This is a genomic window from Peribacillus simplex (assembly GCF_001542915.1).
Taxonomy (GTDB): domain Bacteria; phylum Bacillota; class Bacilli; order Bacillales; family DSM-1321; genus Peribacillus; species Peribacillus simplex_B.
Map to the genome: position 1 here is coordinate 1 of NZ_LNNH01000059.1, position 57,671 is coordinate 57,671.

General features: G+C 44.9%; 54 protein-coding genes (1 of these 54 running past the window's edge). 52 read left to right on the top strand and 2 right to left on the bottom strand.

Annotated features, from left to right (window positions below; all coding sequences use genetic code 11):
• Positions 1-735: 735 nt before the first annotated feature.
• The 23 genes from spoIIGA (at position 736) to pyrE (ending at position 24,874) form a co-directional block, all read left to right on the top strand.
• Positions 736-1,662 carry a sigma-E processing peptidase SpoIIGA gene (gene spoIIGA / locus AS888_RS23660; RefSeq protein WP_061144548.1) on the top strand — a complete coding sequence of 309 codons (927 nt, stop codon included), beginning with the start codon at positions 736-738 and terminating at the stop codon, positions 1,660-1,662.
• Between the two features lie 58 nt (positions 1,663-1,720).
• Entirely contained in the window at positions 1,721-2,440 is a 720-nt protein-coding gene (gene sigE, locus AS888_RS23665) for an RNA polymerase sporulation sigma factor SigE (RefSeq protein ID WP_061144549.1), read from the top strand.
• Between the two features lie 149 nt (positions 2,441-2,589).
• Positions 2,590-3,369, top strand: coding sequence for an RNA polymerase sporulation sigma factor SigG (gene sigG, locus AS888_RS23670; protein WP_034313871.1), 780 nt, complete (start codon positions 2,590-2,592; stop codon positions 3,367-3,369).
• A gap of 225 nt (positions 3,370-3,594) precedes the next feature.
• Positions 3,595-3,864, top strand: a complete 270-nt coding sequence (locus AS888_RS23675; RefSeq protein WP_061144550.1) for a YlmC/YmxH family sporulation protein — start codon at positions 3,595-3,597, stop codon at positions 3,862-3,864.
• 56 nt (positions 3,865-3,920) lie between these two features.
• Entirely contained in the window at positions 3,921-4,748 is an 828-nt protein-coding gene (gene pgeF, locus AS888_RS23680; RefSeq protein ID WP_061144551.1) for a peptidoglycan editing factor PgeF, read from the top strand.
• Between the two features lie 2 nt (positions 4,749-4,750).
• Positions 4,751-5,422: a YggS family pyridoxal phosphate-dependent enzyme gene (locus AS888_RS23685; protein WP_061144552.1), complete on the top strand. Its 672-nt coding sequence runs from the start codon at positions 4,751-4,753 to the stop codon at positions 5,420-5,422.
• A 21-nt stretch (positions 5,423-5,443) separates the two neighbouring features.
• Complete coding sequence (locus AS888_RS23690) at positions 5,444-5,908, top strand: cell division protein SepF (protein ID WP_061144553.1); 465 nt, start codon at positions 5,444-5,446, stop codon at positions 5,906-5,908.
• Positions 5,909-5,914: 6 nt separating this feature from the next.
• Positions 5,915-6,181, top strand: coding sequence for a YggT family protein (locus AS888_RS23695; protein WP_061144554.1), 267 nt, complete (start codon positions 5,915-5,917; stop codon positions 6,179-6,181).
• Positions 6,182-6,303: 122 nt separating this feature from the next.
• Positions 6,304-7,077 (top strand): YlmH family RNA-binding protein, encoded by a 774-nt coding sequence (locus AS888_RS23700; RefSeq protein WP_061144555.1) that lies wholly within the window; start codon positions 6,304-6,306, stop codon positions 7,075-7,077.
• Positions 7,078-7,162: 85 nt separating this feature from the next.
• Positions 7,163-7,678 carry a DivIVA domain-containing protein gene (locus AS888_RS23705; RefSeq protein ID WP_061144556.1) on the top strand — a complete coding sequence of 172 codons (516 nt, stop codon included), beginning with the start codon at positions 7,163-7,165 and terminating at the stop codon, positions 7,676-7,678.
• 389 nt (positions 7,679-8,067) lie between these two features.
• On the top strand, positions 8,068-10,836 hold the full coding sequence (gene ileS, locus AS888_RS23710; RefSeq protein WP_061144557.1) for an isoleucine--tRNA ligase: 2,769 nt from the start codon (positions 8,068-8,070) through the stop codon (positions 10,834-10,836).
• A gap of 755 nt (positions 10,837-11,591) precedes the next feature.
• Positions 11,592-12,062: a signal peptidase II gene (lspA, locus tag AS888_RS23715; RefSeq protein ID WP_061144558.1), complete on the top strand. Its 471-nt coding sequence runs from the start codon at positions 11,592-11,594 to the stop codon at positions 12,060-12,062.
• On the top strand, positions 12,055-12,972 hold the full coding sequence (locus AS888_RS23720) for an RluA family pseudouridine synthase (RefSeq protein ID WP_061144559.1): 918 nt from the start codon (positions 12,055-12,057) through the stop codon (positions 12,970-12,972). Before lspA ends, AS888_RS23720 begins: the two co-directional genes overlap by 8 nt.
• A gap of 190 nt (positions 12,973-13,162) precedes the next feature.
• Positions 13,163-13,708: a bifunctional pyr operon transcriptional regulator/uracil phosphoribosyltransferase PyrR gene (gene pyrR / locus AS888_RS23725; protein ID WP_061144560.1), complete on the top strand. Its 546-nt coding sequence runs from the start codon at positions 13,163-13,165 to the stop codon at positions 13,706-13,708.
• 171 nt (positions 13,709-13,879) lie between these two features.
• Positions 13,880-15,169, top strand: coding sequence for a solute carrier family 23 protein (locus AS888_RS23730; protein WP_061144561.1), 1,290 nt, complete (start codon positions 13,880-13,882; stop codon positions 15,167-15,169).
• A 201-nt stretch (positions 15,170-15,370) separates the two neighbouring features.
• Positions 15,371-16,306, top strand: coding sequence for an aspartate carbamoyltransferase catalytic subunit (locus tag AS888_RS23735; RefSeq protein WP_061144735.1), 936 nt, complete (start codon positions 15,371-15,373; stop codon positions 16,304-16,306).
• On the top strand, positions 16,269-17,555 hold the full coding sequence (locus AS888_RS23740) for a dihydroorotase (RefSeq protein ID WP_061144562.1): 1,287 nt from the start codon (positions 16,269-16,271) through the stop codon (positions 17,553-17,555). The genes AS888_RS23735 and AS888_RS23740 overlap by 38 nt, the downstream gene beginning before the upstream one ends.
• Positions 17,552-18,658, top strand: coding sequence for a carbamoyl phosphate synthase small subunit (locus AS888_RS23745; protein ID WP_061144563.1), 1,107 nt, complete (start codon positions 17,552-17,554; stop codon positions 18,656-18,658). Before AS888_RS23740 ends, AS888_RS23745 begins: the two co-directional genes overlap by 4 nt.
• Complete coding sequence (gene carB, locus AS888_RS23750; protein ID WP_061144564.1) at positions 18,637-21,843, top strand: carbamoyl-phosphate synthase large subunit; 3,207 nt, start codon at positions 18,637-18,639, stop codon at positions 21,841-21,843. Before AS888_RS23745 ends, carB begins: the two co-directional genes overlap by 22 nt.
• Positions 21,840-22,619, top strand: coding sequence for a dihydroorotate dehydrogenase electron transfer subunit (locus tag AS888_RS23755; protein ID WP_061144565.1), 780 nt, complete (start codon positions 21,840-21,842; stop codon positions 22,617-22,619). The genes carB and AS888_RS23755 overlap by 4 nt, the downstream gene beginning before the upstream one ends.
• Positions 22,616-23,557, top strand: coding sequence for a dihydroorotate dehydrogenase (locus tag AS888_RS23760; RefSeq protein ID WP_061144566.1), 942 nt, complete (start codon positions 22,616-22,618; stop codon positions 23,555-23,557). Before AS888_RS23755 ends, AS888_RS23760 begins: the two co-directional genes overlap by 4 nt.
• Positions 23,529-24,245 (top strand): orotidine-5'-phosphate decarboxylase, encoded by a 717-nt coding sequence (gene pyrF, locus AS888_RS23765; protein WP_061144567.1) that lies wholly within the window; start codon positions 23,529-23,531, stop codon positions 24,243-24,245. Before AS888_RS23760 ends, pyrF begins: the two co-directional genes overlap by 29 nt.
• Positions 24,239-24,874 carry an orotate phosphoribosyltransferase gene (pyrE, locus tag AS888_RS23770; protein WP_061144568.1) on the top strand — a complete coding sequence of 212 codons (636 nt, stop codon included), beginning with the start codon at positions 24,239-24,241 and terminating at the stop codon, positions 24,872-24,874. The genes pyrF and pyrE overlap by 7 nt, the downstream gene beginning before the upstream one ends.
• 46 nt (positions 24,875-24,920) lie before the next feature.
• Here pyrE and AS888_RS23775 read toward each other — a convergent pair whose 3' ends face one another.
• Positions 24,921-26,642, bottom strand: coding sequence for an Rqc2 family fibronectin-binding protein (locus AS888_RS23775; protein ID WP_061144569.1), 1,722 nt, complete (start codon positions 26,640-26,642; stop codon positions 24,921-24,923).
• Positions 26,643-27,008: 366 nt separating this feature from the next.
• On the opposite strand from AS888_RS23775, the gene AS888_RS23780 reads away from it, so the two are divergent.
• The 17 genes from AS888_RS23780 to spoVM all read left to right on the top strand — a co-directional run bounded on the left by AS888_RS23780 (position 27,009) and on the right by spoVM (position 44,986).
• Positions 27,009-29,687 carry a calcium-translocating P-type ATPase, SERCA-type gene (locus tag AS888_RS23780; RefSeq protein ID WP_061144570.1) on the top strand — a complete coding sequence of 893 codons (2,679 nt, stop codon included), beginning with the start codon at positions 27,009-27,011 and terminating at the stop codon, positions 29,685-29,687.
• Between the two features lie 155 nt (positions 29,688-29,842).
• The gene (locus tag AS888_RS23785; RefSeq protein WP_061144571.1) at positions 29,843-30,718 is read left to right on the top strand and encodes a YicC/YloC family endoribonuclease; all 876 of its coding nucleotides are present in this window, start codon (positions 29,843-29,845) and stop codon (positions 30,716-30,718) included.
• Positions 30,719-30,772: 54 nt separating this feature from the next.
• Positions 30,773-31,036 (top strand): extracellular matrix/biofilm regulator RemA, encoded by a 264-nt coding sequence (gene remA, locus AS888_RS23790; RefSeq protein WP_057913464.1) that lies wholly within the window; start codon positions 30,773-30,775, stop codon positions 31,034-31,036.
• Positions 31,037-31,046: 10 nt separating this feature from the next.
• Positions 31,047-31,661, top strand: a complete 615-nt coding sequence (gmk, locus tag AS888_RS23795) for a guanylate kinase (protein WP_061144572.1) — start codon at positions 31,047-31,049, stop codon at positions 31,659-31,661.
• 3 nt (positions 31,662-31,664) lie between these two features.
• The gene (gene rpoZ / locus AS888_RS23800) at positions 31,665-31,871 is read left to right on the top strand and encodes a DNA-directed RNA polymerase subunit omega (protein WP_061144573.1); all 207 of its coding nucleotides are present in this window, start codon (positions 31,665-31,667) and stop codon (positions 31,869-31,871) included.
• Positions 31,872-32,094: 223 nt separating this feature from the next.
• Entirely contained in the window at positions 32,095-33,297 is a 1,203-nt protein-coding gene (gene coaBC, locus AS888_RS23805) for a bifunctional phosphopantothenoylcysteine decarboxylase/phosphopantothenate--cysteine ligase CoaBC (protein ID WP_061144574.1), read from the top strand.
• Positions 33,298-33,303: 6 nt separating this feature from the next.
• Positions 33,304-35,715 carry a primosomal protein N' gene (gene priA / locus AS888_RS23810; protein ID WP_061144575.1) on the top strand — a complete coding sequence of 804 codons (2,412 nt, stop codon included), beginning with the start codon at positions 33,304-33,306 and terminating at the stop codon, positions 35,713-35,715.
• Between the two features lie 98 nt (positions 35,716-35,813).
• Positions 35,814-36,299, top strand: a complete 486-nt coding sequence (gene def, locus AS888_RS23815) for a peptide deformylase (protein WP_061144576.1) — start codon at positions 35,814-35,816, stop codon at positions 36,297-36,299.
• Positions 36,296-37,255, top strand: coding sequence for a methionyl-tRNA formyltransferase (fmt, locus tag AS888_RS23820; protein WP_061144577.1), 960 nt, complete (start codon positions 36,296-36,298; stop codon positions 37,253-37,255). The genes def and fmt overlap by 4 nt, the downstream gene beginning before the upstream one ends.
• Entirely contained in the window at positions 37,242-38,594 is a 1,353-nt protein-coding gene (gene rsmB, locus AS888_RS23825; protein ID WP_061144578.1) for a 16S rRNA (cytosine(967)-C(5))-methyltransferase RsmB, read from the top strand. The genes fmt and rsmB overlap by 14 nt, the downstream gene beginning before the upstream one ends.
• The gene (gene rlmN / locus AS888_RS23830) at positions 38,594-39,688 is read left to right on the top strand and encodes a dual-specificity RNA methyltransferase RlmN (protein ID WP_061144579.1); all 1,095 of its coding nucleotides are present in this window, start codon (positions 38,594-38,596) and stop codon (positions 39,686-39,688) included. The genes rsmB and rlmN overlap by 1 nt, the downstream gene beginning before the upstream one ends.
• Before the next feature lie 5 nt (positions 39,689-39,693).
• The gene (locus AS888_RS23835; RefSeq protein WP_061144736.1) at positions 39,694-40,443 is read left to right on the top strand and encodes a Stp1/IreP family PP2C-type Ser/Thr phosphatase; all 750 of its coding nucleotides are present in this window, start codon (positions 39,694-39,696) and stop codon (positions 40,441-40,443) included.
• A 5-nt stretch (positions 40,444-40,448) separates the two neighbouring features.
• The gene (pknB, locus tag AS888_RS23840; protein WP_061144580.1) at positions 40,449-42,473 is read left to right on the top strand and encodes a Stk1 family PASTA domain-containing Ser/Thr kinase; all 2,025 of its coding nucleotides are present in this window, start codon (positions 40,449-40,451) and stop codon (positions 42,471-42,473) included.
• A gap of 23 nt (positions 42,474-42,496) precedes the next feature.
• Positions 42,497-43,378 carry a ribosome small subunit-dependent GTPase A gene (gene rsgA, locus AS888_RS23845; protein ID WP_061144581.1) on the top strand — a complete coding sequence of 294 codons (882 nt, stop codon included), beginning with the start codon at positions 42,497-42,499 and terminating at the stop codon, positions 43,376-43,378.
• A gap of 1 nt (position 43,379) precedes the next feature.
• Entirely contained in the window at positions 43,380-44,027 is a 648-nt protein-coding gene (gene rpe / locus AS888_RS23850; RefSeq protein ID WP_061144582.1) for a ribulose-phosphate 3-epimerase, read from the top strand.
• Between the two features lie 104 nt (positions 44,028-44,131).
• Entirely contained in the window at positions 44,132-44,785 is a 654-nt protein-coding gene (locus AS888_RS23855) for a thiamine diphosphokinase (protein WP_061144583.1), read from the top strand.
• Between the two features lie 120 nt (positions 44,786-44,905).
• On the top strand, positions 44,906-44,986 hold the full coding sequence (gene spoVM / locus AS888_RS23860) for a stage V sporulation protein SpoVM (RefSeq protein WP_034313769.1): 81 nt from the start codon (positions 44,906-44,908) through the stop codon (positions 44,984-44,986).
• Positions 44,987-45,185: 199 nt separating this feature from the next.
• Here spoVM and rpmB read toward each other — a convergent pair whose 3' ends face one another.
• Complete coding sequence (gene rpmB, locus AS888_RS23865; protein WP_034313767.1) at positions 45,186-45,374, bottom strand: 50S ribosomal protein L28; 189 nt, start codon at positions 45,372-45,374, stop codon at positions 45,186-45,188.
• 252 nt (positions 45,375-45,626) lie between these two features.
• Between rpmB and AS888_RS23870 the strand changes: the two genes are divergently transcribed.
• The 12 genes from AS888_RS23870 to smc form a co-directional block, all read left to right on the top strand.
• Positions 45,627-45,989, top strand: coding sequence for an Asp23/Gls24 family envelope stress response protein (locus AS888_RS23870; protein ID WP_061144584.1), 363 nt, complete (start codon positions 45,627-45,629; stop codon positions 45,987-45,989).
• Positions 45,990-46,007: 18 nt separating this feature from the next.
• A complete protein-coding gene (locus AS888_RS23875; RefSeq protein ID WP_061144585.1) occupies positions 46,008-47,678 on the top strand; it encodes a DAK2 domain-containing protein in 1,671 nt (556 codons plus the stop codon).
• Between the two features lie 370 nt (positions 47,679-48,048).
• Entirely contained in the window at positions 48,049-48,711 is a 663-nt protein-coding gene (sdaAB, locus tag AS888_RS23880; protein WP_061144586.1) for an L-serine ammonia-lyase, iron-sulfur-dependent subunit beta, read from the top strand.
• Between the two features lie 42 nt (positions 48,712-48,753).
• Positions 48,754-49,638, top strand: coding sequence for an L-serine ammonia-lyase, iron-sulfur-dependent, subunit alpha (sdaAA, locus tag AS888_RS23885; RefSeq protein ID WP_061144587.1), 885 nt, complete (start codon positions 48,754-48,756; stop codon positions 49,636-49,638).
• Entirely contained in the window at positions 49,635-51,686 is a 2,052-nt protein-coding gene (recG, locus tag AS888_RS23890; protein WP_061144588.1) for an ATP-dependent DNA helicase RecG, read from the top strand. Before sdaAA ends, recG begins: the two co-directional genes overlap by 4 nt.
• A gap of 116 nt (positions 51,687-51,802) precedes the next feature.
• Positions 51,803-52,360 (top strand): transcription factor FapR, encoded by a 558-nt coding sequence (fapR, locus tag AS888_RS23895; protein WP_061144589.1) that lies wholly within the window; start codon positions 51,803-51,805, stop codon positions 52,358-52,360.
• 24 nt (positions 52,361-52,384) lie between these two features.
• A complete protein-coding gene (gene plsX / locus AS888_RS23900) occupies positions 52,385-53,371 on the top strand; it encodes a phosphate acyltransferase PlsX (protein ID WP_061144590.1) in 987 nt (328 codons plus the stop codon).
• Positions 53,372-53,398: 27 nt separating this feature from the next.
• The gene (gene fabD, locus AS888_RS23905; RefSeq protein ID WP_061144591.1) at positions 53,399-54,346 is read left to right on the top strand and encodes an ACP S-malonyltransferase; all 948 of its coding nucleotides are present in this window, start codon (positions 53,399-53,401) and stop codon (positions 54,344-54,346) included.
• The gene (gene fabG, locus AS888_RS23910; RefSeq protein ID WP_061144592.1) at positions 54,343-55,086 is read left to right on the top strand and encodes a 3-oxoacyl-[acyl-carrier-protein] reductase; all 744 of its coding nucleotides are present in this window, start codon (positions 54,343-54,345) and stop codon (positions 55,084-55,086) included. Before fabD ends, fabG begins: the two co-directional genes overlap by 4 nt.
• 57 nt (positions 55,087-55,143) lie before the next feature.
• Positions 55,144-55,377 carry an acyl carrier protein gene (locus AS888_RS23915; protein ID WP_034313729.1) on the top strand — a complete coding sequence of 78 codons (234 nt, stop codon included), beginning with the start codon at positions 55,144-55,146 and terminating at the stop codon, positions 55,375-55,377.
• 266 nt (positions 55,378-55,643) lie between these two features.
• Entirely contained in the window at positions 55,644-56,387 is a 744-nt protein-coding gene (gene rnc / locus AS888_RS23920; protein WP_061144737.1) for a ribonuclease III, read from the top strand.
• Positions 56,388-56,407: 20 nt separating this feature from the next.
• On the top strand, positions 56,408-57,671 hold the beginning of the coding sequence (smc, locus tag AS888_RS23925; protein WP_061144593.1) for a chromosome segregation protein SMC. The gene runs 2,300 nt beyond the window's last position; only the first 1,264 of its 3,564 coding nucleotides appear in the window; it begins with the start codon at positions 56,408-56,410; the stop codon falls past the right edge of the window.

A 57,671-nucleotide genomic window follows, 5' to 3' on the forward strand; every position in this document is an offset into this window, starting at 1 on the left:
AATCATTTCAAGTTGATCTCGCTGAATAGAATCATGTTTAGAAAGCATCCTCATCACCTCAAGTTTTAATCCTTCAATTTTAAAACAAAAATGACTCCAGCCAAAAGTGTTCTATCTAAAAGGTAAGACAAAGTTGATTGGAACGGAAGGTACGAGACTCCTGCGGGAAAAGCGCGTCTAGGGGAGACCCCGCAGGCAAAGCCGAGGAGGCTCCCCGACCGCCCGCGGAAAGCGAGTGCCTGGAGTGGAAATCAACGTCTAAATTGTACAGGCCATATAAATAGACAAACTCGATTTTCATCGAGTTTGTCTACAGTCTGAACCGTTCCCGCTGGGAACGGTTTTTTTTCGATTTTTTTATGGCCCCGTTTTCAACTTCTTGCGGCTATCGCAAATATCTTCCAGGTTGAAACCTGGATAGGTTCTTGGATGATGTTTTAAATGATTTCTGCAAGGGAGCCGTTTCCGGGCTGGGACCTTCATTAATATAAAGGAAAAAGGGAGGGATCTCTGAAGATCTTAAACTTTTAAAACATAAATCGACAGAAGTAAAAGGGGGTAGGATAGTCTCTCGGAAAGTATTGGAAAATTTCAAGAGCTGTTTTTCTACAAAAAGGGTAAAAATGACTGAAAAACTCTTAAGTTTTCGGTACAAAAAGTGACACACTTTCCAAGGCCAGGTACGCTATACTTTTTGCTAGTGGAAGGTTAGTTCCTAAAGGGAGGGGAGGGTGTTTGACCTTATATTTAGATGTGATCTGGTTGTTGAATTGGTTATTTGACTGCCTCCTTTTATATGGGACCGCAATCATTCTCAAACGAAGGGTCGCTCTTTGGCGGGTATGCATCGGCGGGTTGATCGGTTCCTTCATTATCGTATTGGCATTCACTCCTTTTTATGCGATGGCGGACCGAGTGTACATGAAGATTTTTGTATCCCTGGTCATGGTGCTGGCCACCTTTGGATTTAATAGGTTAAAGCTTTTCATGAAATCGGTGGCCACTTTATACTTTGTGACGTTTTTATCTGGGGGAATCCTTCTGGGCCTTCATTATTTATTCGAATTTCAAATCGTAGCCAAAGACCCCGGTCAATATGCAGGAATCAATCGTTTTGGCGATCCTGTCAGCTGGATATTCGTAATGATCGGATTCCCGCTTGCTTGGCAATTTTCCAAGCGTACACTTGAAGGGATGGAAATGACAAAGCTTACACATGAACAAATGGTTATGGTTTCGGTTAAGATATCTGACTTCGAAGGGACATTCCACGGACTGGTGGATACAGGGAATCAATTATATGATCCGATTTCACGCTCCCCTGTGATGATCATTTCTCTATCGGGAGGGGAATCGGGCATTCCTGACGATATGCTAGAGCTCTTTAAAAACCCTGATAATCTGATCAAGCAGGAAGAACAACCTGATTATTCATGGACTGGACGAATGCGGGTCATCCCTTATAAGGTGGTGGGGCATGAACATCAGCTTTTGACCGCTATCAAGCCGGATTCCATCAAAATCGTTCAAGGGGAAAAAGAATATCACGTTAAGCAAGGGCTCGTTTCATTCACCTTTTCGAAACTCTCTCCCGACAACAGCTATCAATCTATCGTTCACCCGAAAATGTTAACCGGCATCCCGGTGCAAAATGCCTCCTGAACCATTGATTCACTCTAACATCCGATCCATAATCCGTTTATTAGAAGGGAGAATTATTTTGAAGAAACTCATTCTTCGGCTCACTTATTTTTGGTACAAACTATTGTTCAAGCTTGGATTGAAGACGGACGAAATACATTACATTGGAGGGAGTGAAGCGCTGCCGCCGCCCCTTTCGAAGGAAGAAGAGGCAATACTGATCAACAAATTGCCGAATGGCGATGAAGCTGCACGATCGATCTTGATCGAACGTAATTTAAGGTTGGTCGTCTATATCGCCAGGAAATTTGAAAATACGGGCATCAATATCGAAGACCTCATCAGCATAGGCACCATCGGTTTAATAAAGGCCGTGAATACATTCAATCCAGAGAAGAAAATAAAATTGGCTACATATGCCTCGAGATGCATCGAGAATGAGATTTTGATGTATTTACGAAGGAATAACAAAATCCGTTCTGAAGTTTCTTTTGATGAACCATTGAATATCGATTGGGATGGGAATGAGCTTCTGCTATCGGATGTCCTTGGCACTGACGATGACATCATCACGAAAGATCTTGAAGCGAATGTGGACCGCAAGCTGCTGACGAAGGCACTCACGCAGCTATCTGAACGCGAAAAACAAATAATGGAACTCAGGTTTGGCCTGGCAGGCGGAGAAGAGAAAACACAAAAGGATGTTGCCGATATGCTTGGAATTTCCCAATCATACATTTCACGTTTGGAAAAACGGATCATCAAGAGGCTTCGAAAGGAATTTAATAAAATGGTGTAAAAAAAATTAGCACCTAAATGCCAATTAAATCAATACTTTGGCAACGATATGAAAAATTATGGTGATTTTCTGTTCTAGCCAAGTGCATATTTTTCCCTCCCGCGGAAATACTGTTTTTTGTACAGCGCTCCTGTGAGGAGGGAATAATTTTGTCTCGTAATAAGGTTGAAATCTGCGGTGTGGATACATCAAAATTACCGGTTTTAAAGAATGAAGAGATGAGAAAACTCTTTAAAGAACTGCAAGATGGCGATATTTCAGCAAGAGAAAAACTGGTAAACGGGAATCTTCGACTCGTTCTAAGCGTCATTCAGCGCTTTAACAATCGGGGAGAGTATGTGGATGATCTATTTCAGGTAGGCTGTATAGGGTTAATGAAGTCGATAGACAACTTTGACTTAGGTCAAAATGTTAAGTTTTCAACATATGCTGTACCGATGATTATTGGAGAAATCCGAAGATATCTTCGTGACAATAATCCGATTCGGGTTTCCCGTTCTTTAAGAGACATCGCTTACAAAGCTTTGCAGGTTAAAGAAAAGCTCATAAGCCAGACCCTTCGTGAGCCGACAGCTGAAGAAATCGCCAAGGTGTTGGAAGTACCTCATGAAGAAATCGTTTTTGCACTCGATGCGATACAAGATCCAGTTTCACTTTTTGAACCGATTTATAATGATGGCGGGGATCCGATTTATGTACTCGACCAACTGAGTGATGAGAAAAATAAAGACAGTACGTGGATTGATGAAATAGCTATTAACGAAGGCATGAGACGGTTGAATGACCGGGAAAAAATGATCCTTCGGAAACGGTTTTTCCAAGGGAAGACGCAAATGGAGGTAGCCGAAGAAATCGGCATTTCACAGGCGCAGGTGTCCCGGTTGGAAAAGGCGGCAATAAAGCAAATGAATAAAAATATCCAACAGTAGAAGCTGAGCATGAGAAAAGGTAGCTTAAGCGGGTAGTGCAGCAATGTTCATTACCCGCCCAAAGCCACTTATCCGTAGCGGCTTTTTTATTTTGTCGAAAATGCATAAGGGAGGAGATGGAGGGCGAAACGTTTATTTATCGTATTCTTCATCCTTGAGTGAATCATGTCATATACATGTGAAGAGGACCTTCATCTATGATGAAATTGTGAGGAGCTGAGTGGGATGACCAGAATTTCCGAATTTCAGATCAAGGATATCGTCAACATAGCAGATGGAAAGAAACTTGGGAATATGTCGGATCTTGAAATCAATACGTCTACAGGGCAAATTGAGGCAATCGTCGTTTCAAATGGCACCAGGTTAATGGGGTTCTTCGGCAGGGAACAGGATATTGTGATTCCATGGCGCAAGATAAAAAAAATCGGCGCAGATGTCATTCTTGTTGAACATCAGACGGTATTTCAGGCAGAACTGAAAGATGAACGGTTTTAAGGGGTGAAGTGCACAAATCTATGATACACTAGACTAAAAATGAAGAGGTTAAAAGCATGAAAGAGCCATTTGTTTTAATAGATGATCAATATATGCTCATTGACAGCTGGAGACAGCAAAATCTCCAGCTCGTAGCGGGCTTCACCACGAAAAATGGGGGAGTCAGTTCAGGGGATTTTCAAACATTGAATACCGGTTTCCATGTCGGGGATCGCCTTGAAGATGTCCAGGGGAATCGCAGGATCTTGGCAGAAAAGCTGTCATTTTCCTTAGATGGCTGGGTAGGGGCGGAACAGACGCATGAAACGCAAATATTGCAAGTGAACAGGCTTGATGGCGGCAGAGGCGCAACGGATTATCATTCAGCCTTTAAAGGCACAGACGGATTTTATGCGAAGGATCATAATGTTCTTTTGACAATGTGCTACGCAGACTGCGTGCCCCTATACTTTCTTGCTCCGGCGCATGGTATGATTGGGGTGGCGCACGCAGGCTGGAAGGGCAGTGTAAACGGAATTGCCCGGAAAATGGTTGAAGCATGGCTAAGAGAGGGTATAAAGGAAGCGGAGATATTTGCTGTAATAGGACCGTCCATTTGCTCGGAATGCTATGTTGTTGATGACAAAGTCATAGATTTGGTGCAGAATTTGCTGGAAGATAATGACGAAAAGCCATATAATTTAATCAGTGAAGGACAATATCAGTTAGATCTTAAGCGACTCAATTCTTTGGTTCTTCAGAAAGCGGGAATTCCAAACAGTCAAATTGAGATTACATCGTACTGCACAAGCTGCGATCACGATTTGTTTTTTTCACATCGCCGTGATAACGGGAAAACAGGCAGGTTAATGAGCTTTATCGGTTGGAAGGAGGATTTAAGGTAATTGTGAAAGTATTGGACAATTTAAAAAACATCGAAGAAAAGATAAATATAGCATGTGAAAATAGCGGCAGGCGCCGTGAAGATATAAAGTTGATCGCCGTGACAAAATATGTTTCGATCGAGAGGGCGAAGGAAGCCTTGGAAGCGGGAATCAGCGACTTAGGTGAAAACCGTGACGAAGGGCTCCTGAATAAATACGAAATACTGCAGGACAAGCCGAACTGGCATTATATTGGCTCCTTGCAGACGCGAAAAGTGAAGAATGTCATTGATAAAATCACCTATATCCATTCACTGGACCGAATTTCTTTAGCGGAAGAAATTCAAAAACGCGCAAAAGAGCCGATAAATTGTTTAGTGCAGGTGAATGTTTCGGGTGAGGAATCCAAACATGGCATGGACCCAGAGGCAGCAATGAGCTTCATAAAGGGGTTAGCCGGTTTTGATAAGGTGAAGGTTGCAGGATTGATGACGATGGCTCCTTTGACGGATGATCCACAAGTTTTACGTCAGTGCTTCCGGAACCTGAAAAATCTGCAGGTGGAAATCCAAAATGCTGCGCTCGCGCATGCACCATGCACGGAATTATCCATGGGGATGTCCAATGATTTCATGATTGCCATCGAAGAAGGCGCTACTATGATCAGGATTGGCACAGCACTTGTAGGCGAATAATTTTAAGGAGGTACGCTAAAGATGTCGTTCGTATCAAAATTTAAATCTTATTTCGCACTGGATGATGAGTATGAGTACAAGGATGAAGTGATGGAAGAAGAGGAGGCTGAACGAAAAACCGTGAAGTCAGCTAAACAGCAGCAGCCAGTTTCTGGAGGGACTAATGGCAATCAGAATATCGTAAGTTTGCAAAGCGTCCAGAAATCTTCTAAAGTAGTATTATTGGAGCCTCGTGCCTATGCAGAAGCCCAGGAGGTAGCCGACCATCTGAAGAATAGGCGGGCTGTTGTCGTGAACCTTCAACGGATTCAGCATGATCAAGGAAAGCGGATCATTGATTTTCTTAGCGGGACTGTCTATGCAATCAGCGGGGATATCCAAAAAATCGGAACAGATATATTCTTATGTACCCCTGACAACGTCGATGTTTCCGGTAATATTACCGGCTTTGCCGTCGATGAGGAGTATGAAGAAGCGAGGTGGTAATGATTAATGGGTTTAGTGCTTCAAGGTTTATATTATTTAATTGAAATTTATTCAATGGCATTAATCGTATACATATTGATGTCATGGTTTCCAAATGCAAGGGAGACATCCATCGGTCAATTTTTGGAAACGATTTGCGAACCATATTTAGAGCCTTTCAGAAAGTTCATACCACCACTTGGCATGATCGATCTTTCACCGCTTGTGGCCCTTCTGGTGCTTAACTTCGCAAGTGGGTATGGCATTCATTACCTTCAGACGCTGGTGGGTTAACCACAACCGGCAAAGAACGAAACTACACAGCCGGAAGATTCTCAGCTGTGTAGTGGCAACGAAGGAAGAAAGCATGTTTAGATCAATCATTATCTTGATAATTAAGGAGCAATAATACAATCATGAGTATTTATCAGCATTTCAGGCCGGAGGAAAAAGAATTCATCGACCAGGCAATGAATTGGATCGATCAGGTAAAAGATTCTTACGCTCCGAAATTATCTGACTTTCTGGATCCGCGACAGCAGGAAATCCTTACTTCCTTATTGGGAAATGATCCGGATGCCAAACTGCAATTCAACGGCGGGAGCGAATTCGTTGAGCGAAAACGTGTGCTCATTTACCCTGATTATTACTCTCCTGAACCATCGGATTTCAATATCTCCTTATACGATATTTCCTATCCAAAAAAGTTTGTTACGCTTGAACATAGGCAAATACTTGGAACCTTGATGTCACTTGGGGTAAAACGTGAAAAATTCGGCGATATAATCGTGACGGAGGAGCATATCCAATTTATTGCGGCCGAGGAGATGGATGCCTATCTCACTGGGAACCTGGAGAAAATCGGTAAAGCTTCCGTTGCCATAAAACGGCTTCCTATAGGGAATATCATCCAAGTCCAAGATAAATGGGAAGAACAAGTCACCACCGTCAGTTCCCTAAGGCTGGATAGTGTGCTTTCTGCCGTGCTTAATATCTCCCGCCAAAAAACGCAAGCCCTGGTAACGTCAGGTAAAGTGAAGGTCAATTTCAAGCAAACGGAAAATGTTTCTGAAGAATGCCGCGAGGGGGATACGTTATCCATCAGGGGGTTTGGCAGGTGCAAGATACTGTCGATAGATGGAAAAACCAAGAAGGATAAGTGGAGAATCTCGTTAGGCAGGCAAAAATAATTCAAGATTAAGCAGGATTTGGACATTTATTGTCGAATATAGAGTTTTAATATACTAGAGTAGAAACCGTTCTGGAGGTGCCGTAATGCCCTTAACCCCGATAGATATACATAATAAGGAATTTAATAAAGTATTTCGAGGGTATGATGAAGATGAAGTTAATGAGTTTCTCGACCAGGTCATTAAAGATTATGAACTGATTTTGAGGGAGAAAAAAGAACTTGAAGATAAACTGAACGAGACTTATGATCGTTTGGGACATTTTACGACAATCGAGGGTACACTTAATAAGTCGATTATTGTCGCACAAGAAGCAGCTGAGGAATTAAGGCGCAACGCCCAAAAAGAAGCGAAGCTGATCATTAAGGAAGCAGAGAAAAATGCCGATCGGATCGTCAATGAGTCACTTGTGAAGGCAAGGAAAATCGCGATGGACATCGAAGACTTGAAAAAACAATCCAAAGTATTCCGGACCCGTTTCAAAATGCTTGTCGGTGCACAGTTGGATTTGCTGGACAATGATGATTGGGACCACCTTCTTGATTACGAAGTGGATGCGACTGAAATAGAATTAAATGAGAGAGTGGAAGAGGAAATTTAAACGATTCCTTGACTTTCAACACTTTTTTCGCATATAATTTTTTAACAATACAATTCATGATTACTTTAGACGATGACAGGGAAAGTAAATTCTTCACATGCTTATTAATAGCGACCGGGGATGGTGAGAGCCTGGAATAAGCGAAGATATTGAAGATCACCCTCGAGTTCTGAGTTGAACCTGCTTTTGCAGCAAGTAAACGAAGCGTTTCATTCACGTTACGAATGCTCGAGAGGTTGGATTCACTTTGTGAATCTTTCTAGCCAGGGTGGTACCGCGGGAAGCAAAGCTTTCTCGTCCCTTTTTTAGGGATGAGAAGGCTTTTTATTTTGCCTGGAGGAGTTTTGGGTGCCAATGAAATTGTGTAAAGACGGATGGAGGATGTAACGATGGAATACAAAGATACCTTATTGATGCCAAAAACAGAATTTCCAATGCGCGGAAATTTACCAAAACGAGAGCCGGAGATTCAAGAAAAATGGAAAGAAATGAATATTTATAAAAAGGTGCAGGAACAAACGGCAGGACGCCCTTTATTCATTTTACATGACGGACCGCCTTACGCTAACGGTGATATCCATATGGGTCACGCGATGAACAAGGTTTTAAAAGATTTCATTGTCCGCTTTAAATCAATGAGCGGTTTTCAAGCACCGTATGTTCCTGGTTGGGATACGCACGGCCTTCCGATCGAAACGGCCTTGACTAAAAAAGGTGTTAAGCGGAAAGAAATGAGTGTAGCTGAATTCAGGAAGCTTTGTGAAGAGTACGCTTATGTTCAGATCGACAATCAACGTGAGCAGTTTAAGAGAATTGGGGTTCGCGGGGATTGGGATAACCCTTACATCACATTAAAGCCTGAATATGAAGCCCAGCAAATCAAGGTCTTCGGCGATATGGCGAAAAAAGGCTATATTTATAAAGGGAAAAAACCTGTTTACTGGTCACCTTCCAGTGAATCAGCACTTGCGGAAGCTGAAATTGAATACCAAGATAAACGTTCTGCGTCAATCTATGTTGCTTTTGAAGTAACGGATGGCAAAGGAGCAATCGAAGAAGGAGTTAAAATCATCATTTGGACGACAACTCCTTGGACGATTCCTGCTAACCTTGGTATCTCGTTACACCCGCAATTAAATTACGTCGTAGTGGCAGTCGAAAATGAAAAGTTCTTAATTGCTGAAGCTCTTCTTGAGTCCGTGACCGAAACGCTTGGCTGGGATAACCCAACCGTTGTGAAAACGGTAAAAGGGAGCGAATTGGACCGGGCAGTTGCCAAACATCCTCTTTATGATCGCGAATCTTTAGTGATGCTGGGTGAACATGTTACGACGGAAGCTGGCACGGGCTGTGTCCATACGGCTCCAGGACATGGTGAAGATGATTTTATCGTTGGACAAAAATACGGCTTGGATGTCCTTTGCCCCGTGGATGAGAAAGGGGTCATGACAGAAGAGGCCGGTGAATTCGCTGGATTATTCTATGATCAAGCAAATAAACCGATTACAGAAAAATTAACCGAAGCTGGCGCGTTATTAAACTTGACGTTCATCACTCACTCTTATCCACATGATTGGCGGACGAAGAAACCGACGATTTTCCGGGCAACTGCACAATGGTTCGCATCAATCAAAGACTTCCGCAGTGAGCTTTTGGAGGCCATCGAAGAAACGAAATGGGTTCCGGCTTGGGGGGAAACGCGGCTATTCAATATGGTCCGTGACCGCGGAGATTGGTGTATTTCCCGTCAACGTGCATGGGGTGTACCGATTCCTGTCCTTTATGCAGAAAATGGCGAGCCGATCATTACCGATGAAACGATCAATCATATTTCAAACCTTTTCCGTGAACACGGTTCAAATATCTGGTTCGAACGGGAAGCGAAAGAGTTACTTCCGGAAGGCTTCACTCATGAAGGCAGCCCAAATGGCATCTTCACGAAAGAAACGGATATCATGGACGTATGGTTCGATTCCGGCTCATCTCATCAAGCTGTTCTTGAAGAAAGGGAAGACTTGCAGCGTCCTGCCGATCTTTATTTAGAAGGTTCGGATCAATATCGCGGCTGGTTTAACTCTTCACTTTCAACAAGTGTTGCCGTAACAGGAAAAGCACCCTATAAAGGCGTGCTGAGCCACGGATTCGCTTTGGATGGAGAGGGCCGCAAAATGAGTAAATCGATTGGGAACGTTGTCCTGCCATCCAAGGTCATGAACCAGCTTGGTGCAGATATATTACGCCTTTGGGTCGCTTCTGTCGATTACCAATCAGATGTCAGGGTTTCAGATCCTATCCTTAAACAAGTCTCGGAAGTGTATCGTAAAATCCGCAATACATTCCGCTTCCTACTGGGGAATTTGGATGGATTCAATCCGGAAACCGATAAAGTGGCAATCGATGAACTGCCTGAAGTGGACCGTTACATGCTGGTCAAATTGAATAAGCTGATCACTCAGTCCAAATTAAGTTATGAAAATTATGAGTTTGCGACCATTTATAATATGGTCAATAATTTCTGTACACAGGATTTGAGTTCGTTTTATCTTGATTATGCGAAAGACATTTTATATTGTGAAGCACCAAATGGTAAAGAGCGTATGGCCATTCAAACGGTGCTATACGAATCATTGGTAAGCTTGACGAAATTGGTGTCGCCAATCCTTTCGCATACGGCTGATGAAGTATGGGCGTTCATTCCTGGTGTAACGGAAGAAAGTGTCCAATTGACATGGATGCCTGAAGAAATTCACGTTGATGATGCACAAGCCATCGAAGAAAAATGGACGGCTTTCATGAACGTGCGTGACAACGTACTGAAAGCATTAGAAGAGGCTCGCAATCAGAAAATCATCGGTAAATCGCTGAACGCAAAAGTGAAGGTTTACGTGAATGAAGAAACGAAAAATCTGCTTGATAGCATCAAGGAGAGCTTTGAACAGTTATTCATCGTATCCGAATTCGAACTTGCTGGAGATGTGTCAAGTGCACCATCAGAAGCGGTTAAACTAGAGGATATCGCGATCGCGGTGACAAAAGCCGAAGGTGAAACATGTGAGCGTTGCTGGAATGTTTCCAAACAAGTGGGTCAAGTGGAGGAACATCCGACACTATGCCCGCGTTGTGCAACAGTAGTGAAAGAGCATTATGTGAATCAATGATTCCAGAAGGCATGCGGCGGGACCCCCTATGAAGGGTCCGGTCAGCTTGTATACAAAAAGGCTTCGAAATGATTACATTTCGAAGCCTTTTTAATGTTAGATAGGTTTTGAAGCAGGTAAGCCCATTTTAGATAGTCATGTGTGCGAAAGAACCCTTCTTTTGATCGAGAACGTGTATAGGGTAAAGCCGGTACAATCACTTTGTTTAATTTAATAGGTAGCTTGCTATCGCGGCTGTTTTATATGTTGCATCTGTGGCCTGGGTATTCCGACATGTTTAATCTCCTGTTCAACAAATGGAGCCAAGGATGGATTTTCATGTGTCTTTCCAGGTGTTACGGTCTCAGTCGAGCTGAATGAATAGGCAATGGGCATCTATCTAAGGAAAAATAAAGGTAAAATTGGAGCGGATGTGCGAGACTGCCGCCAAGGAGATGCGCGTCTGCGTGAGACCCCACAGGCTAAAAGCCGAGGAAGCTCACGAACCGCCCTCTGGATAAGGGAGCGCCAGCATTGGCTTGGAACAGTCTAAGGATAAACTTCAAAACTGTAGCCAAACTCCATGCCTTATCTTCGAATTAGTCGTTCTCTATTTGCAAAGTCTGGATTTTTAAAACAATTCAATTATGATCATGCAAATAAGGCACATCCCATAAAGCGATATTGTCATGGTTTTATACTTTTCGGATTAGTCATTATTTCTAGTTTATGCTACAATTCAAAAGTGAAGATTTGATTAGTTTGGGGGAAAAAATGTGTTTTATTATTTAATTGCCCTTTTGGTCATTGCTCTCGATCAGCTGACAAAATGGATGATTGTGAAAAAAATGGAGTACGGAGAAAGCATTGAAATTATTGAAAACCTTCTATATATTACCTCGCATCGTAATCGTGGGGCAGCATGGGGAATTCTACAAGGACAAATGTGGTTTTTCTACATCATCACCATCGCTGTCATTATTGGACTTGTCTATTATATTCAGAAAATGGCAAAGCAAAGCCGTTTGCTTGGAGTGGCCCTTGGTCTCATGCTAGGCGGGGCAATCGGTAACTTCATCGATCGCATCGCTCGCCAGGAAGTAGTGGATTTCGTTCATACCTATATTTTTAGCTACAGTTTTCCGGTATTTAATGTTGCCGATGCTTCGCTTTCAATTGGAGTCGGACTGCTCGTGATTCATATGTTATTAGAAGAAAAAAACGCTAAGGAGAAAAATAATGGATAAAAGGTTATACAGCATCGATGAAACACTAAAAGGTGTCAGGATAGATAAGGCACTTTCGACTTTGAACGAGGAATGGTCGCGTACACAAGTTCAGCAATGGATTAAAGATGATCATGTATTAGTCAATGGCTTGGCCATAAAAACGAATTATAAATCGATTCCCGGCGATACGATCGAAGTGACGATTCCCGAGCTTGAGGAATTGGATGCAGCGGCAGAAGAAATGGATTTGGATATCTACTATGAAGATGCAGATGTCCTCGTGGTCAACAAACCGAGCGGAATGGTCGTCCACCCAGCACCTGGACATGTATCAGGCACGCTGGTAAATGGGTTGATGGCCCATTGTAAAGACCTGTCGGGCATTAACGGCGTGATGCGTCCCGGCATCGTCCATCGAATCGACAAAGATACATCTGGTCTATTGATGGTTGCCAAAAACGACATGGCACACGAAAAACTTGTCCAGCAGCTTGTTGACAAGACGGTTACCCGTAAATATCAAGCAATAGTCCATGGTGTAATCCCGCATGATTTCGGAACGATCGATGCACCGATCGGCAGGGATAAAAAAGATCGTCAAAGCATGACCGTGACGGACTCGAATTCCAAAAATGCTGTAACACATTTCCGTGTCATCGAACGTTTCAATGCTTTCACTTTGGTGGAATGCCAACTTGAAACCGGAAGGACGCATCAAATCCGTGTCCACATGAAATACATTGGCTTCCCGCTTGCCGGCGATCCTAAATACGGACCGAAGAAGACCTTGAAGATAGATGGACAAGCGTTGCACGCTGGCCTTCTAGGATTCATCCATCCCCGTACCAATGAATATATGGAATTCGAAGCTCCGATACCTGAAGAGTTTGAACAGCTAATTAATCAATTGCGCAGAAGTAAGGATTGACAAATTCGTTTTTATGATATATCATGATAACAACTTAACAAGAACCTTTAACACAGTTCAGAGAGACTGAGAAGGAAACGGATACGCGAAGTCGGGATACCCATACCCACGTCGTCAAAAATCCTCATGCCTTCTTGGCATGAGGATTTTTTGTTGAAGGAAGAAGGAAAAAGGAACCGAGGTGGCCGAGATGTTGAATGAGAAAGCGATAGTACTTGATGAGCAGGCCATTGGCAGGGCCTTGACCAGGATTGCCCATGAGATTATCGAGAAAAATAAGGGAATTGAAGATTGTGTATTGATCGGGATCCGTACACGCGGGATTTTCCTCGCTGATCGACTGGCCAGACGCATCAATCAAATAGAGGGTAAGGCAATCGAACTAGGAGAACTGGACATTACCCTATATCGCGATGACCTTTCGAAAAAAACCAACGATGGAGATCCCATTGTAAAAGGCTCAGATATTCCGGTCAATATAAGCGACAAGAAAGTGATTTTGGTTGATGATGTTCTTTTCACAGGCAGGACCGTCAGAGCGGCAATGGATGCCTTGGTGGATTTGGGAAGGCCTTCGCAAATCCAACTCGCAGTTTTAGTGGACCGAGGGCATAGGGAACTTCCGATACGGGCAGATTTCGTCGGGAAAAACGTTCCGACATCACAATCCGAGAAAATTACCGTTACGTTGACAGAAGTGGATGAAGCAGATCAAGTCACTATATTAGAAAAATAAACAAGCTGAAAATTAGATAGAACCCTTTTAAAGACAGTCCAGAGAGGCTGGCAAAGGGGAGTCAATCGGGAGATGTGTGCCTATCTATGGGCATGCACCTTCCGTGAAACCCTCTTTGTTTAGACAAAGAGGGTTTTTGCCGCTTTAACGCATCAAGAGGAGGATACAGAAATGGAAGAAGTAAAAAGGGACATCGTACTTGATGTTGAGGACGTGCCAAAGGTTGGTCAATGGATTACACTAAGCATCCAGCATTTGTTCGCCATGTTCGGCGCGACGGTGCTCGTGCCATTCTTGGTGGGGTTAAGCCCAGCGGTTGCCCTGGTTTCAAGCGGGTTGGGAACACTATCCTACCTATTGATTACCAAGGGGCAGATACCCGCTTACCTTGGCTCATCCTTCGCCTTCATCACGCCCATCATCGCGGCAAAGGCGTTAGGCGGGCCTGAGGCGGCCATGATTGGCTGTTTTGCAGCCGGATTGATATATGGGATAGTAGCCCTGGTCATCCAAAAAGTCGGCTTGCGCTGGTTAATGAATTTACTTCCTCCGGTTGTGGTAGGTCCGGTCATTATCGTAATCGGGCTAAGCCTTGCCGGAACGGCCGTGGATATGGCCATGTATGATCCGAAGCATGAATATAGTGTGACATATATAGTAATAGCGCTGATTACATTAGCGGTAACCATCATCTGTAACGTATTCTTTAAAGGCTTCCTTAACTTGATCCCGATATTAATGGGGATTATAGTGGGCTATGGCTGTTCGGCTGCAGCAGGAATAATAGATTACTCACCAATCAAGAAAGCCGACTGGTTTGAAATGCCGGATTTCATGTTTCCATATGTCACCTATACTCCGACCTTCTCATGGGAAGTCATTGCCATCATGGTACCCGTGGCCATCGTCACATTATCCGAGCACATCGGACACCAGATGGTTTTGAGTAAGGTAGTCGGAAGGAATTTTTTGGAAAAACCCGGCTTGCACCGCTCGATCCTTGGGGATGGAGCTGGTATCATGATAGGCTCCTTCATTGGGGGTCCGCCGCTGACATCTTATGGTGAAAATATCGGGGTCCTGACGATGACAAAGGCATACAGTGTATACATCATCGGCGGCGCAGCATTGGCTGCAATCATCTTTGGCTTCAACGGTAAGATTTCAGCGGTCATCAGCTCGATACCAACAGCGGTAATGGGCGGGATTTCAATCCTGCTCTTCGGAATCATCGCTTCAAGCGGGCTGAGGATGCTGGTTGATAATAAGGTTGATTTCGACAAAAAAAGAAACCTGATGATCGCTTCAGTCATACTAGTGTTGGGGATCGGGGGAGCATTCGTGCAACTATCGGAAACGGTTTCGCTTTCCGGAATGGCACTTTCGGCAATCGTCGGCATCCTGCTTAACCTGATCTTACCTGACCGTGAAAAAATATCAGCGGATATCTTTGGAAAATAAGAAAAACTGAATCATGAAAGATCACCTTTTAAAAGAAGTCCAGAGAGGCTTAAAAGGGTGTTGCTGTAAAGATGAATGAGAACGGGACAAGGCTCTTATAACCAGTCTCTATGCTCACGCCTCTTTATGACCTACACCCTGTCCTTAAAAGGCGGGGTGTTTTTTATGCCCCGCATCACGATTGTGAAAGGAGCAGGATCCATGAAAAAATTATTCACGATGAATGAATTGAACGTTACTGAAATTGAAGGAATCCTTCATGAAGCGGAGGGATTTGCCAATGGATCGAGCTGGCATCCTAAACTGCAGACCATGGTTGCCAACCTTTTCTTTGAACCTAGCACACGTACCAAATCAAGTTTTGAAATGGCGGAAAGGAAACTTGGCTTGGAGGTCATTCCTTTTGATGCCGGCACTTCATCCATATTAAAAGGAGAAACCTTGTATGACACGGTTAAAACGCTTGAGGCAATAGGCGTCAATGCTTTGATCATCCGGCATGAGCAAGATCATTATTTTGACGAATTGAAAGAGAAAATCAGGATTCCGATAATCAATGCCGGGGATGGATGCGGAAATCACCCGACCCAGTCATTGCTCGACTTATTAACGATAAAACAAGAGTTTGATAGTTTCAAAGGTCTGAAGATTGCGATAATCGGAGATGTGAGACATAGTCGGGTCGCCAAATCGAATGCTGAGGCATTAACGCGCTTAGGAGCGGAGGTCGTATTCTCAGGTCCGCCTGAGTGGTTTGACGGAGAAAAAGGCTTGGGAAGGTATCAGGACATCGATGAAGCGATAGCGACATCTGATGTGGTCATGCTGCTTAGAATCCAGCATGAAAGGCATAGTGAAAAATACAATCATGCGAATGGGGACTATCTGGAACGTTTTGGCCTGACGAAGAAACGTGAAAAAAATATGAAGCAGGACGCGATCATCATGCATCCTGCACCAATAAACCGCGGTGTTGAAATTGACAGTGACTTAGTCGAATGCAGCCGCTCTAGAATTTTTAAACAGATGGAAAATGGCGTGTTCATTAGAATGGCCGTGTTGAAAAATGTGCTCGAACAAACCGAAGGGGGAATGAACCATGAAAACTGTGATCAAAAATGGAGTATTGCTAGATAATCAAAACTCATTCAAAAAAGCGGACATTGAAATGGAAGGAAGGGTCATCACGAAAATCGGCGAGGACTTGGCTACGGAAAATTGCAAGGTAGTTGATGCAAAAGGGTTGCTTATAACGGCAGGCTTCATTGATTTGCACGTCCATTTACGCGAGCCGGGCGGTGAACATAAGGAAACGATCGAAAGCGGAACGCTTGCAGCAGCAAGGGGCGGTTTCACGACGGTTGCTGCGATGCCCAATACAAGGCCCGTTCCTGATACAGTGGACCACCTAGATGCTCTCAATCGGAAAATCGAAGAAACGGCACATGTACGGGTCCTTCCTTATGCATCCATCACGATAAGGGAAGCGGGCAAAGAACTAACAGACTTTTCTTCATTGAAACAAGCTGGCGCTTTCGCTTTTACGGACGACGGAGTAGGGATTCAAGAAGCGGGGATGATGCTTGAAGCGATGAAGCGGGCTGCCGCCCAAGATATGGCGATTGTCGCTCATTGTGAAGATAATAGCTTGATCAATAAAGGCTCCGTCCATGAAGGGAGATTCTCTAAAGAGCAGGGAATCAATGGAATTCCGTCTGTATGCGAAGCTGTACATATCGCCAGGGATATCCTCCTTGCGGAAGCGGCGGACTGCCACTACCACGTTTGCCACATATCGACGAAGGAATCGGTCAGAACAGTACGCGATGCCAAACGTGCAGGCATTCGGGTGACAGCCGAGGTTACTCCGCATCACTTATTATTGTGTGAAGATGATATACCGGGGCTTGATGCCAATTATAAAATGAATCCGCCTTTAAGAGGTCGTGAAGATCGGGATGCATTGATTGAAGGGCTGCTGGATGGGACCATCGATTTCATTGCAACGGACCATGCTCCACATGGAGCAGAGGAAAAAGCAGAAGGAATGCAGCTGGCTCCATTTGGAATAGTAGGATTGGAAACGGCCTTTCCGCTGCTATATACCGAATTGGTCAAAAAGGAAGTTTTGACATTAAAGCAATTGGTCGACTTCTTGACAATCAAGCCATCTGAAAGCTTTTCCCTTCCATATGGGGAACTGATGGAAGGCGCCATTGCCGATATCGTGCTCATTGACTTGGAAGCGGAAAAAGAAATTAATGTAGAAGAGTTTGCATCAAAAGGGAAAAATACACCTTTCAATGAAAAGAAATGCTATGGCTGGCCGGTCATGACGATTTCAGAAGGTAAAATAGCTTGGGAAAAAGGACGTGTTCAACAATGAAAAGACAGTTAATCTTAGAAGACGGAACGATTTTCCTTGGGGAAGCATTCGGCGGGGACGTAGAAAAAATCGGTGAGGTCGTTTTTAATACAGGGATGACAGGATATCAAGAAATCCTTTCCGATCCATCATATTGTGGCCAAATCGTCACACTTACGTATCCATTGATTGGAAACTATGGAATTAATCGGGATGATTTTGAATCAATCAACCCTGCTATCGCTGGGTTTGTCGTTAAAGAAACGGCAGATCATCCGTCCAACTGGCGCAGCCAATCATCTCTTGATGAATATTTGAAAATGAAGAACATACCCGGAATAAGCGGTATCGATACAAGGAAGCTGACAAGGATCATCAGGAAATCTGGTGCCCTGAAAGGTGCGATCTGCAACATCGGCAAAGATGCTGAAGAAGTTATCTCACAACTGAAGGCAACGGTGATTCCAACCAATCAGGTGAAACAGGTTTCTACGAAAGCACCGTATTCAAGTCCAGGCAGGGGTCCCCGGGTCGTCCTCGTGGACTATGGAATGAAGCATGGAATTTTGCGTGAGCTGACCAAGCGCGGCTGTGATGTAGTGGTCGTACCATACAACGTCACGGCTGAGCAAGTGTTGCAATATCATCCGGACGGCGTGATGCTTTCTAACGGACCTGGAGATCCGAAAAGCGTTCATGAGGCGCTTGAAATGATACGCACCATCCAAACAAAAGTGCCATTATTCGGAATCTGTTTGGGACATCAACTTTTCGCCCTTGCAAATGGAGCAGATACGGAAAAGTTAAAATTCGGCCATCGAGGATCAAACCATCCTGTAAAGGAACTTCGCACCGGGAAGGTATCCATCACTTCTCAAAATCATGGTTATACGGTCGAACCGCTTTCCATCGAACAGACGGAGCTTATTGTGACCCATACGGCGTTGAATGACGATACGATTGAAGGACTGCGCCATAAAAAATATCCAGCCTTCACGGTACAATACCATCCTGAAGCTTCACCTGGACCGGAAGACGCCAACTACTTATTCAATGAATTCTTACAAATGATCGAGACTGCAACCACCAAGGGGGAAGAAACATGCCAAAACGCAATGATATAAAAAGCATCCTAGTGATCGGGTCAGGTCCGATCGTCATCGGCCAGGCAGCCGAATTCGATTATGCCGGAACCCAAGCATGCATGGCCTTGAAAGAGGAAGGCTACCGAGTAATCCTGATTAACTCTAACCCTGCTACCATCATGACAGACAGTGAAATGGCCGATGCGGTTTATATCGAACCGATCACATTGGAATTTGTCAGCAAAATCATTCGTAAAGAGCGTCCTGATGCACTGTTGCCTACACTTGGCGGTCAGACTGGGCTGAATATGGCCGTTGAATTGTCCGAAGCGGGAATTCTGGAAGAATGTAATGTGCAGATCCTTGGGACGAAACTTTCCGCGATTCAGCAAGCGGAAGATAGAGATCTTTTCCGTACCCTCATGAACGATCTTGGGGAGCCCGTTCCTGACAGTGATATCATTCATAACCTGGAAGAGGCTTACACATTCGTGGAGCGGGTCGGATATCCGGTCATCGTCCGCCCGGCCTTCACGCTTGGCGGAACGGGCGGCGGAATTTGCGATGACGAGGAGCAACTGATCGAGATCGTGGAGGGCGGCCTGAAAAGCAGTCCCGTCCACCAATGTCTGCTCGAAAAAAGCATTGCCGGTTTCAAAGAGGTGGAATATGAAGTGATGCGTGATTCGAACGATAATGCCATTGTCGTTTGTAATATGGAAAACTTCGACCCTGTCGGCGTCCATACAGGAGATTCTATCGTTGCGGCACCAAGCCAAACGTTAAGTGACAGAGAGTATCAAATGCTCAGAAATACATCCTTGAAAATTATCCGTGCCCTGAAAATTGAAGGAGGATGCAATGTTCAACTAGCCTTGGATCCGGATAGCTACCAATATTACGTCATTGAAGTGAACCCGAGGGTGAGCCGTTCGTCAGCACTTGCTTCAAAGGCAACTGGATATCCGATTGCCAAGCTTGCAGCAAAAATCGCGGTTGGCTTGACGCTTGATGAAATGATGAACCCGGTCACAGGCAAAACCTATGCGAGCTTTGAACCGGCCCTGGACTATGTTGTAACGAAAATCCCGCGCTGGCCATTCGATAAGTTCGAAAGTGCCAACCGGAGGCTCGGTACGCAAATGAAGGCGACGGGGGAAGTCATGGCAATCGGCCGTACCTTCGAAGAATCGATCCTGAAAGCTGTTCGTTCCCTTGAAGCCGGCATATACCATCTTGAATTGAATGACGAGTTTGGGGATGAAAAAATAGAGAAACGGATCCGTAAAGCGGGAGATGAGCGGTTATTCTATATCGGCGAAGCTTTAAGAAGGGGAAAAACGATCGAAACCATTCATGAATGGAGCCAAATCGATTTATTCTTCCTCCATAAGCTGAAAAAGATCATTGACTTTGAAAAGGAACTGCTGGAACATTCCTTTGAATGTGAAGTTCTGCAAAAAGCTAAAGAACTTGGTTTTTCTGACAAAACGATTGCAGAAATATGGAAAGTTCCCGAAATCGAAGTCTATGAATTTCGGAAACAACAAGGAATCATCCCTGTTTACAAAATGGTCGATACTTGTGCGGCGGAATTTGAATCGGAAACACCTTATTTCTATGGAACATATGAAGATGAAAATGAATCCATCGTGACCGATAAGAAAAGCGTCATTGTCCTGGGGTCAGGTCCCATCCGGATCGGCCAAGGCGTGGAATTTGATTATGCGACTGTACATTCGGTCTGGGCCATCAAAGAAGCGGGCTATGAAGCGATCATCATCAACAATAATCCGGAAACAGTTTCAACGGATTTCAGCATCTCCGATAAACTTTATTTCGAACCTTTGACACTGGAAGATGTCATGCATGTCATCGATTTGGAAAAACCGGAAGGGGTCATCGTCCAGTTCGGAGGACAAACGGCAATCAACCTCGCGGAGGGCTTGGTTGAAAGAGGCGTGAAAATCCTTGGCACTTCATTGGAAGACCTCGACAGGGCGGAAAACCGCAATAAATTCGAGAGGGCCCTGCAGGATTTAGGCATCCCGCAGCCAAAGGGAAAAACGGCTACATCTGTTGACGAAGCGATCGTCATTGCGGAAGATATCGGTTATCCGGTTTTGGTCAGACCTTCATATGTACTGGGCGGAAGAGCGATGGAAATCGTCTATAAACAAGAAGAATTGCTGCATTATATGAAAAATGCCGTGAAGATCAACCCGGATCATCCGGTGCTTATAGACCGATACTTGACGGGTAAAGAAGTTGAAGTCGACGGAATATCCGATGGCAAAACGGTCGTCATCCCAGGAATCATGGAGCATATCGAGCGTGCGGGCGTCCACTCAGGTGATTCGATTGCCGTCTATCCGCCCCAGAATTTAACGGAGAAACAGAAACAAGTGATCATCGACTACACGACAAGACTGGCAAAAGGCTTGAATATAATTGGTCTCTTGAACATTCAATATGTCATCAGCAACGAGGAAGTATATGTCATTGAAGTGAATCCGCGCTCAAGCAGGACCGTTCCATTCTTGAGTAAAATTACGAATGTGCCGATGGCTAACTTAGCCACTAAAGTGATCCTTGGCCACTCGCTTGAAATCCAAGGTTACAAATCCGGATTAGTGCCGGAACAATCCGGGGTTTATGTGAAAGTGCCGGTCTTCTCCTTTGCTAAATTAAGAGGTGTGGACATTTCACTCGGACCTGAAATGAAATCGACCGGTGAAGTGATGGGGAAAGATAGCACCCTTGAAAAGGCTTTATATAAAGGGCTGGTCGCTTCCGGATTCAAAATAAAAGGGCATGGTTCGGTCTTATTGACGATATCGGATAAGGATAAGCAAGAAGCACTGCTGTTGGCAAGACGGTTCCATAATATCGGGTTCAAGCTAATCGCCACAAGCGGAACTGCGGCCCTATTGAAGCAATCGGGCATCCCGACTGCGATTGTCGGTAAAATCGGCGAAGAAGGCAGAAACCTGCTCGATGTCATCAGGAACGGAGAAGCGCAATTCGTCATTAATACACTGACAAAAGGAAAGCAGCCTGCACGTGATGGATTCCGGATCCGCCGTGAATCGGTTGAAAATGGAGTGACGTGCCTAACATCTCTCGACACGGCAGAAGCGATTTTAAGAGTGATAGAATCGATGACCTTCTCTGCCGAAGCTATGGGGAAAATGGAAAAAAGTCGTGAGGTGAGCTATATATGATCAAGAAGGAAAGAATGAAGGTGTTAGCTCATAAAGAACTGGCCCCATCCATCTTTGAACTTACCCTGCAAGGGGAACTGGTTTCAGAAATGAACCAGCCAGGCCAGTTTGTTCAAGTCAAGACAACAGAAGGTGCTGAGCCATTGTTACGACGCCCGATTTCCATTTCTTCTTATGACAGCAATGAAAAACGGTTCACGATGATATACCGGGCTGAAGGAAAAGGAACGACGCTGCTATCACAGCGTAGAGAGGCTGAAGCGGTCGATATCCTAGGACCTCTAGGGAATGGGTTTCCCGTACATGAAGCAAAAGAGGGAGAAACGGCGTTATTGGTTGGTGGGGGGATTGGTGTCCCTCCCCTGTATCAACTATCACAGATGTTGGTCGCGAAAGGGGTAAAGGTCATCCATGTATTGGGCTTTCAGACGAAGTCAGCCATATTTTACGAAGAAGAGTTTAGTGAATTAGGTGATACGTATATTGCCACTGTGGATGGTTCATATGGGACGGCAGGGTTTGTTACGACGGTGATCGACAACTTGGAGCAGGAATTTTCTACGATCTTTTCATGCGGTCCGACGCCAATGCTGAAAGCGTTGGAAGCGGGCTATCGTCAGAAAAAGCTTTACCTGTCCCTTGAGGAAAGGATGGGCTGCGGCATCGGCGCCTGCTTTGCCTGTGTGTGTCATACAGGAGATGATCCAACTGGATTTAGTTATAAAAAGGTATGCAGTGATGGACCGGTATTCCGGGCAGGAGAGGTGGTACTATGAGCAGACTTTCAGTTGAGTTACCAGGCTTGCATTTGAAAAATCCGATCATGCCAGCCTCCGGCTGCTTTGGTTTTGGCCGCGAATACAGCCAGTTTTTCGACTTGGACGTTCTAGGGGCCATCATGATTAAAGCGACAACACCGGAACCTAGGTTCGGAAATCCGACTCCGCGCGTTGCCGAAACCTCTTCGGGCATGCTGAACGCTATCGGCCTGCAAAACCCAGGCTTAAAAAAGGTAATCGATGAAGAGCTGGCTTGGCTTGGTAGATACGATGTCCCGATCATCGCTAACGTTGCCGGTTCACAAATAACGGACTATGTAAAGGTCGCCCGTGAAATAAGCAAGATTGGAAATGTCAAAGCACTCGAATTGAACATTTCCTGTCCGAATGTAAAAGAAGGAGGCATCGCTTTCGGGACGGTGCCGGAAGTTGCCAAAGAGGTTACAAAGGCAGTCAAGGAAGTATCTTCGGTGCCTGTATATGTGAAGCTCTCACCGAATGTCAGTGACATCGTGGAAATGGCCAAAGCGGTTGAACAAGGCGGTGCCGATGGGCTGACAATGATCAATACATTAATCGGCATGCGCTTGGATTTAAAAACCGGCAAGCCGATCCTTTCAAATAGAACGGGCGGGCTGTCGGGTCCTGCTACTAAACCAGTCGCACTCCGGATGATTTATGAGGTAAGCCAGCAAGTCTCCATTCCGATAATCGGCATGGGAGGAATTGCGACAGCAGAAGACGTCATTGAATTTTTCTATGCAGGTGCAAGTGCTGTAGCGGTCGGTACTGCCAACTTCGTCGATCCCTTTGTATGCCCGACCATCATTGAGGAATTACCGAAATTGTTGGATGAGCTTGGTTTTGACCACATTTCAGAATGTACCGGAAGGAGCTGGAAGCAGAATGAAGCAGTCGCTAATTATCGCCCTTGATTTTCCTGATCTAATCCAAACAGAACAATTTCTGCATCAGTTCCCCTCGGAAAAACTGGCATTGAAAGTAGGGATGGAACTATTTTACCAAAATGGACCGTCCGTCATTTCCTCCATAAAGGAACAGGGCCACGATGTGTTTCTGGATTTGAAGCTGCATGACATTCCAAATACGGTCAAAATGGCCATGACAGGTTTGGCAACATTAGGTGCTGATATGGTCAATGTACATGCAGCTGGCGGTCAAAGGATGATGGAAGCAGCCATGGAGGGTCTCGATAAGGGGACGTCTGCAGGGAGAGAACGCCCGTTATGCATAGCCGTTACCCAACTGACAAGTACTTCCGAGCAACAAATGAACAAGGAACAAAGCATCAGCGGTTCTCTTACGGATTCCGTCCTCCGTTATGCAAGGCTTACGCAACAGGCAGGATTGGATGGCGTTGTTTGTTCCACTCATGAGGTAAAGAACATACATGAACGCATCGGCCAAGAATTCTTAACGGTCACACCTGGAATCAGAAGTGCAGGCGGACAGACGCATGATCAAAAGAGAATTGCTACGCCTGAACAGGCAAGGGGCTTTGGAGCGGATGCCATCGTTGTAGGGAGAGCGATAACGGGGGCGAAGGATCCATTGAAGGCATATTTGGATATGAAAGCAGCTTGGGAGGGAATATCATGTTAAACGAAACGATAGCCGAACATCTATTGGAAATAAAAGCAGTGTACCTGCAGCCAAATGATCCATTCACTTGGGCATCAGGTATTCAATCACCGATTTATTGCGACAACCGCTTAACCCTTTCTTACCCGAAGGTACGCACGGTAATTGCGGAAGGCTTGAAGGAATTGATTGAGCAGCATTTCCCTGAAGCCGAGCTGATTGCAGGCACCGCTACTGCCGGCATCCCGCATGCAGCCTGGGTGAGCGACAAATTAAACGCTCCGATGTGCTATGTTCGCTCTAAAGCGAAGGAGCATGGAAAGGGCAATCAAATTGAAGGCAGAGCCGTTCCGGGACAAAAAGTGGTGGTTGTGGAAGATTTAATTTCAACCGGCGGCAGTGTAATTACGGCTGTTAACGCGCTTAAAGAAGCTGGATGTGATGTTCTTGGAGTCGTTTCGATCTTTACGTACGAATTGGAAAAGGGAAAAGAAAAGTTCAGTGCTGAAGGCATCACAAATCATTCCTTGAGCGACTATTCAACCTTGATCAAGGTCGCTAATGAAAAAGGATACATCACTGCGGAAGAATTGGAAAAGCTTAAAAAGTGGCGCGAGAATCCGGCAGATACAGCTTGGATTTCAGCATGAAAATAGAGATGGCCCAAACATATCAATTGGGCCACCTCTATTTTTTTTAGGCTTTTACCGCTTCCTTTAAGCGAATGACGGTATCGGCATCCGGTGTAATATATACGGTCTGCTGCTGGTCATAGATAACGAAGCCTGGCTTGGACCCGTTCGGTTTCTTTACATGGCGGACTTGTGTAAAGTCAACGGGAACGGAGCTCGATTGCTTGGCTTTACTGAAAAATGCTGCCAACACGGCTGCCTCTTTTATCGTTTCTTCGCTCGGTGATTCATTTCGGATCACGACATGTGATCCAGGGATGTCTTTCGTATGAAGCCAGATTTCGTCCCGGCGTGCAAATTTATTCGTTAAATAGTCATTTTGTTTATTATTCTTTCCGACAAAAATGAGATCCCCATCGGTAGCATAATAGGTTTCAAGCTGCGGTTTGGCATTGGCGGGTTTTTTCATGCCTTTTTTCTTTTTTTGGCGGATGTAGCCTTCTTCCTGAAGCTCTTCGCGTATTTCCTCTATATCCCGGGGCGAAGCTGATTGAAGCTGCTGGTGCAAGGCCTCGAAGTAGGATAATTCCAATTTTGTCTTTTCGATTTGTTCTTGGACCACTCCGACCGCATTTTTGGACTTTTGGTATTTGGAGAAGTACTTTTGCGCATTATCGGATGGATTTTTTAACGGGTCAAGCGGAATCGTTATCGTACCTTGCCCCTCATCATAATAATTGACGACTTCAATCTCCTTCATGCCTTTTTTCATTTGATAAAGATTAGCTGTAAGCAGCTCACCGAATAATTGATACTGTTCCCCGCGTTCCGTATCTTTCAACGTACGCTCGAGCTTCCCGATTTTTTTTGAATTCTTTTCTATTTCGTTGGAAATGAAACGTTCCACATCCTGGCTCTTCTGCTTAACCCGATCTCGTTCGGCCTTGCCGAAGTAATATCTGTCTAGCATTTCGCTTAATGAAGGGAACGACCGTTGTGTTTCACCCAGGTGTTCAAGTGGAAGCATATAAAAAACTTCTTTATTTCCGTCTTGTTTAATCGTCGGAGTATATTTTTGTACCGATATCTCTTTGATTAGGCTTGAAAAAGCGGCAGGAAGGGTGGTGCTGTTTGCCAATCCAGCCCGGTAGACGGCTTCCTTGGCTACTAAAGGTGATATTCCTGAAAAGCTGGCGACAAGCTGTCGGTCAAGTCTTCCTGCATTGAAATCCAGGTTTTTCCTGATATCTTCCTCGGTGGCCTCGAAGGGATTAACCTTCTCCTGGGCAGGAGGGACCTTATATTCCTGGCCTGGCAATATGGCTCTGTAACTGTTCACGGCGTATGAGACATGCTTAATGCTGTCCAATATCATGTTCCGTTCTTTATCGACTAGCACAATGTTGCTGTGCCGGCCCATGATTTCAATGATTAATTGCTTTTGGGAGACATCCCCCAGTTCATTGCGGCCCTTCACCTCCAATATAATCATCCGATCGAGTTCATATTGATAAATATCTTCTATTGTATAACCTTCGAGATGTTTTCGAAGAAGCATGCAGAACATGGGTGCCTCTTTTGGATTTTCATAACTTTCTTCCGTCAATTGCACTCTTGAATAGCTTGGATGTGCTGATAAGAGGAGCTTATGGTTCTTCCCTCCTGCACGAACCACCAATATCACTTCATTTTTGTATGGTTGATGTACCTTGTTGATCCGACCGCCTTTTAATATAGAAGCGATTTCTTCGGTCATCGCTTTTGTAAATAATCCATCGAATGACATTCTATTTTTACTTCCTTTACATAAGATTTTCTATGATACTCCATTCTTCGAAGACACGTTAGTCATGATTCGAGAATGTTCTCATTCATGATGATTGATTGACGCATAAACTGGAGCTGGCCGATTTACTATCACCTGTTAACCGGCAGGGTCCTATAAGCAATGTTCAATTTGGGAGCGTTCTTCTTTCCGCAATTCTGTTTAATTATAGCATTATTTTGGACGAGTCTGAATAATCATGGAAGAAGAGCAGGTTGTTTTATGTATCGATAAGCGGGCAGGTGTTGGGTGAGTAAAGCAAAAGCGCCTGTTTAAGATGTATACAGGGGCCTATTTCATTCTACTCAAAGGGATGTGTGATACTTGATGGAGTTTAAGGAAATGAACAATCAAGAAATGGAAAAAGCGCTTCAAACAAACGTTACACACGGTTTGGACGATGATGAAGTAAAGGACAGGCTGCAGAAGCATGGGTTCAACGAATTGAAGGAAGGTGAAAAGCAGTCAGCCATACTTTTATTTTTTGCTCAATTCAAGGATTTCATGGTCATCGTATTACTAGCCGCGACTTTAGTATCCGGGATATTGGGTGAATATATTGATGCGATTGCCATCATGGCGATTGTTTTTTTAAATGGATTACTTGGTTTCTTTCAAGAACGAAAGGCTGAAAAATCACTCGATGCGCTGAAGGAAATGGCAGCTCCGCAAGTGAATGTACTTAGGGATGGCCGGTGGTTGAAGGTCCCTTCACGAGAGGTGGTCGTGGGGGATATCCTGAAATTTTCAAGCGGTGACAGGATAGGGGCCGATTTGCGGATCGTCGACCATTCAAGCCTTGAAATCGAAGAATCGGCACTTACAGGCGAATCGCTTCCAGCCGTTAAATGTTCCGATCCATTGATGAATGAGGTCGAAGGGATCGGCGATCAGGAAAATATGGCTTTTATGGGTACGATGGTCACAAGAGGGAATGGTGTGGGAATCGTCATCGCGACGGGAATGAACACGGCAATGGGGAAGATTGCCGACTTGCTGCAGACTGCAGAAACAAAAGAAACACCTCTGCAACGGCGGCTGGAGCAGCTAGGGAAAATATTGATCATCACCGCCTTGATATTGACGGTCATTGTCGTCCTGACCGGCGTCATTCAAGGGCATGACCTTTATACGATGTTTTTAGCCGGTGTATCCCTTGCGGTTGCCGCGATTCCGGAAGGTTTGCCTGCCATCGTGACTGTCGCCTTGTCCTTGGGCGTCCAGCGCATGATCAAACAAAAAGCGATTGTCCGCAAGCTTCCTGCTGTTGAAACGCTTGGATGCGCTACCGTGATTTGCTCAGATAAGACGGGTACACTTACGCAAAACAAGATGACGGTTACGAAAGTTTGGAGCGGGGGGAAAACATGGGATGTCACAGGCACTGGATATAATCCGGTCGGTGAGTTTTCCTTGAGGGGGGTTGCGGTTGCACCGAAAAACCATAATGCCCTGCTTCAGATCATTACGTTCGGGATGCTCTGTAACAAGGCCGAGTTAAATGAGAAGGGAAAACAACATGTACTGGACGGAGATCCGACAGAAGGGGCCATGTTGGTCGCGGCGATGAAAGCGGGCTTGACGAGGGAGCACCTTGCCAAAAGGTTTACGATCGTGAAGGAGTTTCCCTTCGACTCAAGCCGCAAAATGATGAGTGTGATCGTCAAGGATGAAAAAGATAATCATTTCGTCATCGTTAAAGGGGCCCCTGATGTATTGATCGCCCAGTGTGATACGATTCTGTGGGAAGACAGATCGGAAATATTGAATCGCGAAAGTAAGGCAAGGGTACAGCAGGATATGAATGAGCTTGCTTCACAGGCACTTCGGATGATTGCTGTCGGTTATAAACCCCTTCCGAAAGGAACGATTCTTCTTCACGAAACGGAAGCTGAGCGTAATTTGACCTTCATGGGACTTCAAGGCATGATCGATCCGCCGCGTCCGGAAGTGAAGCTGGCTGTCAAGGAATGCCGGGATGCCGGAATAAAAACCGTCATGATTACTGGCGATCATGTCATCACCGCAAAGGCAATAGCTAAAGAACTTGGCATCTTAAAAGGAAAAGACCTTGTACTTGAAGGGCGGCAATTGGCTGACATGGAAGTAGGGGAACTTGAAGAAATAGTTGAAAGTGTTTCGGTATTTGCCCGTGTTTCCCCTGAACATAAATTGAAAATCGTAAAGGCCCTCCAAAATAAAGGACATGTCGTAGCGATGACTGGTGATGGCGTCAATGATGCCCCTGCGATAAAATCTGCGGATATTGGCATATCGATGGGCATTACCGGGACGGATGTTGCCAAGGAGGCATCCTCCCTGATATTGGTCGATGATAATTTTGCAACGATTAAATCTGCAATCAATGAAGGCCGGAACATATATGAAAACATCAGGAAGTTCATCCGCTATCTGCTTGCTTCCAATGTCGGGGAAATTTTGGTCATGTTTTTTGCGATGTTATGTGCCTTGCCCCTTCCGTTGATTCCGATCCAAATCTTGTTCGTGAATCTTGTTACCGACGGGCTTCCTGCCATGGCATTGGGCCTCGATTCGGCTGAAGAAGATGTCATGAAACGAAACCCGCGAAATGCCAACGAGGGCGTTTTTGGCAGAGGGCTTGGCTGGAAGATCATCTCGCGCGGTTTCCTGATAGGGATATCAACGCTGATCGCCTTTTATGTCGTATATCGGGCAAACCCCGAAAACCTGGCATATGCACAAACGATTGCGTTCGCTACCCTGGTTCTTGCCCAGCTCATACATGTTTTTGATTGCAGGAGTGAACGGTCGATCTTCTCTAGAAACCCGTTCGGTAACATGTACCTGGTTGGGGCGGTCCTGTCTTCGTTGTTATTGATGCTTGCAGTCATGTATGTAGAGCCATTGCAAACGATCTTCCACACAGTGCCTATTTCAGGAAGGGATTGGCTATTGGTGATAGGAATGGCTTCCATCCCAACTTTTTTATTGGCCGGAACCTTTTTAGCAAGAAAAGCACAGTGAAATATGTTATAATCTTTAAGGCGGTAGAGTCTTGCTCTATTGCCTTTTTATTTTTTGTAGTCTATTATTTATAAGCTAAACTGATGATGCAGCAGTTGATATATAATCAAACTAATCGCGAAATTACTACAATATGCTTGATAGGAAGTGGAACCATGGTTACCAGCATGACGGGCTATGGAAGAGAAGAATCGGGAAACGGACAGGTCAAGGTCTTTGCCGAGATAAAGACGGTGAATCATCGCTTTTGTGAATATACGATTAGAATGCCGCGCCAGCTTTTGATTTTGGAAGAAAAAGTTAAGAAAAAGGCGAATCAATACATAAGAAGGGGACGGGTGGAAATCTTCATTACAGTGGAAGGTGAGAGCCTCGTTTCCAAAAAAGTGAAGGTCGATTGGGATCTTGCCGATCAGTATGTAGATTTGATGGCCAAGGTCAAGGACACATACAAACTGGAAAGCTCCATTACATTACAGGATATGCTTCAGCTTGAATCGATTTTCATGACGGAAGAAGTGCCTATGGTCCCTCATGATTTGGAAGCTTCATTATTGAAGGCTGTTTCGGGAGCCTTGGATAACCTGAAAACAATGCGGGCACACGAAGGGCAGGAGCTGGCCGTGGACATGGTCAACCAGCTTAATAGGTTTCGAGAAATTATCGCAGGCGTCAAAAACCATGCGCCTAGAGTCGTCGAGAAATACAAAGCCCGCTTGGAAACCAAATTGGCCGATTTAACGGATGGGCTGATTGAGGATAGCAGAATTGTGACAGAAGCGGCCATTTTCGCTGATAGATGTGATATAAATGAAGAGCTTACGAGGCTTGAAAGCCATGTCCAGCAATTTTCAGCAACGCTTTCAGAGAATGAGCCTATCGGCCGGAAATTGGACTTCCTTGTCCAGGAAATGAATAGGGAAGTCAATACAATCGGATCGAAGGCTAATGATTCCTTAATTACCAAAGATGTGGTGGAAATGAAAAGCCTGCTTGAAAAATTAAAGGAACAGGTTCAAAATATCGAGTAGTCGGTTTATGATGAACGTAAAAAGGTGACAATAGAATATGAATGGGGGACAAAAATGTCAATTAAGCTCATTAATATTGGATTTGGGAATATCGTATCCGCAAACCGGATCGTATCCATCGTGAGTCCTGAATCGGCTCCGATTAAAAGGATCATCCAAGATGCCCGGGATCGCGGATCCTTAATAGATGCTACATACGGAAGAAGAACCAGGGCCGTTATAATTACAGACAGCGACCATGTCATCTTATCTGCCGTTCAACCGGAAACGGTTGCTGCACGGCTGCAAGATAAAGATGACAGCGTGGAAGAGGGGTAACTGAAACAATATGAGAGAAAAAGGTTTATTAATCGTTTTGTCCGGACCATCCGGTGTTGGTAAAGGTACAGTAAGGAAGGCAATTTTTTCTCAGCCTGGAACAGCTTTTGAATATTCCATTTCGATGACGACTAGACTGCCTCGCCATGGGGAAGTGGATGGAGTGGATTATTTCTTCAAAAAGCGCGAGGAATTCGAAGCGTTGATTGAAGAAGGCAAACTGCTTGAATATGCAGAGTTTGTCGGTAATTATTATGGAACGCCAGTGGATTATGTCCGTGAAACGATCGATTCCGGAAAAGATGTTTTTCTGGAGATCGAAGTTCAAGGAGCAAAACAGGTCCGCGAGAAATTCCCTGAAGGACTTTTCATTTTCCTTGCCCCTCCAAGCTTGACCGAACTCGAAAGCCGGATCGTTACACGCGGCACCGAGACGGAGGAAGCGATAAAAGGGCGTATGAAAGTGGCCAAGGAAGAGATAGAACTTATGGATCTATATGATTATGTCGTGGAAAATGATCATGTGGATGCAGCATGTGCTAGAATTAATGCAATAGTGATTGCCGAGCATTGCCGTCGGGAAAGAGTTGCTAAGTTATATAAAAAAATGTTGGAGGCGGAATAAACTATGTTATATCCATCAATTGATTCCCTATTATTGAAAATCGATTCTAAATACTCGCTTGTATCTGTGGCAGCTAAACGTGCCCGGGAAATGCAAATTAAAGATAATTGCCTCATCACCAAACCGGTCTCCCATAAAGCGGTGGGCCGTGCCCTTGAAGAAATTCATTCTGGCAAATTGACCTACGATAATTCTTACGAGGAAAACTAAGCGAGAACACATAAGCTTGACCTATCGGGTCTGACACCCTAAAGCAAACAGGATGCGTTACATTTTTGAAAGTTGCTTCCTTCCTGCGGCCAAGGTGTCAGGCCTGTTTGTTTTGATTTTCAAGATGGGGAAAACCCTATATTAATTGCGCATATCAAATGATTTTTCTACAGTTTTCCTTCATAATTAAGAAATCTAGAATGTATAGTTAGGGGAAATTTGCATGCTTATCGAGAAAAAAGTACTTCTTTGCGTCACTGGCGGTATTGCTGTATATAAGGCTGCTGCCCTGACCAGTAAATTAACACAGGAAGGTGCACACGTAAAAGTGATCATGAGTGAATCTGCACGTCAATTCGTGACGCCGCTCACTTTCCAAGCTCTTTCGAGGAATGATGTGTACACAGATACATTTGATGAAAAGGATTCTTCTGTAATTGCCCACATCGACTTGGCTGATTGGGCTGATATCATCCTTGTGGCTCCGGCGACGGCGAATGTGATTGGCAAGGTGGCAAATGGAATCGCCGATGATATGATCACGACCACGCTGCTTGCAACGGAAGCACCTGTTTGGATAGCGCCGGCCATGAATGTTCACATGTATGCCCATCCTGCCGTTCAGAAAAACATGGAGACACTTCGTACGTTCGGATATCAATTCATTGAACCGGGGGAAGGGTATTTGGCATGCGGGTATGTAGGTAAAGGGCGGTTGGAGGAACCGCAAACGATCATGGAACACCTGAGGAATCACTTTGCCGAAAGGAAACCGCAGCTTCTTAAAGGAAAGAAAGTCCTGATAACCGCAGGTCCTACTCGCGAAGCAATCGATCCGGTACGTTATGTCACCAATCATTCCAGCGGAAAAATGGGCTATGCCTTAGCTGAGCAGGCAATCGAAATGGGTGCTGAGGTTACATTGGTGACGGGGCCCGTGAATTTGATGCCGCCCTTGAAGGCCCATGTCATTCCCGTGGAATCGGCAGCAGATATGCATGATGCCGTTCTCAATCAGTTCGATGCTAGTGATGTCGTCATCATGACCGCTGCCGTCGCAGACTATAAACCGAAGTTTTATCATGTACAGAAGATGAAAAAGCAGCCGGGAGAAAATGTGATTGAATTTGAACGGACAAAGGATATCCTTAAGGAACTCGGTGAGAATAAAACGCACCAGATCTTGGTAGGCTTTGCTGCTGAAACGAACAATGTCGAAGAATACGCAAGAGGGAAATTAGAGAAAAAGAATGCAGATATGATCGTTGCCAATAATGTGACCGTCGCAGGGGCAGGCTTTGGGACGGATACGAATATCGTGACCATTTACAAGAAAGATGGAAGTGCAATCGAGTATCCTAAAATGAGTAAAGCGGATATAGCTAAAAACATCCTGGCAGAACTATCCCGCAACCAAAAGGAATGATGTGTTATGGATATTGCATCCGTGATTGTGGATGTACCCGCCAAACAAACCGATCGTGAATTTGATTACCGCATACCGGAAAAGTGGAAACAAGTCATCATGCCTGGCATGCGGGTCATTGTGCCATTCGGTCCAAGAATGGTCCAAGGATTCGTCACAGGTTTAAAAGATGAAAGCGATTTTTCGAAATTACGCCATATAAAAGAACCGATGGATTTGGAGCCGATCCTTAATGATGAATTGCTTCGGCTGGGGAACTGGTTGACCAAAGAGGCCATGTGCTTTAGAATTTCAGCGCTCCAAGCCATGCTTCCGGCAGCAATGAAAGCGAAATATGAAAAAGTGATCAATGTCATTGAAGATAAAAAGGATCAACTCCCGCCGATCATTGAAACACTTTTCGGAAGAAACGCTTCTTTGTCCTGGAAAGAGGTGATCGAAGGAGAGTATGCATCCCTTTTTCAAAAAGAACTCCAAAATGGCAATCTGGAGCTCGTTTATAATGTGAAAAACCGCCTTAATAAGAAAACGGTCCGTGTCATTCAACCGCTGCTTCCGGCCAGTGAACTAAAAGAAATGGCGTCGGGCCTATCCGGTCAAGCAAAAAAACAACAGGAACTGCTCCTTTACTTTATGGAACATCAAGAGCCTGTCCCGTTAAAAGAGCTGCTTGAAGTGACCCATACATCCAGCAGTACCGTCAAATCCCTTGTATCAAAAGGGGCATTGGCGGAACTGGATCAGGAAATATACCGTGATCCATATGAGAACCGTGTGTTCCAACCATCCAATCCTTTTACGCTAACAGATGAACAAGCGGCTGCCCTAAAGCCCATCCAAGAGAAAATACATCATGATGAGCATGATGTATTCCTTTTATACGGTGTGACCGGGAGCGGAAAGACGGAAGTGTATTTGCAGGCGATCGCCACCGTTATTGAAAAGGGGGAGGAAGCCATCATGATGGTACCTGAGATCTCCTTGACACCGCAAACGGTTAAAAGATTTAAGGAACGCTTTGGCGAGCAGGTCGCTGTCATGCACAGCGGTTTATCCGTAGGAGAAAAATATGATGAATGGCGGAAAATCCACCGCAAAGAAGTGAAAGTGGTAGTGGGCGCACGTTCAGCCGTGTTTGCCCCGTTTGAAAACCTGGGACTGGTGATCATTGATGAGGAGCATGAATCCAGCTATAAGCAAGAAGAAACGCCAAGGTACCATGCCAGGGATGTTGCCATTGAACGGGCAAAATCCCATCAGTGCCCAGTTATCCTTGGCAGTGCGACCCCTACACTCGAATCGTTTGCACGTGCCAAGAAGGACGTCTATAAACTATTGACACTGAGCCGGAGGATGAATGAAAATGCATTGCCGGCAGTCGATATTGTTGATATGAGGGAAGAACTAAGAACGGGAAATCGTTCGATGTTCTCGGAACTGCTCTTTAGCAAGCTGAAAGATCGGCTTGAAAAGGGGCAGCAAACGGTCTTGATGCTGAACAAACGGGGGCATTCCTCCTTTGTGATGTGCCGAAGCTGCGGATTGGTCATCAATTGCCCTAATTGTGACATTTCACTCACCTATCATCGCTTTAATGATATAATGAAATGCCATTATTGCGGGTTTGAAGAGGGGATGCCTTCCGTTTGCCCGGAATGTGAAAGCGAACATATCCGATTCTTCGGTACGGGCACGCAAAAGGTTGAAGAAGAGTTAGCGAAAATCCTCCCTGAGGCGCGGGTCATTCGGATGGACGTAGATACGACGAGCAAAAAGGGCTCACATGAACGGCTGCTCAATGCCTTTGGAGAAGGAAAGGCTGATATATTGCTTGGCACACAAATGATTGCCAAGGGACTGGATTTCCCTAATATCACCCTGGTAGGTGTCCTTTCAGCTGATACGATGCTCCATCTGCCGGATTTCCGCTCGTCGGAAAAGACTTTTCAGCTGCTGACACAGGTCAGCGGCAGGGCGGGTCGTCATCAACTTCCGGGGGAAGTGGTCATCCAAACTTATACACCAGAGCACTACAGCATCGAACTTGCTGCCCTGCAGGATTATGATGCCTTTTATGAAAGGGAAATGGATCTCCGCAGGAAAAGTCATTATCCCCCGTATTATTACGTTGTCCTTATCACGGTTTCTCATGAAGATTTGATGAAGGCAGTGAGTGTCACCGAAAAAATTACCAATTATTTAGGTTCGCGATTGAATCGGGACTCAATCGTTCTAGGCCCAGTCGCTTCGCCGATCAGCCGAATCAACAATAGATATCGTTACCAATGTCTGATAAAATACAAACGAGAGCCGGACCTTAATCAACATTTACGAACGCTTTTGGAGCATTACCAAAAAGAAACGGCTCAAAATCACCTGCAGATTTCGATTGATTTAAATCCGCAGATCATGATGTGATGGTTGAAGAGTAAGAGGATTACACCGCGGGCTGTTACGGGCTTGCGTTTTTATATAATGAAGTGTTGTTTCTCATATCTAGGAGGGTACTTTGAATTTTGGCTATTTTACCGATTGTTTTGTTTCCTGAAAAAATTTTACAACAAAAATGTGATAAAGTAACAAGTTTTGATAAAAAATTGGCAAAGCTGTTAAATAATATGTATGAAACGATGGTGGAAGCGGATGGCGTAGGGCTGGCTGCGCCGCAAGTCGGCATTAAAAAGCAAGTGGCCGTCGTTGAAATAGATGAAGATTCGGGTCACCTTGAATTGATCAATCCAGAAGTTCTGGAAACGGAAGGTGAGCAGACGGGTGTGGAAGGTTGCCTTAGCTTTCCTAGCCTATATGGTGAAGTGTCCCGTCCTTACCGCATCAAAGTGCGCGCACAAGACCGAAAAGGGAGCTTTTTCGAGATAGAGGCGGAGGATTTCCTCGCAAGGGCACTTCTGCATGAGATCGATCATTTGCAAGGGGTTTTATTTACAAGTAAGGTTTCGCGCTATATTACAGAAGAAGAGTTAGAAGGGTATGAAGAAGAATGACAAAAATTATCTTTATGGGGACACCGGATTTTTCAGTGCCGGTATTGAAAAGGATCATTGATGAAGGGTTTGACGTGATTGCAGTCGTCACGCAGCCGGATCGTCCCGTTGGCCGTAAAAAGGTGCTGACGCCCCCGCCGGTCAAGGTCGAAGCGGAAAAACAGGGAATTCCCGTTTATCAACCTGAAAAGATCCGTGAAAAAGCAGAATTGGAAAAGATCATCGCATTAGGTGCTGACCTTGTGGTGACCGCGGCGTTCGGGCAAATCCTCCCGAATGAATTGTTGGAAGCCCCTAAATACGGATGCATCAACGTACATGCCTCCTTGCTTCCAGAACTTCGCGGCGGCGCACCGATCCATTATTCAATATTGCAGGGAAAAGAAAAAACGGGTATCACCATCATGTATATGGCGGAAAAATTGGATGCCGGAGATATATTGACGCAAGCTGAAGTGGCCATCGCGGAAGAAGATAATGTGGGAACCCTGCATGATAAGTTAAGCAAGGTAGGTTCGGATTTGCTTGCGGAAACATTGCCGAAGCTTATCAATGGCGAACTGAAGGCAACCAAGCAAGATGAGGGCAAAGCGACCTTCGCTCCTAACATTAAACGTTCGGAGGAAAAAATCGACTGGTCGAAAACAGGGGGAAATATCTATAACCATGTACGCGGACTAAATCCATGGCCAGTTGCCTACACAACCTTAAACGGATCGGTCCTGAAAATTTGGAAGGCCGGTAAGCTTGAATACGGCAGCCAGGAAGCACCCGGCACAATTTTAGAAGTGCAAAATGATGGTTTCATCGTTTCGACAGGCAATGGAACGGCGATACTGGTTACAGAACTGCAGCCTTCAGGAAAGAAAAAAATGCCGGCGAAAGATTACTTGCGCGGCGCCGGGTCGTTCATTAAAGCAGGCATGAAGTTAGGAGAACAGAATGAAGCAAACTAAAAAGGGAGTACGTGACATTGCTCTCGATATTTTGGAATCTGTAGAGAAAAACCAATCCTACAGTAACCTCTTATTAAACAACTTGATCAAAAAGCATCAATTATCCCCTGTTGACAGCGGTTTGCTTACGGAAATAAGCTATGGGACAATACAGCGTAAGATGACATTGGATTACTTTTTGAGCCCTTATATTAAACAGCCGAAAAAGACGCAAAGCTGGGTCATCAATCTGCTTAGGCTGTCTGTTTATCAAATGGTTTATTTAGATAAGGTGCCGGACCATGCGATCATCTTCGAGGCAGTTGAAATTTCCAAAAAACGCGGACATAAAGGGACATCTTCGATGGTCAATGGCGTGCTTCGCAACATCCAGAGAAATGGTGTTCCTTCCCTTGATGCCATCAAAGATGATCTTGAACGGCTCTCCATCGAAGTGAGTCATCCAGTCTGGTTGATCAAACGCTGGGTGGAGCAATTTGGTTATGAAAAAACCAAGGAAATGTGCGAAGTGAACTTAACGGCCCCATTGCAAACGGGACGGGTCAATTTAAAGAAGATTTCCCGCAATGAATTAATGAGCATATTAAGGGAAGAGGGATATGACGTCGAAGCAAGTGAAGTCGTCCCCGAAGCCATCGTCAGCTATAGAGGCAATCTTGCCCATTCAGAAAGTTATAAACTAGGCTACCTGTCGATCCAGGACGAAAGCTCGATGCTTGTTGCTCATGCTTTGGGGGCAAATGATAATGATGCTGTTCTCGATTGCTGTGCTGCTCCTGGAGGGAAAACGACCCATATTGCAGAAGGTCTGACGACTGGACAAGTCTATGCGCTGGATCTTCATGAGCATAAAGTCAAGCTCATCAAGGAGCAGGCAGAGCGGCTAAAACTGAGGAACAACATCAAGACTATGGCACTCGATAGCAGGAAAGTGCAGGAACACTTCAATAAAGAAGGGTTCGACCGGGTCTTGATCGATGCTCCGTGTTCAGGGTTGGGAGTCATGCGCCGGAAGCCTGATGTAAAGTACACAAAAACAAAAGATGATATAATGAAACTCTCAAGTATACAAAAGCAATTATTGGAAGCTGCCGCACCGCTGGTAAAGCAAGGCGGACGTTTAGTATATAGCACATGCACGGTGGATAGGGAAGAAAATGACCAAGTGGCCATGTCGTTTTTGCAAGACCACCCGGATTTCGAGAGCGATCCATCGCTGTCAGAAAGAATGCCCGAGAGCGTTCAGCCGTTTATCGAGGGCAATACGCTGCAAGTTTTTCCGCAATATTTTAGCAGTGACGGATTCTTTATTGCGAGTTTTAGAAAGAAGGTGCTGTAATGGCAGAAATAACCAAATCATCCAGAGTAAGAAAAGACACAACACCAGAAAAACCATCCATCTATTCATTGGAGCTTCACCAAATTAAAGAATGGATCATTCAAAATGGCGAGAAGGCTTTCCGGGCCGAGCAAGTATACGATTGGCTTTATAAAAAGCGCGTCTCCAGCTTTGAAGATATGTCCAACCTATCGAAATCTTTACGCGATAAGCTGGAATCACATTTTACCTTCACTACCTTGAAAACGCTGATCCAGCAAACGTCAAATGATGGAACGATGAAGTTCTTATTTGAACTCCATGATGGATATTCGATTGAAACGGTATTGATGCGCCACGAATATGGAAACTCCATTTGCGTGACAACACAGGTTGGTTGTAGAATTGGTTGTACCTTCTGTGCATCGACACTGGGTGGATTGAAGCGAAACCTTGAAGCAGGCGAAATAGTTGCCCAAGTCGTTAAAGTGCAGCAAGCACTTGACGAAGTGGAAGAACGTGTCAGCTCAGTCGTCATCATGGGAATCGGGGAACCGTTCGATAACTACGATAATATGATGTCATTCTTGAAGAATATAAATCATGAAAAAGGCTTGAATATCGGGGCCCGTCATATTACCGTTTCTACAAGCGGGATCATTCCTAAAATCTATAAATTTGCAGAAGAGAGCATGCAAATCAACTTTGCGGTTTCCCTGCATGCACCAAACACGGAATTGAGAAGTAAATTGATGCCAATCAACAAGGCTTACAAACTTCCCGACTTGATTGAAGCCATAAAATACTATACTGAAAAAACAGGGCGCCGTGTAAGTTTTGAATATGGTCTATTCGGCGGGGAAAATGATACAGTCGAACACGCCGAAGAATTAGCCAATTTAATAAGCGGGATCAAATGCCATGTCAACTTAATTCCGGTTAACTATGTACCGGAACGCAACTATGTACGTACACCTCGGGATCAGATTTTTGAGTTTGAAAAAACATTGAAAAAGCGCGGTATCAATGTGACGATCCGAAGGGAACAAGGCAGTGATATCGACGCAGCCTGCGGCCAGCTTCGGGCCAAGGAGCGCAAAGAAGAGACGAGGTGACCCTATTGAGGGCGATATTTAAAACAGACCGTGGAAAAGTCCGGCAGCATAATGAAGATAATGGCGGAATCTTTAAAAACTCGGAAGGCGTTCGCCTTGCCATCGTTGCAGATGGCATGGGCGGCCACCGTGCCGGGGATGTGGCAAGTGCGATGACGATTGACCTTTTGAAAAAGGGATGGGAGGAATCCGGCGGGATCGAAACGGCAAATGATGCCGAGGAGTGGCTAAAACAGCAAATCTTCTTGGTCAATCATTCGCTTTTTGAATATGCCGAGTCACATACAGAGTGTAAGGGTATGGGGACCACCGTTGTTGCTGCAATATGTACTGATACATTTGCGACCATCGCCAATATCGGGGACAGTCGATGTTATTTGTACAATGAGAGTGGCTTTAAACAGGTTACGGAAGATCATTCACTCGTTAACGAATTGGTCCGTTCCGGGCAGATTTCGAAGGAAGATGCCGAGAACCATCCACGAAAAAATGTTTTATTACGAGCCTTGGGAACGGAAAAGCAAGTTGAAATGGACATCACGACGGTCATTTTCGAAGAAAGTGATTTATTGTTGCTTTGTTCGGATGGACTAACGAATAAAGTGAATGAACAGGAGCTTGAAGAAACGGTTACAAATGGGCAGCCTCTTGAAGAAAAGGCAAAATCATTAATAGACAAGGCCAATCACTACGGTGGGGAAGATAATATCACCCTTGTGCTTGTTCAATTTACTGATGAAAGCGAAAGCAGGTGAATTGAATGTTGATTGGCAGAAGAATCAACGGCCGTTATAAACTGATCGAGATGGTCGGCGGCGGTGGCATGGCGAATGTTTACCTTGCAAGGGATATGATTTTGGATAGGGATGTTGCGTTGAAAATCCTTCGCATGGACTTCAACAATGACGAAGAATTCATCAAGCGCTTCAACCGGGAAGCTCAATCGGCAACCAGTTTGGCCCATCCCAATATCGTAAGTATTTATGATGTTGGAGAAGAAGATGCCATCTATTATATCGTCATGGAATATGTGGACGGCTTTACACTTAAGCAATACATACAAAAATATTATCCGATTCCAGTTGATGAAGCCTTGGATATCATGAAGCAGATCACGGCAGCGATTTCCCATGCCCACCATAATGGGATCATCCATCGTGACATCAAGCCACAGAACATATTGATCGATAAAGAAGGAACCGTCAAGATAACGGACTTTGGAATTGCCTTGGCCTTGAGTGCAACCAACATTACTCAGACGAACGCCGTCTTGGGTTCCGTCCATTACTTATCTCCGGAACAGGCAAGGGGCGGCATGGCCAATAAGAAATCGGATATATACTCCCTTGGCATCGTCATGTTTGAATTGCTGACGGGTAGATTGCCTTTTTCCGGTGAATCAGCCGTGTCGATAGCGCTTAAACATTTACAATCGGAAACCCCTTCGCCCAAACGGTGGAACCCTGAAATACCCCAGAGTGTAGAAAATATTATTTTGAGGGCGACAGCGAAGGATTCATATTACCGATATGAAAGCGTAGATTCAATGGAAGATGACATTCGTACGTCGTTGAATCCTGAGCGTTCAAATGAGCAGCCCTTTACGATACCGGAAGACCATGATGCAACGAAAGCGATACCTGTCATCACGGATGATCAGCTCTCGAGCATTGATGAGACGATTATAAGAGGGCCGGAGAAAAATACGGCAGTCTATGCAGACGATGCTGAAGATGACTCGGTCGAAGCCATGAAAGTGAACAAAAAACAAAAGAAACAGAAAAAACAAAAAATGAAGACGAAACAAAAGGACAAAAAACGGAAGAGAATGCCAGCTATTTTGGTAACCATCTTTTTAGTCCTCGCACTGCTTGCTGTCTTATCTGTCACGTTAGGACCATCCCTTTTGGGCCCGAAGGAAGTGACGATCCCTGACCTTAAAGGGAAGGAATTGGATGATGCAATTACTGATTTGCTTAATCTGGATTTGGTCGTCGGAGAAACCATTGAGATCGAGGATGAAGAGGTTGAAGCGGGACTGGTGATCAAAACCAACCCGAAGGAAGGGAAAACCGTCAAGGCAGGTGCAAAGGTCGATATTTATCAAAGTGTAGGTAAAGAAACGATATCGCTTTCCAACTATGAAGGCCGGAATTACTCGGATATTAAATCCTTGCTTGATAATATGGGATTCAAAAACACGATCGTTACCTACAAATTCGATCAAAGTGCTGCCGGTACCATCATAGATCAGACGCCATCGGGCGCAACTGAAATCGTCCCATCCGAAACGGAACTTGAGTTAACTGTAAGCAAAGGGGAAGATTTATTGAGCCTGAAAAATCTCAAGGGGTTCAATGAAGCCGGCCTAAATGATTATTCCAATGAAAGCGGAATAAAGATCGATGTGGAAGAAGAGGTATACGATGATTCCGTCGAGAAAGGGCTGGTCATTTCCCAGTCTCCTGAACCGGGTACTAAGGTGGAAAAAGGCAGTACGGTGAAAGTCATCGTCTCAAAAGGGAAAGAAGAGATCCCCCCCAAGACCGTAACGGAGAAAATCAAGATTGAATATGATCCAGTTGAACCTGGCAAAGCGCAAAAAGTGCAAATTTTCATTGAGGATATCAATAATAGCATGACGGAGCCTAAGGAATCATTCTTTATCGTGGAAGATGCCAAGCGAACGATCGAATTGACGGTTTCCCAGGATAAGAAAGCAGGCTATAAAGTCATGAGGGACAATCAGGTCATCATCGACAAAGCTGTCTCTTATCCCGACTAAATATATAAATTAGGAGTGTGGCTATGCCCGAAGGAAAAATTATTAAAGCACTTAGCGGATTTTATTATGTGCTTGATGGGGAAGAAGTTTTTCAATGTCGCGGACGGGGTGTATTCAGGAAAAATAAGGTAACTCCGCTCGTTGGTGATTATGTGGTGTTCCAGGCGGAAAATAAAACCGATGGGACCGTTACCGAAATAAAACCGCGAAAGAATGAATTGATCCGTCCGCAAATTTCAAATGTAGATCAAGCCATCCTCGTCTTTTCGGCAGTGGAACCTGACTTCAGTCCGGCGCTGCTCGATCGTTTCCTCGTATTGATCGAAGATAACGAAATCGAGCCCATTATCGTCGTGACGAAACTGGACTTGGTCACTTCTGAAACCCGGACGAAATTGACACAGTACATCAATGATTATCGCAAACTTGGGTATACGGTATTGGAAACATCCTCGGTTACCACAGGAGGAATTGAAGAACTTGTTCCTTATTTAGAAGGGAAAACGAGTGTATTTGCCGGTCAGTCAGGAGTTGGAAAATCGTCTTTGCTAAACGCAATCAACCCTGAACTGGCTTTAAAGACGGATGACATTTCGTCACATCTTGGACGGGGGAAACATACTACGCGTCATGTAGAATTGATTCATATCGGCTCCGGCCTTGTCGCGGATACGCCTGGTTTCAGTTCACTCGAATTCATGGAAATGGAAGCTGAACGGCTATCCTATTGCTTCCCCGAAATGCATAAGCATGGAGAGGACTGTAAGTTCAGGGCTTGTTTGCACGATAAAGAACCGAGGTGTGCCGTGAAGGAAGCGGTCGCTTCCGGGGAAATCCCGCAATATCGCTATGAGCATTATATGCAATTCCTGGAAGAAATCAGAGATAGAAAGCCGAGGTATTGAAATGGTTAAAATTGCACCTTCGATTTTATCAGCAGACTTTGCAAAATTGGGAGAAGAAATCCTTGATGTGGAAAGAGGCGGGGCGGATTTTATTCATGTGGATGTCATGGATGGGCAGTTCGTTCCGAATATTACCATCGGACCGTTAATAGTGGAAGCCATTCGGCCTGTGACTAAACTGCCGCTAGACGTTCATCTTATGATCGAACAACCGGACCGTTATATCGAGGCGTTCGCAAAAGCTGGAGCCGACTATATAACGGTGCATGCAGAGGCCTGCACGCATCTGCACCGAACGATCCAGTTAATTAAATCATTCGGCCTCAAGGCAGGGGTGGTGCTTAATCCAGCCACGCCAGCGTCCTTGCTCCAACCTATAATCGAAGATATTGATATGGTGCTGTTGATGACGGTTAACCCAGGCTTCGGCGGGCAAAAGTTCATCACATCCGTATTGCCAAAAATCGCTGAAGTTAAGGCGATGGCGGACAACCATAATCAGGATCTGGAGATAGAGATTGATGGCGGAGTCAATGAAGAAACGGCGAAACTATGTATTGAACAAGGGGCGACGGTCCTTGTGGCCGGGTCAGCAATATATAATCAGGCAGATCGCCGTGCAGCGATTCAAAGAATTCGGGGAAATTGATATAAAGCCGACATTATCGTATACATAGGATAATGATCGGCTTTTTTTAACAGTGTCACAAAGAAATCTCGTATATGCATATACGTGTAAAAAGGATGATGATCATGATCATTAGTATAATGGCGGGCGGTCCAGAATCGCTATGGCCTGATTTGGCAAGGTATAAGGAAATGACGGATCTTTGGATCGGGGTTGATAGAGGAGTGTGGGCCTTGCTTGAAAATGGGATCGACCCTAAATGCGCCTTCGGGGATTTTGACTCGGTTTCGCAAGACGAATACAAGGTAATTGCACAAAGGCTTCAGCAAGTGAATTTATATTCTTCGGAAAAGGATGAAACGGATCTGGAAATCGCTTTTCATTGGGCGATAGATCAAAAACCGAGTGAAATTCACATCCTTGGGGCCACTGGGGGGAGAATGGATCATTTTCTTGGCAATATCCAGCTGCTCCAAAAGGAAAGCATCCTTCCCATTCATGCCGATATTGATATATACATAGTCGATCGACAAAACATTTTCACCGTCAAGACAGCAGGCTCTTATGAGGTAACTGCTTTGAAGGATAAGAAGTACGTATCATTCCTGCCAGTCACAACGGCAGTCACTGGCATCACCCTGACAGGCTTCAAATACCCGCTGAGCGATCGCAGCTTGGAGATAGGTTCGACACTCTGCATCAGCAATGAACTAATTTCCGAATCTGGGAATGTTTCATTTAAGGAGGGCATATTAATGATGGTAAGAAGCAGAGATTAAAATTCATGCTTAAAGCAGATTCGGATATAATTACAAATCCTATATCCGCTTAAAAGCTTATGTTGTAATAGAAAAATTCCACTTCATCTTAATTCGTGGGATGCAAAGAGGAGGGGCATGATGAAATTTTATACAATAAAATTGCCAAAAGTTCTGGGTAGTTTGGTAAGGGCTATGCTCGGAGCGTTTAAAAAGGGCTGATACTTATTCTACATGACACCTCTCGGATTTCCGGAGGTGTTATTTTTCGTGAATCCAGGGTTACCGAATGTGTGGCCATCCATTAATGGGAGATGATTTTCTAGATGCGGATATAAAAAAGTCTACGAAGCTATCAACCATCCCCATTAAATTGTCAGCCATTTCAAGTAAAAAGGCATCCTTAGAGGATGCCGTAACATTATACGCGTTCTACTTTGCCCGATTTAAGAGCTCTTGCAGAAACGTATACACGTTTAGGTTTACCGTCAACTAAAATACGCACTTTTTGAAGGTTAGCGCCCCATGTACGCTTGCTAGCGTTCATTGCGTGAGAGCGGCTGTTACCAGAACGAGTTCTTCTTCCAGTGATTACACATTTACGTGCCATGTTCAATTCCCTCCTAACTACACCAAGCTTAAGTTTTCACAGTCATCTTAAGTCTTTGTAAAATACTTTAATAATTTATCATACCTACCGTGAGAATGCAATACTTCAGTTAATTACTTTCAAGAAAAATACCTTGACATACAAACTGGAAAATTGAATTATATTAAGTACCGTAAGACAATTACTTTTAAAACCTCAGACATTATAGTAAAATGTCTTTAGTTGACTTGATTTTTGGGAGGGAAAAGAGAAATGTCTATTGAATTACAAACGAAATATGGACAAATTGATATCTCTAATGATGTTATCGCAACCGTAGCAGGCGGAGCAGCAGTGGATTGCTACGGAATTATAGGAATGGCTTCCAAAAAACAATTTAAAGATGGCATTGCTGAAATTTTAAGAAAAGAAAACTTTACTAAGGGTGTAATTGTCCGTCAAGAAGAGGAAGAAGTTCATATCGATATGTATATCATCGTAAGCTATGGAACGAAAATCTCGGAAGTTGCGCATAATGTGCAATCGAAGGTAAAGTACACTCTGAACAAAACTGTAGGATTAGCGGTTGATTCCGTAAACATTTTTGTCCAGGGAGTTCGTGTGACGAACCCTTAAGTATAGGAGGAAAGTTTAGTGTCAATTACAAGTTTAAATGGAAAGCGCTTTGCAGAAATGATCATTCAAGGTGCCAATCATTTAGCGGCCAATGCCCAAATGGTTGATGCGTTGAATGTTTTCCCTGTCCCAGATGGAGATACCGGGACGAATATGAATTTATCGATGACTTCCGGAGCGAAGGAAGTGCAAAATAACGTCCAGGAACACATCGGAAAAGTGGGCACATCCCTTTCGAGAGGACTGCTGATGGGCGCTCGCGGCAATTCTGGTGTTATCCTTTCACAGTTGTTCCGCGGCTTTGCAAAAGCGATTGAACATAAATCGGAAATCAATAGTGAAGAATTCGCACAAGCTTTCGAAGCAGGCGTGCAAACAGCTTATAAGGCTGTAATGAAACCTGTCGAAGGAACCATTTTAACGGTTGCCAAAGATGCAGCCAAGCAAGCGGTTACATCAGCTGCCAGGCACCAAGACCTCATTCAGGTTATGGAAGAGATCGTAATCGAGGCCAATGCCTCGCTGAAACGCACACCGGATCTGCTTCCGGTCTTGAAAGAGGTGGGAGTCGTCGACAGCGGCGGACAGGGCTTGGTGTTCGTATATGAAGGCTTCCTGGCCGAACTCAAAGGTGAAGCCCTTCCAGCCCGTTCCGAACATGGCCCTAGCATGGATGACATGGTCAGTGCCGAGCATCACATGAACGTCCAAGGGCATATGAACACGGAAGATATCGTGTTTGGTTACTGCACGGAATTCATGGTCCGGTTAGAAAGTGACAAGCTGGCTAATAAATCATTTGATGAGGAACAATTCCGAAATGATTTAAGTGAATACGGAGATTCATTATTAGTCATTTCAGATGATGAAGTTGTCAAAGTACATATTCATTCTGAACAGCCTGGAGAATGTCTCAATTATGGACAGCGATACGGTAGCTTAATCAAAATGAAAATCGATAATATGCGCGAACAGCATACTGCGATCGTGGGTGAAACGCAGACTCCGCTTCAAACGAAACCGGCAACGAAAGATAAATACGGAGTCGTGTCCGTTGCGATGGGTGCAGGAATCAGTGAATTGTTCAAAAGCATCGGCGCCAAGTCCGTCATCGAGGGCGGTCAGACGATGAATCCTAGCACGGAAGATATCGTTAAAGCGGTCGAAGAGGCAAATGCCGAGCATGTCATCATCTTGCCTAACAATAAAAATATCATTATGGCTGCCAACCAAGCAGCAGATGTCCTTGGAGATCATGTGACGGTCGTCCCGACGAAGACGGTACCACAGGGAATGGCTGCCTTGTTGGCATTCAATCCAACACTTGATGCTGCCGAGAATACACAAGCGATGAGCGAAGCCCTTTCGCATGTGAAAACCGGCCAGGTCACTTTTGCCGTACGTGATACCAATATTGATGGTCTAGCCATTGAGACGGGGGATTTCATGGGAATAGCTGAAGGAACCATCAAAGTGAAGGATAAAGACAAGACGCAAGCGGCAAAAGAGCTTCTTACTGAAATGATTGACGAGGATGCCGAGATCCTGACGATATTATATGGAGAAGATGCCAATGCAGAAGAAGTCGAAAATCTTGTTGCATTCTGTAAGGAGAATTTCGAAGACGTTGAAGTTGAAGTCCATAATGGCAAACAACCTTTATATTCTTTCATTTTTTCAATTGAATAAGTAACCTTTCATGAAGCTAAAGCATGTTCCGTTTCTTTCTTAGGATCATGAACGAATAAAAGGCAAGAAACTGCATAAGTCATTAGGCTATGCAGTTTTATTTTTTTTTGCTGCTATTCGCTTATCCAGAGGGCGGGCTGAGCCTTATCGACGTGAACGCTTGTTCAGTCTCAACAGTCCCCTGCCCGCACAGGAGTCTCACAATCAACCTTAACTAGTGTCGATTTAAAAACAGCACTCTTAACGAAAAGAGCCAATTTTTTGATGAACGATATGAACGGCCTGAATGGAATTACGGCGAATTTGACGTTATTATTAATCTAACACCCAGCCTTTCCCTTGATTTCAATAGCTGAAGGAGGAGCAATGCATGAAATTCAGAAGTGTATTCGATATAATAGGTCCTGTTATGATTGGCCCCTCTAGTTCCCATACTGCCGGAGCGGCAAGAATTGGGAGGGTGGCCAGGAACTTATTCAACCGTGAACCGAAATGGGCACATATTTCTTTTTATGGATCGTTCGCTAAAACCTACAAAGGACATGGAACGGATGTAGCCATCGTAGGAGGTTTACTTGATTTTGATACATTTGACGAGAGAATTAAGGAATCGTTGGAAATAGCACGTAAAAAGAAAATTAAAATTGCTTTCCGGGAAGAAGAAGCAGTCCCTGAACATCCCAATACAGCAAAAATAACGGTGGGAGATGAGGATGGGGAACTTGAACTCGTCGGAATATCGATTGGCGGAGGGAAAATTGAAATTGTCGAATTGAATGGGTTTAAGTTGAGGCTTTCGGGCCACAACCCTGCCATACTGGTCGTGCATGATGACAGATTCGGGGCCATTGCCAGTGTTTCTAACATTTTGGCTAAGCATCGAATCAATATTGGCCAGATGGAAGTTTCCCGTAAAGAAAAAGGCAAAATGGCGCTGATGACGATTGAAGTGGACCAAAACCTTGAGGATCAAGTCATTGCTGAAATTACGGCACTCCCCAACATCACTCAGGTAGCGAGGATTGTTGATTGATAAGGAAATCGATTCGTTCCCACATAGGAAGGAGAAGATACCATGTTTCGAAATGTTGCGGAATTGATAGAATTAGCTGAATCAAAACAGAAAAAAATATCAAATTTGATGATAGAACAGGAAATGGAAGTGACGGGCAGGACACGTGAACAAATCATCCACCAGATGGGGGTCAATCTGGATGTGATGGAACAGGCTGTTGAAAAGGGCCTCCAAGGTGTCCGGTCCGTTTCCGGCCTTACAGGCGGTGATGCAGTCCTGCTTCAGGATTATATTAATTCCGGGAATTCCCTATCCGGTGAATTGTTGTTGGATGCGGTCAGCAAGGCCGTGGCCACAAACGAAGTGAACGCGGCCATGGGAACCATTTGTGCGACCCCCACTGCCGGATCGGCCGGGGTGGTGCCAGGAACCCTTTTTGCGTTGCAAAACAAACTAAAACCGAATCGGGAACAAAAAATCGAGTTCTTATTCACGGCAGGTGCCTTTGGCTTTGTTGTTGCGAACAATGCTTCAATTTCCGGGGCAGCGGGTGGCTGTCAGGCAGAGGTTGGTTCCGCTTCGGGAATGGCAGCGGCTGCAATTGTTGAAATGGCAGGGGGAACACCTGCGCAAAGCGCTGAAGCTATGGCGATTACGCTAAAGAACATGCTTGGTCTTGTATGTGACCCGGTTGCCGGGCTTGTGGAGGTACCTTGTGTGAAACGGAATGCGATGGGGGCGGCCAATGCAATGGTTGCCGCTGATATGGCGTTGGCGGGGATTACAAGCCGTATACCATGTGATGAAGTGATTGATGCGATGTACAAGATCGGGCAGACGATGCCATCGGCTCTTAGGGAAACTGCACAAGGAGGATTAGCGGCTACACCGACTGGACGGGAGTTGGAAGCGAAGATTTTTGGCTTGCCGCTTAACAAAAAGTGACCTCCGCCATTTTTGAGCCGATAACGGCAGTGAAAGGGATCGGGAGCGAAACGGCGGCAGCCCTGGAGGAAATGGAGATCCATACCGTCAAGAATCTCCTTGAACATCTTCCATATCGTTATGAAGATTACCGTTTGAGGGACTTGGAAACGGTAGAACATGACGAGCGCGTCACCGTAGAAGGAAAGATTCATACCGTGCCCACATTAGGGTACTTTGGAAAGAAAAAATCGAGGCTGACGATTAAATTATTGACCGGGAGATATTTAATAAATGTCATATTTTTCAACCAGCCATATTTGAAACCGAAACTTGCGATAGGGGAAACCATAACGGTAACTGGAAAATGGGATCGTCATCGCCAAACCATTACAGGCTCAGAGTGCCTTATTGGCAATCACAGTCGGGAGAAAGAATTTGAACCGGTTTATTCCGTGAAGGGCAGCATTACGGTTAAAGGTTTGCGCCGCTTTATCTCCAATGCTTTTACCCAGTATGGGTCCATGATTGAAGAGAATTTGCCTCCGCAATTGTTGGCGACATACAAATTGATGCCGCGTAAGGATGCTCTTCGCATGATGCATTTTCCTATATCCGCTGATGATATCAAGAAAGCGCGGCGCCGATTTGTGTATGAGGAATTTTTATTGTTTCAATTGAAAATGCAGGCATTGCGTAAAGTGCAGCGGGAGCAATCAAAAGGAATCGGTCAGGAATTTGACATCAAGTCGGTGGAAGCCTTCATAGAAACGCTTCCTTTTCCATTAACACATGCTCAAAACCGTGTTGTCGATGAAATCTTGAATGACATGAAATCCCCTTATCGGATGAATCGCCTTCTTCAAGGCGATGTTGGATCAGGAAAAACGGTTGTGGCTGCGATCTGCCTGAAGGCGGCGATTACAGCGGGTTTCCAAGGCGCCCTTATGGTCCCGACCGAAATCCTGGCTGAGCAGCATACGCAATCATTGAAAGCGATGCTTGAACCGACCGGAGTGAAAGTAGCGTTATTGACCAGTTCGGTGAAGGGCAAAAAACGCCGGGAGCTATTACAAATGCTGGAATCCGGGGAGATCGACCTTTTGATCGGAACTCATGCTTTGATTCAGGATGAGGTGAATTTTCAAAACCTCGGTCTTGTCATAACAGATGAACAACATCGTTTTGGGGTGGAGCAGCGTCGGATCCTCCGTGAAAAAGGTGCGAATCCAGATGTTCTATTCATGACGGCAACACCGATTCCGCGTACGCTCGCGATTACCGTTTTTGGCGAAATGGATGTCTCGACGATAGATGAAATGCCGGCTGGGCGCAAGGCGATTGAAACGTATTGGGCAAAACATCAAATGCTTGACCGGATATTGACTTTTGTTGAAAAGGAACTTAAAAAAGGACGGCAGGCCTACGTCATCTGTCCATTGATCGAGGAATCGGAAAAGCTTGATTCTTTGCAAAATGTTCTGGATGTCCATGCCATGCTGACACAATACTTTGCCAATCGCTATAAAGTGGGGCTCATGCATGGACGCCTTCCCGCGGATGAAAAAGACGAGGTCATGCAGCAGTTCAGCGTAAATGCTGCGCAAATCCTCGTCTCTACGACCGTTGTCGAGGTAGGAGTCAATGTTCCAAATGCAACGGTAATGGTCATCTATGATGCAGAACGTTTTGGACTTTCACAGCTGCATCAGCTGCGGGGAAGGGTTGGACGGGGAAGTGATCAGTCCTTTTGCATCCTCCTGGCAGATCCGAAAACGGAGGTCGGAAAAGAACGGATGAAAATCATGACAGAAACAAATGATGGCTTTGTCCTCTCCGAGAAAGATTTGGAACTTCGTGGCCCAGGTGATTTCTTTGGCAAAAAGCAAAGCGGCCTGCCGGAGTTCAAAGTGGCTGACATGGTCCACGATTACAGGACGTTGGAAGTGGCGCGCGAGGATGCCGCAAAACTGATTGCCTCCCAAAGCTTTTGGCATTCCCGGGAGTATGCACCGTTACGTACCTATTTAGAGGGGACAGGGGTATTTACGGGAGAAAAGCTGGACTGAAATAATGAAAATCATTAGCAGATTGCGAGAATTTCCACATTATCTTGCAATCTGTTTTTAAAATATATATACTACTATTAGTACCTAGTCATAATACTACGGATGGTGACCTTCAAATGCGAAGAAACAAGAAGGAACGCCAGCAATTATTAATCGATACGATTAAACAGAATCCTTTTGTAACGGATGAGGAGCTGGCTGAAAAATATTCGGTGAGCGTCCAGACAATTAGGCTTGATCGTCTTGAATTATCGATACCTGAACTGCGTGAACGCATTAAGAACGTAGCCGAGAAAAAATTCAGTGACGAAATCAGGGCTTTGCCTTTGGATGAAATCATCGGGGAAGTAATAGATCTCAATTTAGATGACAATGCCATTTCGATTTTGGATATAAAAAAAGAACATGTCTTCAAGCGGAACGGAATTGCCAGGGGGCATCACCTTTTTGCCCAAGCGAATTCATTAGCAGTGGCAGTCATGAATGATGAATTGGCACTGACAGCAAAGGCATCGATTTTATTTACTCGTTCCGTAAAGGAAAATGAAAGAGTGGTAGCCAAAGCGAAGGTTAAAAGCGTGGACCATACCAATGATCGATCAGTGGTGGAGGTCAGAAGCTACGTAGGTAATGAGCTGGTTTTTAAAGGCGAGTTCGAAATGTATCGCTCTTAACTTTCTAGTAAAGGATGAATGAACATGAAAATCACGATAGATGCAATGGGCGGAGATCACGCGCCTAAAGCACAGGTTTTAGGTGCGATGAAAGCTGTCGAGGCTTTTTCCGATGTGGAAATCACCTTGGTCGGGAATGAAGCCGAGATCAACCAAGACTTGATCAAACATGGCCGGATAAAGGTCGTACATACTGAAGATAAAATATTGAGTACCGATGAGCCTGTTCGGGCGGTTCGCCGCAAGAAAAGTGCCTCGATGGTATTGGCTGCACAACAAGTGGCAGATGGGGATGCCGACGCATGCATTTCATCAGGCAATACAGGAGCGCTTATGGCTGCAGGTTTGTTTGTTGTCGGAAGAATCGATGGCATCGAACGTCCGGCATTGGCACCGACACTGCCGACAATTGACGGAAAAGGATTTGTCCTGCTTGATGTGGGCGCTAACTCCGATGCGAAACCCGAGCATCTGCTGCAATTCGCGATAATGGGTTCCGTGTATGCCCAAAAAGTACGCGGAATAGATAAGCCGCGTGTCGGGCTATTGAATATCGGGACAGAAGAAAAAAAGGGGAATGAATTGACCAAGCATGCTTTTTCATTGCTGCAGCAGTCATCGGAAATCTCCTTTATTGGTAATGTTGAAGCACGAGACCTTCTAAATGGACCGGCCGATGTGGTCGTTACGGATGGATTCACGGGAAATATGGTGTTGAAGACACTGGAGGGTACGGCTATGAGCGTGTTCACCATGTTGAAATCGGCTTTGATGAGCAACTTGAAGAGCAAGTTGGCTGCTGCCATGGTGAAGCCGGAATTAAAGGTCATTAAAAATCAAATGGACTATTCGGAGTATGGCGGTGCAGGATTGTTCGGCCTGAAGGCTCCTGTCATCAAGGCGCATGGATCTTCGGATGCGAATGCCATCTATAATGCGATACGCCAGACTCGCGACATGGTTGGTCATGACGTCATCCCGACCATTGCGAAGACGATAGAAAAACAATAATAAATCATAGAGGCAGGGGAGTAACAGATGGGTAAAATTGCTTTTGTCTTTCCAGGACAAGGTTCACAATCAATAGGAATGGGGCTAAGCTTATATCAGGAAAACGAGCGTGCTCAGCAGATTTTTCGAACAGCGGATGAAAAACTTGATTTACCGCTATCTGAACTTATCTTTAATGGTACACAGCAGGAATTGACGGTAACCTACAATGCACAGCCAGCTTTATTGACTACAAGTTATGCGCTGGTCAGCGCTTTGGAAGAAGCGGGAATCAAAGCGGATTATACAGCGGGCCATAGCTTGGGTGAATATACGGCTTTAGTGGCAGCTGGTGCCATCTCTTTTGAAGATGCCGTATATACCGTTCGTAAACGTGGGGAGTTCATGGAAGCGGCTGTGCCGAATGGTCAAGGTTCAATGGCAGCGGTGCTTGGCATGGATCGTGAAGCTCTGGCTGAAGTGACTTCTGAAATATCTGCCGCAGGCGAATCCGTCCAATTGGCCAATATAAATTGTCCGGGGCAAATCGTCATTTCCGGTACGGCTGAAGGGGTTAAACTGGCCAGTGCAAAAGCGAAGGGAAATGGAGCCAAAAGGGCACTTCCCCTTGAAGTGAGCGGCCCCTTCCATTCTGAATTGATGAAACCAGCGGCAGAAAAACTACAAGGTGTCCTGGAGGAAGTGACCTTCCAGCAAGCGGCTATTCCCGTCATTTCGAATGTAACGGCCAAGCCGATTACTGAACCTGTAGAAATTAAAGGGAAATTAATTGAGCAGCTGTATTCCCCAGTACTTTGGGAGGACAGCGTCAGAACATTGCTTGATTTGGGTGTCGATACGTTCATCGAGGTAGGACCGGGGAAAGTTTTGGGCGGATTGATCAAGAAGATTGACCGTTCCGTGCAAATCCATTCCGTATCCGATCTAGAAACCCTTACTAAAACGGTTGAAACATTAAAGGAGGCACAAGCATGATCCTCAAAGGCAAAAAGGCACTCGTAACGGGAGCGTCAAGGGGCATTGGCAGGGAAGTGGCGTTAGAGCTTGCCCTTCAGGGAGCGGATGTTGCCATCAATTATTCCGGCAGTGAAGCGAAAGCGAATGAAGTGGTCGATGAAATCAAGGCTTTGGGCCGTGAAGCATTCGCCATTCAATGCGATGTTGCCAATGGTGAATCAGTGACTAACATGGTCAAAGAAGTCGTCGAACGGTTCGGCCGCGTGGATATCCTGGTAAACAATGCCGGAATCACACGCGATAACTTATTGATGCGCATGAAAGAAGATGAGTGGGATGCAGTGATCAATACGAACCTTAAAGGCGTTTTCCTTTGCACAAAAGCGGTCACCAGGCAAATGATGAAGCAGCGCAGCGGCAGGATCATAAATATGGCATCGATCGTCGGCGTAAGCGGAAATGCAGGTCAGGCCAATTATGTGGCGGCGAAGGCGGGCGTAATCGGCCTGACCAAAACCACTGCGAAGGAACTTGCTTCAAGAGGGATAACGGTCAATGCGATTGCTCCCGGCTTCATCTCGACTGATATGACTGGGGAATTGCCTGAAGATGTCCAAAAAGCGATGCTGGACCAAATTCCACTGGCGCGTTTCGGTGACCCTAAAGAAGTCGCATCTGTCGCATCTTTCCTTGCTTCAGACTCCAGCAAATATATGACTGGACAAACACTTCATGTAGATGGCGGCATGGTTATGTAAGTTTTCTTTGATTTTTTTCGAATTTAATTTATAATGTCTTGAGGGGAGGTGAACAAATTGGCAGATGTATTAGAAAGAGTAACGAAAATCGTTGTGGATCGTTTGAACGTAGAAGAATCAGAAGTGAAACTTGAAGCTTCTTTCAAAGAAGATCTTGGTGCCGATTCCCTAGATGTAGTTGAACTAGTCATGGAATTCGAAGACGAGTTCGATATGGAAATTTCGGACGACGACGCTGAAAAAATCGCCACAGTAGGTGATGCTGTGAATTACATACAAAGCACTATGTAATGTATGGTCTTTTGACTAAAAGCTCCGTTTTTAACGGGGCTTTCTCTTGTAATGAAAGAAGTTTAAGGAAAGCTGCTTGATATAAGGGAATGATGATTGGCTAAAGCAAGCTTCTTGCTGCCTGACAGTGGTTGACGGTTAGTTTTCTTTAAGCGAATTATCATGTATGATGGTACATAGGAAAGCTTGACAGGAATTCCTGCCAGGTTTCTTTTTATATATTGGAAAAATATGCTTTTTTGAACCGTTGTGGAGGGTTTTAAGTGATACGTAGGAACGGAAATAATCGTAAACCATCAATCAAGGATAATAAATTTAAACAGTTGCAAGAAAGTCTTGGTTTTCATTTTCAGGATGAAAATTTATTGAAACAAGCTTTTACACATTCATCTTATGTGAATGAGCATCGCCGTAAGCCTTATGAAGATAACGAAAGGCTTGAATTCTTGGGAGACGCTGTACTGGAACTGACCATCTCTAAATACTTGTATCAAAAATACCCGATGATGAGCGAGGGCGAACTGACCAAATTAAGGGCAGCCATCGTGTGCGAACCCTCGCTTGTTGCTTTTGCCAATAGTCTTTCCTACGGGGAATATGTATTACTCGGAAAAGGGGAAGAAATGACAGGCGGAAGGGAACGGCCTGCGATGTTAGCGGATGTATTCGAAGCATATATCGGGGCGTTGTACCTTGACCAAGGGTTGGAGTCGGTTGTGCAGTTTTTGAATAATGTTGTGTTTCCGAAGATAGACGAGGGTGCTTTTTCTCATGTGATGGATTATAAAAGCCAGCTTCAAGAGCTGATCCAGCGTGATGCTATCGGTGTCCTGCAATATAAAATCCTGCAGGAGAAAGGGCCGGCCCATAACCGGGAGTTCGTTTCCACCGTCTCTTTGAACGGGGTAGAGCTCGGCACTGGTTTAGGAAAGTCCAAAAAAGAAGCGGAGCAGCATGCAGCCGAGCATGCATTGATCGTCTTAAAAGAAAAAAATCAACAAGATAGTTGAACAGTAGAGGAGGAAAGGTCATGTTCCTCAAACGCTTGGACGTTGTAGGATTTAAATCTTTCGCAGAGAAGATATCGATTGATTTTGTACCTGGTGTCACGGCAGTGGTTGGACCGAACGGAAGCGGTAAAAGCAATGTGACCGATGCAGTCCGATGGGTACTTGGAGAGCAGTCTGCGAAATCGCTTCGTGGCGCAAAAATGGAAGATATCATTTTTTCGGGGAGTGACACGAGGAAAGCGTTGAATTTTGCAGAAGTATCCTTGACCCTTGATAACGAGACCAATTCCCTGCCGATAGACTTTCATGAAGTAAGCGTGACGAGAAGGGTATACCGATCGGGAGAAAGTGAATTTTTCATTAATAATCAAGGATGCCGCTTGAAAGACATCATAGATTTGTTCATGGATTCAGGCCTTGGCCGTGAAGCGTTTTCGATAATCAGTCAGGGGAAAGTCGAAGAAATCCTAAGCAGCAAAGCAGAAGAAAGACGTGTGATCTTTGAAGAAGCAGCAGGTGTCCTCAAATATAAAACAAGAAAACGAAAAGCGGAATCGAAGCTGACTGAAACACAGGATAATTTGAACCGTGTCCATGATATCCTCCATGAATTGGAGGGGCAGGTTGAACCCTTAAAAATCCAATCCTCCCTTGCCAAGGAATTTTTGGAGAAAAAAGACGAGCTTGAACAAATTGAAGTTGCTTTAACCGTGTTTGAAATTGAAGAACTTTATGAAAAATGGGAAAAGCTGTCCCATGATCTAGAAAAGCATAATGAAATGGAGCAGCAAATGGCAGGGCAGCTTCATGAACGGGAAGCGCATCTCAAAAAGCTCCGGGATAATCTGGCTACGCTCGAAACATCAATCAATGAGCTTCAGGAGATTCTCCTGAACGCGAGTGAGGAACTTGAAAAGCTTGAAGGCCGTAAAGAAGTATTGAAGGAACGGAAAAAAAATGCTGCCCAAAACAAATCACAGCTTGAAAGAGCGATCGTGGAAGGCGAGACTATGGTCAAGCGCCTCTCTCTCCAACAGCAAAGTGAAAGGGAAATCCTCCATGCGCTGCATTCGGAAGTGAACGGCATCCAGGAAACCTTATATGAAAAACAAAAAAGCCTGGGGCTTTTCAATAGCGATATCGAAGCCGTGATTGAAGCGAAAAAAAGTGATTATATTGAGTGGCTGAACAAGCAGGCAACGGCCAAGAACGAAAAACAGTATCTGCTTCAGCAGCTCACGCAGCAGGAGCATAAAAACGTTAAACTGGATTCGGAAAATGAAA

What these genes read in the sequence shown, in the direction of transcription:
- AS888_RS23870 (WP_061144584.1), top strand. Translation starts at nt 45,627, where the DNA reads ATGTCTATTGAATTACAAACGAAATATGGACAAATTGATATCTCTAAT.
- pyrE (WP_061144568.1), top strand. Translation starts at nt 24,239, where the DNA reads ATGTTAAACGAAACGATAGCCGAACATCTATTGGAAATAAAAGCAGTG.
- rpoZ (WP_061144573.1), top strand. Translation starts at nt 31,665, where the DNA reads ATGTTATATCCATCAATTGATTCCCTATTATTGAAAATCGATTCTAAA.
- rsgA (WP_061144581.1), top strand. Translation starts at nt 42,497, where the DNA reads ATGCCCGAAGGAAAAATTATTAAAGCACTTAGCGGATTTTATTATGTG.
- AS888_RS23695 (WP_061144554.1), top strand. Translation starts at nt 5,915, where the DNA reads ATGGGTTTAGTGCTTCAAGGTTTATATTATTTAATTGAAATTTATTCA.
- pyrR (WP_061144560.1), top strand. Translation starts at nt 13,163, where the DNA reads ATGTTGAATGAGAAAGCGATAGTACTTGATGAGCAGGCCATTGGCAGG.
- AS888_RS23720 (WP_061144559.1), top strand. Translation starts at nt 12,055, where the DNA reads ATGGATAAAAGGTTATACAGCATCGATGAAACACTAAAAGGTGTCAGG.
- AS888_RS23735 (WP_061144735.1), top strand. Translation starts at nt 15,371, where the DNA reads ATGAAAAAATTATTCACGATGAATGAATTGAACGTTACTGAAATTGAA.
- fabG (WP_061144592.1), top strand. Translation starts at nt 54,343, where the DNA reads ATGATCCTCAAAGGCAAAAAGGCACTCGTAACGGGAGCGTCAAGGGGC.
- AS888_RS23785 (WP_061144571.1), top strand. Translation starts at nt 29,843, where the DNA reads ATGGTTACCAGCATGACGGGCTATGGAAGAGAAGAATCGGGAAACGGA.
- priA (WP_061144575.1), top strand. Translation starts at nt 33,304, where the DNA reads ATGGATATTGCATCCGTGATTGTGGATGTACCCGCCAAACAAACCGAT.
- fapR (WP_061144589.1), top strand. Translation starts at nt 51,803, where the DNA reads ATGCGAAGAAACAAGAAGGAACGCCAGCAATTATTAATCGATACGATT.
- ileS (WP_061144557.1), top strand. Translation starts at nt 8,068, where the DNA reads ATGGAATACAAAGATACCTTATTGATGCCAAAAACAGAATTTCCAATG.
- rpmB (WP_034313767.1), bottom strand. Translation starts at nt 45,374, where the DNA reads ATGGCACGTAAATGTGTAATCACTGGAAGAAGAACTCGTTCTGGTAAC.
- sdaAB (WP_061144586.1), top strand. Translation starts at nt 48,049, where the DNA reads ATGAAATTCAGAAGTGTATTCGATATAATAGGTCCTGTTATGATTGGC.
- AS888_RS23780 (WP_061144570.1), top strand. Translation starts at nt 27,009, where the DNA reads ATGGAGTTTAAGGAAATGAACAATCAAGAAATGGAAAAAGCGCTTCAA.
- carB (WP_061144564.1), top strand. Translation starts at nt 18,637, where the DNA reads ATGCCAAAACGCAATGATATAAAAAGCATCCTAGTGATCGGGTCAGGT.
- AS888_RS23745 (WP_061144563.1), top strand. Translation starts at nt 17,552, where the DNA reads ATGAAAAGACAGTTAATCTTAGAAGACGGAACGATTTTCCTTGGGGAA.
- sdaAA (WP_061144587.1), top strand. Translation starts at nt 48,754, where the DNA reads ATGTTTCGAAATGTTGCGGAATTGATAGAATTAGCTGAATCAAAACAG.
- rpe (WP_061144582.1), top strand. Translation starts at nt 43,380, where the DNA reads ATGGTTAAAATTGCACCTTCGATTTTATCAGCAGACTTTGCAAAATTG.
- fmt (WP_061144577.1), top strand. Translation starts at nt 36,296, where the DNA reads ATGACAAAAATTATCTTTATGGGGACACCGGATTTTTCAGTGCCGGTA.
- rlmN (WP_061144579.1), top strand. Translation starts at nt 38,594, where the DNA reads ATGGCAGAAATAACCAAATCATCCAGAGTAAGAAAAGACACAACACCA.
- fabD (WP_061144591.1), top strand. Translation starts at nt 53,399, where the DNA reads ATGGGTAAAATTGCTTTTGTCTTTCCAGGACAAGGTTCACAATCAATA.
- AS888_RS23700 (WP_061144555.1), top strand. Translation starts at nt 6,304, where the DNA reads ATGAGTATTTATCAGCATTTCAGGCCGGAGGAAAAAGAATTCATCGAC.
- gmk (WP_061144572.1), top strand. Translation starts at nt 31,047, where the DNA reads ATGAGAGAAAAAGGTTTATTAATCGTTTTGTCCGGACCATCCGGTGTT.
- coaBC (WP_061144574.1), top strand. Translation starts at nt 32,095, where the DNA reads ATGCTTATCGAGAAAAAAGTACTTCTTTGCGTCACTGGCGGTATTGCT.
- AS888_RS23705 (WP_061144556.1), top strand. Translation starts at nt 7,163, where the DNA reads ATGCCCTTAACCCCGATAGATATACATAATAAGGAATTTAATAAAGTA.
- AS888_RS23690 (WP_061144553.1), top strand. Translation starts at nt 5,444, where the DNA reads ATGTCGTTCGTATCAAAATTTAAATCTTATTTCGCACTGGATGATGAG.
- pgeF (WP_061144551.1), top strand. Translation starts at nt 3,921, where the DNA reads ATGAAAGAGCCATTTGTTTTAATAGATGATCAATATATGCTCATTGAC.
- rsmB (WP_061144578.1), top strand. Translation starts at nt 37,242, where the DNA reads ATGAAGCAAACTAAAAAGGGAGTACGTGACATTGCTCTCGATATTTTG.
- AS888_RS23740 (WP_061144562.1), top strand. Translation starts at nt 16,269, where the DNA reads ATGAAAACTGTGATCAAAAATGGAGTATTGCTAGATAATCAAAACTCA.
- AS888_RS23760 (WP_061144566.1), top strand. Translation starts at nt 22,616, where the DNA reads ATGAGCAGACTTTCAGTTGAGTTACCAGGCTTGCATTTGAAAAATCCG.
- pyrF (WP_061144567.1), top strand. Translation starts at nt 23,529, where the DNA reads ATGAAGCAGTCGCTAATTATCGCCCTTGATTTTCCTGATCTAATCCAA.
- AS888_RS23675 (WP_061144550.1), top strand. Translation starts at nt 3,595, where the DNA reads ATGACCAGAATTTCCGAATTTCAGATCAAGGATATCGTCAACATAGCA.
- pknB (WP_061144580.1), top strand. Translation starts at nt 40,449, where the DNA reads ATGTTGATTGGCAGAAGAATCAACGGCCGTTATAAACTGATCGAGATG.
- remA (WP_057913464.1), top strand. Translation starts at nt 30,773, where the DNA reads ATGTCAATTAAGCTCATTAATATTGGATTTGGGAATATCGTATCCGCA.
- AS888_RS23730 (WP_061144561.1), top strand. Translation starts at nt 13,880, where the DNA reads ATGGAAGAAGTAAAAAGGGACATCGTACTTGATGTTGAGGACGTGCCA.
- AS888_RS23755 (WP_061144565.1), top strand. Translation starts at nt 21,840, where the DNA reads ATGATCAAGAAGGAAAGAATGAAGGTGTTAGCTCATAAAGAACTGGCC.
- AS888_RS23855 (WP_061144583.1), top strand. Translation starts at nt 44,132, where the DNA reads ATGATCATTAGTATAATGGCGGGCGGTCCAGAATCGCTATGGCCTGAT.
- plsX (WP_061144590.1), top strand. Translation starts at nt 52,385, where the DNA reads ATGAAAATCACGATAGATGCAATGGGCGGAGATCACGCGCCTAAAGCA.
- spoVM (WP_034313769.1), top strand. Translation starts at nt 44,906, where the DNA reads ATGAAATTTTATACAATAAAATTGCCAAAAGTTCTGGGTAGTTTGGTA.
- AS888_RS23775 (WP_061144569.1), bottom strand. Translation starts at nt 26,642, where the DNA reads ATGTCATTCGATGGATTATTTACAAAAGCGATGACCGAAGAAATCGCT.